Source organism: Microbulbifer echini (assembly GCF_041447225.1).
In the GTDB taxonomy this organism is placed as follows: domain Bacteria; phylum Pseudomonadota; class Gammaproteobacteria; order Pseudomonadales; family Cellvibrionaceae; genus Microbulbifer; species Microbulbifer echini.
Genome location: NZ_JBGMEL010000001.1, coordinates 115,343 through 173,013 on the forward strand (window position 1 = coordinate 115,343; position 57,671 = coordinate 173,013).

47 protein-coding genes and 4 tRNA genes (2 of these 51 running past the window's edge) are annotated in these 57,671 nt (G+C 52.5%); 18 read left to right on the top strand and 33 right to left on the bottom strand.

Going from position 1 to position 57,671, the window contains the following annotated elements; translation table 11 throughout:
- The 11 genes from gluQRS to ACCI51_RS00500 form a co-directional block, all read left to right on the top strand.
- Positions 1-84: the 3' end of a tRNA glutamyl-Q(34) synthetase GluQRS gene (gluQRS, locus tag ACCI51_RS00450; RefSeq protein ID WP_299579217.1), read on the top strand. Its footprint begins 789 nt before the window's first position; the window shows 84 of its 873 coding nt (coding positions 790-873); its start codon lies beyond the left edge, outside the window; it ends in the stop codon at positions 82-84.
- A 134-nt stretch (positions 85-218) separates the two neighbouring features.
- A complete protein-coding gene (locus ACCI51_RS00455; RefSeq protein WP_299579220.1) occupies positions 219-395 on the top strand; it encodes a hypothetical protein in 177 nt (58 codons plus the stop codon).
- Positions 385-3,345, top strand: coding sequence for an ATP-binding protein (locus ACCI51_RS00460; RefSeq protein ID WP_371842210.1), 2,961 nt, complete (start codon positions 385-387; stop codon positions 3,343-3,345). Before ACCI51_RS00455 ends, ACCI51_RS00460 begins: the two co-directional genes overlap by 11 nt.
- A 127-nt stretch (positions 3,346-3,472) precedes the next feature.
- On the top strand, positions 3,473-4,864 hold the full coding sequence (locus tag ACCI51_RS00465) for a sigma-54-dependent transcriptional regulator (RefSeq protein ID WP_299579226.1): 1,392 nt from the start codon (positions 3,473-3,475) through the stop codon (positions 4,862-4,864).
- 774 nt (positions 4,865-5,638) lie between these two features.
- On the top strand, positions 5,639-7,093 hold the full coding sequence (gene pcnB / locus ACCI51_RS00470) for a polynucleotide adenylyltransferase PcnB (protein ID WP_455363768.1): 1,455 nt from the start codon (positions 5,639-5,641) through the stop codon (positions 7,091-7,093).
- Positions 7,093-7,575, top strand: coding sequence for a 2-amino-4-hydroxy-6-hydroxymethyldihydropteridine diphosphokinase (gene folK, locus ACCI51_RS00475; RefSeq protein WP_371842211.1), 483 nt, complete (start codon positions 7,093-7,095; stop codon positions 7,573-7,575). Before pcnB ends, folK begins: the two co-directional genes overlap by 1 nt.
- Positions 7,576-7,683: 108 nt before the next feature.
- Entirely contained in the window at positions 7,684-8,370 is a 687-nt protein-coding gene (locus tag ACCI51_RS00480; RefSeq protein WP_371842212.1) for a deoxynucleoside kinase, read from the top strand.
- A gap of 5 nt (positions 8,371-8,375) precedes the next feature.
- Positions 8,376-9,188, top strand: coding sequence for a 3-methyl-2-oxobutanoate hydroxymethyltransferase (gene panB, locus ACCI51_RS00485; RefSeq protein ID WP_299579235.1), 813 nt, complete (start codon positions 8,376-8,378; stop codon positions 9,186-9,188).
- 91 nt (positions 9,189-9,279) lie between these two features.
- Positions 9,280-10,071: an acyl-CoA thioesterase gene (locus tag ACCI51_RS00490; RefSeq protein ID WP_371842213.1), complete on the top strand. Its 792-nt coding sequence runs from the start codon at positions 9,280-9,282 to the stop codon at positions 10,069-10,071.
- A gap of 389 nt (positions 10,072-10,460) precedes the next feature.
- On the top strand, positions 10,461-11,498 hold the full coding sequence (locus tag ACCI51_RS00495) for an endonuclease/exonuclease/phosphatase family protein (protein WP_371842214.1): 1,038 nt from the start codon (positions 10,461-10,463) through the stop codon (positions 11,496-11,498).
- A 151-nt stretch (positions 11,499-11,649) separates the two neighbouring features.
- Entirely contained in the window at positions 11,650-11,802 is a 153-nt protein-coding gene (locus ACCI51_RS00500; RefSeq protein WP_371842215.1) for a hypothetical protein, read from the top strand.
- A gap of 463 nt (positions 11,803-12,265) precedes the next feature.
- On the opposite strand, the gene ACCI51_RS00505 is transcribed toward ACCI51_RS00500, so the two are convergent.
- From ACCI51_RS00505 to ubiM, 14 genes are all read right to left on the bottom strand, one after another.
- Positions 12,266-13,234 (bottom strand): zinc transporter ZntB, encoded by a 969-nt coding sequence (locus tag ACCI51_RS00505; RefSeq protein WP_371842216.1) that lies wholly within the window; start codon positions 13,232-13,234, stop codon positions 12,266-12,268.
- A 177-nt stretch (positions 13,235-13,411) separates the two neighbouring features.
- Positions 13,412-13,828: a GFA family protein gene (locus ACCI51_RS00510; RefSeq protein WP_299579251.1), complete on the bottom strand. Its 417-nt coding sequence runs from the start codon at positions 13,826-13,828 to the stop codon at positions 13,412-13,414.
- On the bottom strand, positions 13,821-14,471 hold the full coding sequence (locus tag ACCI51_RS00515; protein ID WP_371842217.1) for a hypothetical protein: 651 nt from the start codon (positions 14,469-14,471) through the stop codon (positions 13,821-13,823). Before ACCI51_RS00515 ends, ACCI51_RS00510 begins: the two co-directional genes overlap by 8 nt.
- Positions 14,472-14,614: 143 nt before the next feature.
- Positions 14,615-16,738, bottom strand: a complete 2,124-nt coding sequence (pnp, locus tag ACCI51_RS00520; RefSeq protein ID WP_299579256.1) for a polyribonucleotide nucleotidyltransferase — start codon at positions 16,736-16,738, stop codon at positions 14,615-14,617.
- A 263-nt stretch (positions 16,739-17,001) separates the two neighbouring features.
- Complete coding sequence (gene rpsO / locus ACCI51_RS00525) at positions 17,002-17,271, bottom strand: 30S ribosomal protein S15 (RefSeq protein ID WP_299579259.1); 270 nt, start codon at positions 17,269-17,271, stop codon at positions 17,002-17,004.
- Between the two features lie 145 nt (positions 17,272-17,416).
- Positions 17,417-18,358 carry a tRNA pseudouridine(55) synthase TruB gene (gene truB, locus ACCI51_RS00530; protein ID WP_299579263.1) on the bottom strand — a complete coding sequence of 314 codons (942 nt, stop codon included), beginning with the start codon at positions 18,356-18,358 and terminating at the stop codon, positions 17,417-17,419.
- 3 nt (positions 18,359-18,361) lie between these two features.
- A complete protein-coding gene (gene rbfA / locus ACCI51_RS00535; protein ID WP_299579266.1) occupies positions 18,362-18,760 on the bottom strand; it encodes a 30S ribosome-binding factor RbfA in 399 nt (132 codons plus the stop codon).
- A gap of 88 nt (positions 18,761-18,848) precedes the next feature.
- The gene (infB, locus tag ACCI51_RS00540) at positions 18,849-21,713 is read right to left on the bottom strand and encodes a translation initiation factor IF-2 (protein WP_371842218.1); all 2,865 of its coding nucleotides are present in this window, start codon (positions 21,711-21,713) and stop codon (positions 18,849-18,851) included.
- A gap of 65 nt (positions 21,714-21,778) precedes the next feature.
- Complete coding sequence (gene nusA / locus ACCI51_RS00545; protein WP_299579272.1) at positions 21,779-23,281, bottom strand: transcription termination factor NusA; 1,503 nt, start codon at positions 23,279-23,281, stop codon at positions 21,779-21,781.
- Between the two features lie 42 nt (positions 23,282-23,323).
- Entirely contained in the window at positions 23,324-23,788 is a 465-nt protein-coding gene (rimP, locus tag ACCI51_RS00550; protein WP_299579276.1) for a ribosome maturation factor RimP, read from the bottom strand.
- Positions 23,789-23,924: 136 nt separating this feature from the next.
- Positions 23,925-24,001 (bottom strand) — tRNA-Met (locus ACCI51_RS00555).
- 39 nt (positions 24,002-24,040) lie between these two features.
- Positions 24,041-24,117, bottom strand: a tRNA-Met gene (locus ACCI51_RS00560).
- A gap of 39 nt (positions 24,118-24,156) precedes the next feature.
- Positions 24,157-24,233 (bottom strand) — tRNA-Met (locus tag ACCI51_RS00565).
- 270 nt (positions 24,234-24,503) lie between these two features.
- A complete protein-coding gene (gene ubiM / locus ACCI51_RS00570) occupies positions 24,504-25,670 on the bottom strand; it encodes a 5-demethoxyubiquinol-8 5-hydroxylase UbiM (RefSeq protein WP_299579279.1) in 1,167 nt (388 codons plus the stop codon).
- A gap of 172 nt (positions 25,671-25,842) precedes the next feature.
- On the opposite strand from ubiM, the gene ACCI51_RS00575 reads away from it, so the two are divergent.
- Together ACCI51_RS00575 and ACCI51_RS00580 are read left to right on the top strand one after the other, a co-directional pair.
- Entirely contained in the window at positions 25,843-26,637 is a 795-nt protein-coding gene (locus ACCI51_RS00575; RefSeq protein WP_299579282.1) for a PhzF family phenazine biosynthesis protein, read from the top strand.
- Between the two features lie 92 nt (positions 26,638-26,729).
- Entirely contained in the window at positions 26,730-27,152 is a 423-nt protein-coding gene (locus ACCI51_RS00580) for a GFA family protein (protein WP_299579285.1), read from the top strand.
- A gap of 73 nt (positions 27,153-27,225) precedes the next feature.
- On the opposite strand, the gene ACCI51_RS00585 is transcribed toward ACCI51_RS00580, so the two are convergent.
- Positions 27,226-28,386, bottom strand: a complete 1,161-nt coding sequence (locus ACCI51_RS00585) for an NnrS family protein (RefSeq protein ID WP_299579288.1) — start codon at positions 28,384-28,386, stop codon at positions 27,226-27,228.
- Between the two features lie 549 nt (positions 28,387-28,935).
- Positions 28,936-30,324, bottom strand: coding sequence for an MFS transporter (locus ACCI51_RS00590; protein WP_299579292.1), 1,389 nt, complete (start codon positions 30,322-30,324; stop codon positions 28,936-28,938).
- Between the two features lie 1,382 nt (positions 30,325-31,706).
- Here ACCI51_RS00590 and ACCI51_RS00595 point away from each other — a divergent pair.
- Entirely contained in the window at positions 31,707-32,705 is a 999-nt protein-coding gene (locus ACCI51_RS00595) for a hypothetical protein (protein WP_371842219.1), read from the top strand.
- A gap of 137 nt (positions 32,706-32,842) precedes the next feature.
- Positions 32,843-33,292 carry a nuclear transport factor 2 family protein gene (locus ACCI51_RS00600; RefSeq protein WP_371842220.1) on the top strand — a complete coding sequence of 150 codons (450 nt, stop codon included), beginning with the start codon at positions 32,843-32,845 and terminating at the stop codon, positions 33,290-33,292.
- Between the two features lie 162 nt (positions 33,293-33,454).
- Here the strand turns inward: ACCI51_RS00600 and ACCI51_RS00605 are convergent, their stop codons facing one another.
- The 3 genes from ACCI51_RS00605 to ACCI51_RS00615 form a co-directional block, all read right to left on the bottom strand.
- Positions 33,455-35,878, bottom strand: a complete 2,424-nt coding sequence (locus ACCI51_RS00605) for a chitinase (RefSeq protein ID WP_371842221.1) — start codon at positions 35,876-35,878, stop codon at positions 33,455-33,457.
- Between the two features lie 774 nt (positions 35,879-36,652).
- Positions 36,653-37,174, bottom strand: coding sequence for a hypothetical protein (locus ACCI51_RS00610; RefSeq protein ID WP_371842222.1), 522 nt, complete (start codon positions 37,172-37,174; stop codon positions 36,653-36,655).
- A 137-nt stretch (positions 37,175-37,311) separates the two neighbouring features.
- Positions 37,312-38,688, bottom strand: coding sequence for an MFS transporter (locus ACCI51_RS00615; protein ID WP_371842223.1), 1,377 nt, complete (start codon positions 38,686-38,688; stop codon positions 37,312-37,314).
- A 339-nt stretch (positions 38,689-39,027) separates the two neighbouring features.
- On the opposite strand from ACCI51_RS00615, the gene ACCI51_RS00620 reads away from it, so the two are divergent.
- Positions 39,028-39,489, top strand: coding sequence for a helix-turn-helix domain-containing protein (locus ACCI51_RS00620; protein ID WP_371842224.1), 462 nt, complete (start codon positions 39,028-39,030; stop codon positions 39,487-39,489).
- Between the two features lie 427 nt (positions 39,490-39,916).
- On the top strand, positions 39,917-40,978 hold the full coding sequence (locus tag ACCI51_RS00625; protein ID WP_371842225.1) for an FAD-dependent oxidoreductase: 1,062 nt from the start codon (positions 39,917-39,919) through the stop codon (positions 40,976-40,978).
- A gap of 58 nt (positions 40,979-41,036) precedes the next feature.
- Here the strand turns inward: ACCI51_RS00625 and cueO are convergent, their stop codons facing one another.
- The 10 genes from cueO to rlmE all read right to left on the bottom strand — a co-directional run bounded on the left by cueO (position 41,037) and on the right by rlmE (position 52,417).
- Complete coding sequence (gene cueO, locus ACCI51_RS00630) at positions 41,037-42,608, bottom strand: multicopper oxidase CueO (protein ID WP_371842226.1); 1,572 nt, start codon at positions 42,606-42,608, stop codon at positions 41,037-41,039.
- A 310-nt stretch (positions 42,609-42,918) separates the two neighbouring features.
- On the bottom strand, positions 42,919-43,173 hold the full coding sequence (locus tag ACCI51_RS00635; protein ID WP_371842227.1) for a hypothetical protein: 255 nt from the start codon (positions 43,171-43,173) through the stop codon (positions 42,919-42,921).
- A gap of 34 nt (positions 43,174-43,207) precedes the next feature.
- A complete protein-coding gene (locus ACCI51_RS00640) occupies positions 43,208-45,433 on the bottom strand; it encodes a hypothetical protein (protein WP_371842228.1) in 2,226 nt (741 codons plus the stop codon).
- A gap of 373 nt (positions 45,434-45,806) precedes the next feature.
- A tRNA-Leu gene (locus ACCI51_RS00645) sits at positions 45,807-45,892 on the bottom strand.
- 7 nt (positions 45,893-45,899) lie between these two features.
- Positions 45,900-46,340, bottom strand: coding sequence for a preprotein translocase subunit SecG (gene secG, locus ACCI51_RS00650; protein WP_299579324.1), 441 nt, complete (start codon positions 46,338-46,340; stop codon positions 45,900-45,902).
- A 68-nt stretch (positions 46,341-46,408) separates the two neighbouring features.
- Positions 46,409-47,143: a triose-phosphate isomerase gene (gene tpiA, locus ACCI51_RS00655; RefSeq protein ID WP_371842229.1), complete on the bottom strand. Its 735-nt coding sequence runs from the start codon at positions 47,141-47,143 to the stop codon at positions 46,409-46,411.
- Positions 47,144-47,273: 130 nt separating this feature from the next.
- Complete coding sequence (glmM, locus tag ACCI51_RS00660; protein WP_371842230.1) at positions 47,274-48,626, bottom strand: phosphoglucosamine mutase; 1,353 nt, start codon at positions 48,624-48,626, stop codon at positions 47,274-47,276.
- A gap of 125 nt (positions 48,627-48,751) precedes the next feature.
- Positions 48,752-49,591, bottom strand: a complete 840-nt coding sequence (folP, locus tag ACCI51_RS00665) for a dihydropteroate synthase (RefSeq protein WP_371842231.1) — start codon at positions 49,589-49,591, stop codon at positions 48,752-48,754.
- Positions 49,592-49,688: 97 nt separating this feature from the next.
- A complete protein-coding gene (gene ftsH, locus ACCI51_RS00670; protein WP_299579336.1) occupies positions 49,689-51,617 on the bottom strand; it encodes an ATP-dependent zinc metalloprotease FtsH in 1,929 nt (642 codons plus the stop codon).
- A 176-nt stretch (positions 51,618-51,793) separates the two neighbouring features.
- Positions 51,794-52,417 carry a 23S rRNA (uridine(2552)-2'-O)-methyltransferase RlmE gene (rlmE, locus tag ACCI51_RS00675; protein ID WP_371842232.1) on the bottom strand — a complete coding sequence of 208 codons (624 nt, stop codon included), beginning with the start codon at positions 52,415-52,417 and terminating at the stop codon, positions 51,794-51,796.
- Positions 52,418-52,560: 143 nt separating this feature from the next.
- On the opposite strand from rlmE, the gene yhbY reads away from it, so the two are divergent.
- On the top strand, positions 52,561-52,863 hold the full coding sequence (gene yhbY, locus ACCI51_RS00680) for a ribosome assembly RNA-binding protein YhbY (RefSeq protein WP_299579341.1): 303 nt from the start codon (positions 52,561-52,563) through the stop codon (positions 52,861-52,863).
- Between the two features lie 44 nt (positions 52,864-52,907).
- Here yhbY and ACCI51_RS00685 read toward each other — a convergent pair whose 3' ends face one another.
- From ACCI51_RS00685 to ACCI51_RS00700, 4 genes are all read right to left on the bottom strand, one after another.
- Positions 52,908-53,285, bottom strand: coding sequence for a hypothetical protein (locus tag ACCI51_RS00685; RefSeq protein WP_299579344.1), 378 nt, complete (start codon positions 53,283-53,285; stop codon positions 52,908-52,910).
- Position 53,286: 1 nt separating this feature from the next.
- Entirely contained in the window at positions 53,287-54,909 is a 1,623-nt protein-coding gene (locus ACCI51_RS00690; RefSeq protein WP_371842233.1) for a S41 family peptidase, read from the bottom strand.
- 209 nt (positions 54,910-55,118) lie between these two features.
- Positions 55,119-56,510: a Re/Si-specific NAD(P)(+) transhydrogenase subunit beta gene (gene pntB, locus ACCI51_RS00695; RefSeq protein WP_366525533.1), complete on the bottom strand. Its 1,392-nt coding sequence runs from the start codon at positions 56,508-56,510 to the stop codon at positions 55,119-55,121.
- A 15-nt stretch (positions 56,511-56,525) separates the two neighbouring features.
- Positions 56,526-57,671, bottom strand: the 3' portion of a protein-coding gene (locus ACCI51_RS00700; RefSeq protein WP_455363769.1) for a Re/Si-specific NAD(P)(+) transhydrogenase subunit alpha. It continues 405 nt past the right edge of the window; only the last 1,146 of its 1,551 coding nucleotides appear in the window; its start codon lies off the right edge, out of view; its stop codon occupies positions 56,526-56,528.

The following is a 57,671-nucleotide window of genomic DNA, read 5'->3' on the forward strand; positions in this document are numbered from 1 at the left end:
GTCACACCTGAACATATTCTCAAGTGGGCCGCGGCGCATTGGCAGCGCCATCAGGTCGATAAACGCGACCGACAATTGCACTGATCGCGAAGGGCAATTAACATTTTTGCGCCAGCCGCGCCGCATCTACATTACAGCACCCTGCAGAACACCGCAGAGACATCGGCCGGCAAGGTCACCCACTAAATTTTCCTCCACGCGGATTTACCAAGCAACCTATGAGCAACCGCACCCTGCTAATCCTGCTCGTGCTGGTGGGCTATGTGTTCTCCCCCACCATATTTACCTGGATGATCAACCCCGTTGGCGCCTGGTACCGACCATTTATCCTTTGGTTCGTATTGATCCTGCTGGCGATGTTTATCCAGTGGAGGCGCAAATCGAATGAGCTTTGAAATAGCCCATATCGCCCTGATCGGGGTGGCCTATATTGCCACTTTGTTTTTTGTCGCCTTCGCCACCTCCAAAGGTTGGCTGCCTGCACGCTGGGTACGCCACCCATTGGTGTATGTGCTCTCGCTGGGGGTCTCCCTCTCCGCCTGGACCTTTTACGGCATTGTCGACCTCGCCTGGCAGTATGGCTACGGCGTGCTGGCCTATTATCTGGGGACTGGCGCCATGTTCCTTTTTGCGCCAGTGGCGCTGGAGCCCCTGGCGCGCCTGGCCCAGCGCTACCAGCTCTACTCCCCCGCAGATCTCCTGGTGTTCCGCTACCACAGCCGCCAGGTGGGCACTCTCGCGACCCTGTTTATGCTGCTGGCCCTGCTACCTTTGGTAGCCCTGCAAATACAGGCGGTATCGGAAACCCTGGCGCTGTTGTCGCGGGACAGTGTGGCCGCTTTGGGACTGCCGGATAGCGGCGTTTCCAGCAAAAACCTGATTGCCTTTTTCTACTGCGTGTTGTTGGCCGTCTTTACCAGTATGTACGGCGCCACTCGCGAGCGCGGTGAAGGGCTGGCCAGTGCCATGGCCTTGGAGTCGCTCGTGAAGCTGGTCGCCCTCACCGCCGTTGGTGGCTATGCGGTGTACGGGGTCTTCGGCGGTTTTTCCGGCCTCGACCAGTGGCTGACGGAAAACAATGATATGCAGCAACTGCTCTACACCCCCATCGAGCAGGGTTCTTCGCACACGCTGCTGTTAGTATTTATCGCCACCGCCGTAGCCATGCCGCACATTTTCTACCTGAGCATCGCCGAGCGCCCCACCGGGCAGGCACTGCGCACGGCCAGCTGGGGCTTCCCCTTATTTCTGTTGCTGATGGCACTGCCGATTTTCCCCATTATGTGGGCGGGCTTTGCCCTGGATGTAGCCGAGCCGGTTCAGTATTTCTCCCTGGCAGTGCCGCGCGCCAGCGGTTCAGCGCTACTCACCACACTGGCCTTTATTGGCGGTCTCTCTGCCGCCACCGGCGCCCTGATTATGATCACCCTGGCCCTGTCCACTATGGTGATGAACCACTGGCTGCTGCCGGGCACCCGCTGGCACTCCGAAGACAATATGTACCGCCAGCTTGTATGGCTGCGTCGCGCCTTGATTGCCGCCCTGTTTATCGCGGGCTTTGCCTTTTACTTGCTGCTCGACAACCGTCTGTCCCTATCGGATTTGGCCCTGCTGGCCTTTATCGGCTCACTGCAGTTCCTGCCGGGTATCTTCGCGGTGATTCACTGGCCCCGCGGGAATCGGCGCGGGTTGATTGGCGGGCTCTTGGCCGGGATGTTGATCTGGGGTTGCGGCCTGCTGCTACCATCGGTGTTTGAAATTACCGGTATCACCCTACCCGGCACCGCTATTCAGATTCCCCTGGGCATGTCCATCTGGACACAGATCACCACTCTATCCCTCGGCATCAACATCCTCCTGTTCGTGGGGTTATCCCTGTTCACCTCGACCAGCAGCCTGGAACAGTACGCCGCCGATCTGTGCAGCGACGACACTATCGCCCAGGCCTTGCGCCTGGGGCTCGATGTGCAATCCGCGGTGGACTTTCGCCTGCGCCTGGCGGAAAGCCTGGGAGCAGCCACCGCCAATACCGAGGTAAAGCGCGCCCTCAACCAACTCAACCTGCCCGATGATGAGCGCCGTCCCTACGCCCTGCGCCAACTGCGCAACCGCCTTGAGGCCAATCTGTCTGGGCTCCTCGGGCGGGTGCTGGCGGGTCAGATTATCGATCGCCACTTTCCCTTTCAAAACAGTGATCAACCGGCCAACAAGGATATCCACCTGATTGAAACCCGCCTGGGGCGCTACAAACACCAGCTCACCGGGCTCGCCGCAGAGCTGAATAACCTGCGGCTGTACCACCGGCAGATGCTGGAAGAACTGCCCATGGCCGCCTGCTCCCTGGGCCGCGACGGCGAAATACTGCTGTGGAACTACGCCATGCAGGACCTCACCGGCATTTCCGCCGGCGAGGTGATCGGCTCCAAACTGGAATACCTGGCCGAGCCCTGGCGCGGCCTGCTCGCAGAGTTTGCCGAATCCAGCGATGACAGCCGCTTCAAGCAGCAGGTGAGCCTGAATGGCAACAGTCACTGGCTCAATCTGCACAAGACCCAGCAAAAGCTCAGTCGCAGCGAGCGCGGCCGCAAGGAGCGTGGCGATGGACTGATGCTATTGCTTGAAGACATCACCGAAACCCAGGTACTGGAGCAGGAGCTAATTCACAGTGAGCGCCTGGCCTCGGTGGGACGGCTCGCCGCGGGTGTCGCCCACGAAGTGGGCAACCCGGTCACCGGCATCGCCTGCCTGGCGCAAAATCTGCAATTCGACTGTGACAATCCGGAGGTACTGGAGACCGCCGATCAGATTCTCAGCCAAACCCAACGCATCAGTCGCATCGTGCACTCACTGGTGAATTTCTCCCACAGCGGCAGCCAGGAAAGCGAGCGCGCTCCGGTAGACCTCTTCGCCTGTGTACAGGAAGCCGTGCACCTGCTGTCTCTGCAGAGAGACAAAACCGAGGTGCGCTTTGAGAATGTGGTGCCTGAAAGCCTGATCGCCCCCGGTGATAATCAACGACTGATCCAGGTCTTTATCAACCTACTCAGCAACGCCCGCGACGCCAGCCCCGATGGTGGCCTGATTCGAATTGAAGGCCGCGAGGCCAGGGGCTGTGCGTGTGTTTCGGTCACCGACGATGGCCCCGGAATCTCGGCCCAGCACCGCGAGCGCATTCTCGAACCCTTCTTCACTACCAAGGAGCCCGGTGAGGGTACCGGCCTTGGCCTGGCCATGGTTTACAGCATTGTTGAGGAGCACGGGGGCCAGCTGGAATTAGAGAGCCCCGCCAATCCGAAGACCGGGCGCGGCGCCAAATTTACCGTACAGTTGCCCTTGGCGGGTTGAGTCTCAAGCAACCAAATCGATCACAAGTTGTGCAAAAACACCCCGATTCGCCGTTTTTGAGTTGCATAGAAACGGCGGGCGGGTAAAACTAGGCGTTTACTGAGCATTTTGTAACCAGGCGTAACATATGAGCCACATCCTGATCGTCGAAGATGAAGCCATTATTCGAACGGCGCTGCGAAAACTGCTAGAGCGGCACCGCTACAAGGTCAGTGAAGCGGGTTCAGTCAGGGAGGCCCTCAGCAAGCACAGGGTCAACGAAGTCGACCTCATTATTTCAGACCTGCGCCTGCCCGGCGCGCCCGGTACCGATCTGCTCAAACACGCCGGGGAAGTCCCCGTACTGATTATGACCAGCTATGCGAGCCTGCGCTCCGCTGTGGACTCCATGCGTATGGGGGCCGCCGACTATATCGCCAAGCCTTTCGATCACGATGAGATGATTGCCACTGTGCGCCGGGTAATTGGCAAGGCCGAGCAGAGCCGTGCCCAGGCCCCTGTAGACAAAGGTAACCCCGGTACTATCGCCGGGATGATCGGCGACAGCCAAGTCATGCGCGAACTCTACCGGCGCATCCACAAAGTGGCCCCGACAGACGCCACTGTACTGGTACACGGAGAAACCGGAACCGGTAAAGAGCTGGTGGCGAAGGCGATCCATGAAGAAAGCCGCCGTACCGGCAAGCCACTGATCTCGGTTAACTGTGCCGCCATCCCCGAAACCCTGATCGAATCGGAATTGTTCGGCTACGAAAAAGGCGCCTTTACCGGCGCCCAGAGTGCCCGCGAAGGCCTGGTAGCAGCCGCCGATGGCGGCACGCTGTTCCTCGATGAAATCGGCGAGCTGCCCCTGGAAGCCCAGGCGCGACTATTGCGTGTGATACAGGAGGGCGAAGTACGCCCTATCGGCTCTATCGAGTCCCGCAAAGTGGATGTACGTCTGGTAACGGCCACGCACCGCAATTTGCGCCAGCTCGCCGCGGAACGCAAATTCCGCGAGGACCTCTACTACCGTATCAACGTGGTGCAAATGACTTTAGCGCCGCTGCGCGAGCGCGGCCGCGATGTCCTCGCACTGGCGGAGCACCTGCTGGAAAAATTCTGCACCAAAATTGAGCGCCCGCTGCTGCGCCTCTCACCGGAAGCCATTCAGGCAGTCACCACCTACACCTGGCCCGGCAATATACGGGAGCTGGAGAATGCTATTCAGCGCGCAGTCATCCTCACCGACCGCGACAGCCGGGAGATTGACCACAAAACCCTGGATATTGACCTGGACCTTGTTCCCGTAGAAGAGGCGATTGGCGAGCCCCGACCGCGCAGCCGGCACACCGACCCTCGCGAGGACCTCTCGCTGGAAGACTATTTCGCACGCTTCGTTATCGAGCACCAGGACACCATGAGCGAGACAGAACTGGCCAAAAAATTGGGCGTCAGCCGCAAATGCCTTTGGGAACGCCGCCAAAAACTGGGCATCCCGCGTAAAAAGGCCCGCCGCAGCGCCACCGTCGAAGCCTGACGCCTCCGCTCCGCGAGGGCCCGGCCCTCACCTGCCACACCGTGACTCGATAACTGCTCTGTTCACTAGCGGCCCTGGGTAACCGGGGTCAACTCCGTGTTTCTATGGCTCTCCAGAGGGTAACAAGAAGAAGTGTTACCCCAGGCCTACCTCAAGTAACAGTTTCCGCACCTTCCGTAACGGAATGGTCTTCCGAAAAGTTCCATCAATTTTCGTAAAGATTGTAACTTATTGATTTATAAGTATTTTTAAAAGTTGGCACACTAAGTGCTTTACTCTTAGTACAAAAATTAAAAACGGCCAACAATAAAAATAAATGACCGTTAAAAGCCCTATAACTACTCAAAATAAGTGGGCGAAACATAATAAAAATAATGGTGCGGCCGACAATAAAAGCAAAGAGTGGCCAAAACCGCGAGAACAACAATAAACAATAACAATAAATTCGAAAGAAGAATAAAAATAACAACAAGCGCGTTGCAAACTGACTGATTTGTACCTGGGAGAGGGTGTTTGCTTGATAGCAAATTGAGAGCGCAAGGAAGCCGCTGCCTTCATACTGGTAATAATAATTCCAAAATTTTCCCCAAACCCCTCGGCACCCGCAGATTGCGGGCGCATTCCTTTGCCTGTGTTAGAATCGCGCCAGCGAGTCCTACTCACTGACAGCAGATGCCATTGCCGCCCCCTGTTATGGACTTCGCCCCTGGGCCCGCCCAGGTTCAGAGGCCCCAGTAGTGCAAAGACAATCCCCCGATTCAAAGGGATGGAAAAGTGCAGGAATGGAACCTGCCGCCACCAGAGACGTGGCCTCAGCACCACCAGGGTATTTTCGGTCACCAACGAATGGCAGCAGTCAAGACAGACAGCCGTATGCTCAATAATTTGATTAGTAGTATCAAGCGCTGGCGCAAGCCGGCCAAGAAAGGCCTCAGGGTTATTGCCCGCAACGACCATAACATCTCCCGCCGAGATATCAGCCGCGCGGCCCTGACAGTCATGAAGCGCCTACAGGACGCCGGCTATCAAGCGTACATTGTTGGTGGCGGTGTGCGCGACCTGATGCTGGGCAGACACCCCAAAGATTTCGATGTGGCCACCGATGCCACCCCAGAGCAGGCCAAAACCCTGTTCCGCGGGGCGCGTATCGTCGGTCGACGCTTTCGTATTCTGCACGCGCGTATCGGCCGCGAAGTGATCGAAGTCACCACATTCCGCGGCCACCACAGCGATGGCGAGGAACACGAAGCCAGGCAGTCCGAGCACGGTATGCTGCTGCGCGACAATGTCTACGGCGACCTGGAAACGGATGCCATTCGACGGGACTTCACGGTCAATGCCCTTTACTACACCACCGATGGCTTCGCCGTTCACGACTACACCGGTGGCGTAGAAGACATCGAGAATCGTCTCATCCGTATGATCGGGGTGCCGGCGACCCGCTATAAAGAAGACCCCGTGCGCATGCTGCGCGCTGTGCGCTTTGCCGCCAAACTGGATTTTGCCATTGAAGCGGGAACCGAGGCCCCATTGCAGGAGCTTTCCCCCCTTTTGCGCAATATCGCCCCCGCAAGGCTGTTTGACGAGATTCTCAAACTGCTGATGGGCGGCCACGGCGAGCGCACCTTTGAGTTGCTGCACCGCTATCATCTGTGGCAGCACCTGTTCCCGGACAATGCCGCGCAGATAGAGAAAAACCCCGCCGCGCTGGAGTTATCTCAGCGCGCATTGCGCAATACCGACCAGCGCATCCAGGCGGATATGCGTGTCACCCCCGCCTTCCTGTATGCGGCTCTGTTGTGGCCGGCGGTGGACGAAGAGCAGAAGAAACTGGTGGACAAAGGGGTACCGCCCGCACCGGCATTGGCCCAGGCAGCCCAAAAAATCACCAGCAATCAACTGGCCCATACCGCTATCCCAAAGCGCTTTTCCATCCCCATGCGCGAGATCTGGGACCTGCAACACCGCCTGCCCCAGCGCGGCGGCAGTCGCGCCCAGCGCCAGATGGAGCACCCACGATTCCGTGCCGCTTACGATTTTCTTCTGCTGCGCGAAGAGTGTGGCGAGATCGAAGCCGGCCTGGGCAAATGGTGGACCGACTTCCAACAGGCCGACGAGGAGCAACGTCAGCAAATGGTGGGCAAACTGCAGCGTAGCGGGGGCGGTGCAAACCGCCGCGGCCGCAATTCCCGAGGCGGGCGTCGGCGCAAGCCCAAGGCCGCCGAATAATGGAGAGTATTTTTATCGGGCTCGGCAGCAACCTGGCCGATCCGCAAAAGCAACTGCGCAGCGCCTTGGCGGCGATGGAGGAAATCCCCAATAGCCGCCTGTTGCGCTGCTCCAGCTTTTACCTCAGCGCCCCCATAGGTCCGGGGGACCAACCAGACTATGTCAATGCCGTAGCGGAGTTGGAGTTAGAGAGCGAGCTACCTCCGCTGGAGTTACTCGACCGACTGCAGACCATAGAGCTGGCCCACGGGCGTGAGCGCTCGGTGCGCTGGGGAGCGCGCACCTTAGACTTGGACATACTGTTGTTCGGTGGGCGGCAAATAGACGAAATACGTCTTCAGGTGCCGCACCCACGTATGGCCGAACGCAACTTTGTCCTGTTACCGCTGGCCGAACTAGAGCCACAACTGATACTGCCCGCGGGGGGGTCACTGCAGCACCTACTGCAAAACTGCCCGCAAAATCCCTTGCAGAAAATCTAAACAGCTCCCGCTACAACGCTAAAAGTACTCGACTGGCCGCCCCGCTTGATAGTATTTTTGCGCCTGTAGCCCATCAGGGAAGACGCCCCAACAAGAGGAGTCGAACACGTGGTTATCGATAACAGCGAAACCAATTCGTGTGAATTCGGCCAGCCGGACAGCGCGCCCCCCAAATTTATTGCCGTTGAAGGCAATATCGGCGTGGGGAAAACCACACTGGCCAAAAAGCTCGCCACCACCTTTAATTACGACACTCTGCTGGAGTTGCCAGAGGAGAACCCCTTTCTCGAGCGCTTCTACCGCGACCCCAAAAATGCCGCACTGCCAACCCAGCTACATTTTTTGCTGCAGCGCTCCCAGCAAATCCAGGCTCTGCGCCAGGACCATCTGTTCGAACCGGTGCGGGTGGCGGACTTCCTCATCGAGAAAGACCACCTGTTCGCCCAGGTTACCCTGGACGCGGACGAGCTCGCACTCTACCAACAGGTTTTCCAGCATCTCACCCTGGAAGCCCCCAGGCCAGATCTGGTGATCTACCTGCAGGCGCCTCTGGAAGTTCTGCAGGCCCGCATCCGCAATCGCGGCATTCCCGCAGAGCGCGCTATCAGCACCGAGTACCTGACCACGCTGAATGACGCCTACACCCAGTTTTTTCACTTCTATGACAGCTCGCCGTTACTGATTGTGAACAGCGAGGAAATCGATATTGTCGATCGCCCAGAGGACTACCACCAGCTGGTGGAGTACATGCTCACAGTCACCAAGGGCCGACACTACTACAACCCAGGAAGTTAACCGCTATGTACGCACCCTCAGAATTAGAGAAACTCGTTACCGTGCAAACCCTGCGCAAAATGAAGGCGAGCGGGGAAAAGTTTATTACCGTCGCCCTCTACGACGCACCCATGGCGGCCATGGCGCAGAAGACCGGCGTGGAAACCCTGCTGGTCGGCGACTCCCTGGGAATGACTGTTCTGGGCTACGACAGCACAGTACCGGTCACCATGGAGCAGATGATCTACCACGTGGAGGCGGTGGCTCGCGGCAACAAAAAGTCCCTGATCATGGGGGACATGCCTTTTATGACCTATGCCACTCCCGAGCAGGCACTCACCAACGCCACCCGTATCATGCAGGCTGGCGCCCATATGGTGAAGATTGAGGGCGGCGCCTGGCTCGCTGAAACAATCAAGATGCTTACCGACCGGGGTATCCCAGTTTGCGGTCACCTGGGGCTCACCCCACAATCCGTACACAAACTTGGCGGTTATCGGGTGCAGGGTCGCGATGAAGAGCACGCCGAACAAATGCTGCGAGACGCCTCGGTGCTGGACCAGGCCGGCGTCGATCTACTGGTCCTCGAATGTATTCCCAGCACTCTGGCCAAGCGCATCACGGAAGCGGTCTCTATGCCGACGATTGGCATCGGCGCCGGGCGCGATACCGACGCCCAGGTCCTAGTGATTAACGATATTCTAGGCCTCACCGAGCAGCCGCCAAAATTCTCCAAGAACTTCCTGGTGGAAGCCGAGGATATTCCCGGTGCACTGCGCAAATATGCAGAAGACGTCAAACTCGGCGTATTCCCTGAGGACGCCCACACTTTCAATTAATCTTTTTGTTAGGGCTTGTTAACTCTCACTTCATGGCCCCGACACTCTACTCGGCGAACGCTTAAGCGTTCGCCCTCCCAGCGGTAACACTATGACCTTTGACCAACTTCTCCTTGAATGGCAGACCGACCGAGGTGCCACAACTGTGCCCTCGGGCTGGAGCCAGGGGCGCGCCACTTTTGGCGGCCTGATTGCGGCAATGCTGTATGAAAAGATGGCAGCCCAAGTCGTCGGGGAAAGCAGTCTGCGCTCACTCACCCTCTCCTTTGTCAGCCCGGTAGGCGCCAGCGCAGTACAACTCGATGCACAAGTTCTGCGCGCTGGACGCTCGGTGACACAGGCACAGGGCCATTTACTCCAAGAGGGCGCCGTTATGCTGGCGGGGCTCGCCAGCTTTGGCTGCGGCAGAGAGTCTTCCGTGAAGGTCGATACTCCAGCCGCACCCGAATTTGCCGCACCAGAGCAATGCTTGGCCCTACCCTATATCGAGGGTGTTGTACCGGAGTTCACACAGAAGTATGACTACCGTATTGCCCGCGGGCAGCTGCCCTTTAGCGGTACCGAGGAACGGCATCTGGGCGGCTGGGTTCGCTTTAACGATGGTAGCGACGGGACTGTGGGTATCAGCCACTTACTCGCCCTGATAGACGCCTGGCCACCGGCCACCCTGGCGATGCTAAAAGCGCCGGCACCGGCCAGTTCTCTAACCTGGACGGTGGAACTGATGGAACCCCTGCCTCAGCGCCGTGCATCCGACTGGTGGCAATACTTAGCGGAAGTGGAGCAGGCGGAGGATGGTTACGCTGTGATCCAGGCACGCCTATGGGATCGTCATGGCAAGCTCGCCGCCCTATCCCGACAGATGGTCACAATCTTCGGCTGATCAAAATAATTGCGAACCTCCCCCAGGTCAGCCATCTCGGTAAGTAACAAAATTCATCGATTCCGCAAGGGCAGCGTCAAAATGAAATTAACCTCACTGAAACGAGATAGACCTGCATCGGTTTCAGTGAGGGTTAATCACAATTCCCAGAAATATCGTGTCGACCTCGAATATATATATTTATTCTTTCACATAATTCCTTCATTTCTGTCAAAAATCTGACCTCTGAATCCCTCAAAAAAGAAAATAAAATAAAAAAAATCTTTCTTACTCCAATTTGTAACCTACGCTATCCATCATCCCCGTCTTCGAAACACAAAGGCCAAACCATAAAATGCCTGGCATTTCGAATTCCGTGCCCACCAGCGATAATTACTATGGAGAAAAAAATGATAAAAAAAATATGCCTTTCCCTCACCCTGCTGATCAGCTACCCCGCCAGCGCTGCGGATTTTGAAGATGTATGGGATGCGATTACTTCGTGCAATTGGTTCGAATTTATTGGCGATGTGGATGACACCGGGTCAAAAGATCTGGATGGTTATGAATACGGGGATACCCACTTCGAGGATGCCAGTTCTGGCAGTTTTGATATGCTGGTGTACAACATGGATGGTTTTTTGCCATGTATCGGCGGTAACAGTAAGTCAGATTTCAAACAAATTATCCGTACATTCAATGAAAACCCCACAGACCTCTGGCTTATGCAGGAAGTGTGGAATAAAACCAAAGCTAACTACCTTGATGATGATGACAAACTCAGCAATGACACGGTGCCTTATCGCTCCAAGCACTGGAAAGGTAGCGGTACTTCTTTTGGCAATGGCTTATTGACCTTTTCAAAATTTCCCTTTGACCGTGACAACCGCGATGATAATGATTACTCCTTTGCTACTTATGAGGAGGAAACTTTCAACAAATGCTCAGGCACTGATTGCGATACCGAGAAAGGCTTCAGCGTGGCCAAGGTCGAGGTGACTGAAAATTATCACGTTCATATTTATAACACTCATATGGATGCTGGCCATCAGGAGGCCGATCTGGTCGCCAAAGCGAAGCAGCTAGACCAGATCGCCAACATGATTATTACCCACTCAAACAATGCCGCTGTTATTTTAGCGGGTGACTTTAATATGGCATTTGATGAAAATGATGACGACTGGCGCGGCATCAATTATCAGAACTGGAAAGCGTTCTTTGAAAAAACCGGTGGCAAACACGCCTGTCAATACATGCTTACTGGCAGTGATACCAGTTTGGAAGCCTGCGCCGATACGCTGCAAAATGATACAGATCACGTGGTGGTCATTAACAATAATCCCGACTACACATTAGAGGTCACCAATTATTTTATCGGCTCACCCGCATATACCGGGTTAAGCGATCACGACCCGGTCTTTGTGGATTTCTCCTGGGTTAAGCACTAACCCCCGTAGAGGCTTCTCCCAGCGATGTCCGGAAGAAGCCTCCCCCCCTACTGCATCTAAAATTCAACATCTAGTAGAGCGTAGAGAATGACAAAATAAAGGGGGAGTCGCTTACCTATCCCGTATAAGTGATCCATGCGGAAGCATCCACATGGTTATGAGATTCAATTATTCCCTGGACTACATACTTGCCATCAATATCGATTACATCTGTTTTATCATCGATGTATTTTCTATTTCCCGCATCATCCCCAACAAAAATCATTTTGTCACTCCGGTTGCTACTGAAGATACAGTGGACTGATCCTGATTCATTGTTTCTACAGCCACTCCGCCTAACACATGATCAGTTTTTCGATCGCGCCAACCAAAGAAACCACTAACAAGAAAAAAAGCGCTAGAATAAGCAACAAACCCGCCTTCACAGTCATTATTTATTTGTTCTAAAAAAAGAGGCTATCAACGACAGCTTTGCCTCTAGATTACCAATTTGCAGCAACCTTACAACAGAATAAAAATATCTCTCGGCCTGTTTAGATACACTTAAAAAGCAATAAGTCCGGCGTATGAAATAGTATTATGAACACCGGGAATCAAAGGAGGCCACAAAAATATACTCACGGCAATAATGCCAATTACCCGAAGAAGGGGCATTTATAAGGCTGTAAACCTATCTGGACCATGTGGCCATGACTACGGTTTGTAGTTTTTCTGGGTGCAACCACTAACCTCGAAAAAGGCGTACTCAACAGTGCGCGAGGAAAGCCTTACAACCACTTTTTCCAATAAAAAAGGGCAATTTGTAGCCCAAGTGCAGCCCCCAAAAGAACGCAGAAAATAAGAAAACCCTCCTGGGCTTGCGCCCAGGGCATTCCACCGACATTGATTCCAAACAATCCGGTCAAAAAACTCAAAGGCAGAAAGACTGCCGCCACGATCGACAACATATACATGCGGCTGTTCAACTGCTCAGAGTTGTAACTCAACAGTTCTTCCTGAGTGACGGAAGCCCGCTCCCGCACCACATCAATATCTTCGATATGCCGCTGCAAACGATCACTCACTTCACGCAGGTGCAACAGGTTACTCTCGTGAAACCAGGGCATTTCCGCTGCCATAATGCCCGAGAGTGCCTCCCTTTGTGGGGAGAGGTAGCGCCGCAGGGTAATGGCCTGCTTGCGTAGATAGGCAAGCTCGGAGCGCAGTTCACCGCCAGGAGCATCCAGGGCGAGACTCTCTAGCTCATCAATTTTTTCCTCGAGCTGGTCCACGATATCCCCCATACGCCGCACCAGTAAATCCACCAGGGAAACGATAAAGCTTGAAGGCCCGCTGGGTCCGCGACCGATACGCAGTCGTCCGAGCAAATCCTCCACCGATAGCAGGCGTCGTTTGCGGGTGCTGATAATTCGGTTTTCCTCGACCCACAGGCGAATTGAGACCATATCTTCAGGCTGAGAAGCCGGATCTAAATTCACGCCGCGCAATGCGATTAATAAATTGTCCTCAAGCGGGGTGGCGCGGGGGCGTGTTTCCTCGGACAGCAAGGCCTCCACCACCAATCGATCCAAGCCACTCTCAGTACGCAACCACTGGGCTGCGCCATCATCGGTGTAGTCCAGATGTAACCACAATACCCCCTGTGTGGGCTGCCAGCTTGCCACTTCAGCCCAGGGTAGCTCCTTACCACCACCACTGTGATCGAGTAGATAGGCGTGAATCAATCCGGGTTGCATTATTACCTCTCCCCTCGCCGACAAGTAATCAATACTTGAAAGCGCAAACGATTATTATTTTGACGATAAAAGGCTGGTTTCAAAACACCCCTCGGCTGGATCCTTACGGAGTTACAATAGCCTTTGCTCCGCGGCAGCAGAGTTCCAAACCTTGTTAACTGCTTTAGCAGTGCCGGTTTAATGGTTTTTCACTTCACTCAGGTGCGCCAGTTCGGCGGCATTCTGCTCCCAATTTTGTCCATCGAAAGGCTCTATGTTTAGATCTTGCGGCACACTGTCGAAGCAGCGCGCATTGAGGCTGTAGCCATCGGGGTTGGATCGCGGAATATAAAAGGGTTTTACTCCACAGTGGCGACAAAAATAGTGTTTTGCCACTCCGCTATTAAAGGTGTAACAGCTGAGAGCCTCCTCACCCTGCTCCAGATGAAAATTTGCCGCCGGTACGATGAGGTGCAGATAGCCAACCTTTTCACAGATAGAGCAATTACAGGCGTGCGCCACTAGCGCCTCTGAACTTTTACGCCGGTGAGTCGCGTGAAAGCGCACAGCACCGCAATGACAACCACCGTGCAGGTTTATGTTTATTTCATTCACGAATGGATAGCTCCAGATCAAATAGTGGGCGCGCCCACAGCAAGGTAAACACTGAGAGCGCGAGAAGGAGGTGGAACCAATTGGTGCGGGCCAAGCCCAAAAGACGCGAGGCACCGGTGCCAATCAAAAGCCCATTGAGCAGTATCAACAGAGCACCAGCGGCAAGTATCAGGGCTTGGCCCCGCTTAAGTCGCACCGGAGCTAACAGCTCCAACATTCCCACCAGCAACCAAAGCGCCAGTCCTACAGCGGAATAGAGATCGACGACCCCCAACGGTGACAGCCACCTACTCTGCGCTAGACCAATAGCGCTTGCCAACACCAGTACCACCACCGCGTAGGCCGGCGCACGATTATCAGTGCCCCAAGACACCCCCAGGCGCGCCCAGGTAAGACCAATGCCAATCAAAAGAAGCGAGGCAAAGCCGGAAATACGCGCAAACGCCCGGTGCAATTCTGTCACTGAGGGGTCTATGCCATAGCGGTAAGCCCCCACCAGTGCCGCCAGTGCCATACACAGTAGGGCCGCGACAATAATCAGCGCCGCCGATTGATAGCGCGAGCGGGTGAGACACCAATACTGGTTGGCGACCAACAGACAGGCGAGCCCGAGGAGCGTGTCGAGAAGCCAGAAGTTGTGCAAGATTTTCCCTCTTTTTCGGCAAATTCTAACCGAAAAATCGCCGGCGGAAACACCTTTGTCAACGGCATAACAGCAATAAGAGAGCATAAAAAAACCCGGCACTTGGCCGGGTTTTTTCAAGCTTTGCCAGCTCCGGAGGAGGCTCAGGCCTCTTCGGAGCCCTGCTTCGCCTCTTCGGCAGCGGCCTGCTCAGCCTTCACTTCCTTGATGGACAGCTTGATGCGTCCACGCTGATCGACGTCGAGCACCTTCACTTTGACTTTCTCACCTTCGCTCAGGTAATCGGTCACCGCGTTCACACGTTCCTCGGCGATCTGGGAAATATGTACCAGACCGTCTTTACCCGGCAGGAAGTTGACGAAAGCGCCAAAGTCCACGATGCGCACTACGGTGCCCTCGTAGATGGTGCCAATTTCAGCTTCTGCGGTAATTTCCTCAATGCGGGTAACCGCGGCTTCGAGGCTCTCACCATCTTCACCAAAGACCTTGATGCTGCCGTCATCTTCAATATCGATGGAAGCGCCGGTCTCTTCGGTGATGGAACGGATAGTTGCACCGCCCTTGCCGATCACATCGCGGATCTTATCCGGGTGGATCTTCAGGGTTGCGAAGCGGGGCGCATTCTCGTTCACGCTGGAACGGGACTCGCCGATCAACTTGTTCATTTCCACGAGGATATGCAAACGCGCTTGCAGGGCCTGCTCCAGCGCCGTTTCCATGATCTCTTCGGTAATACCTTCGATCTTGATATCCATCTGCAGGGCAGTCACACCGGAAGCAGTGCCGGCAACCTTAAAGTCCATATCGCCCAGGTGATCCTCATCACCGAGGATATCGGTCAGGACTGCATAGCCTTCGTCTTCCTTCACCAGGCCCATAGCGATACCGGCAACCGGCGCCTTCAGTGGTACACCCGCGTCCATCAACGCCAGGCTGGAGCCACACACGGAAGCCATGGAGCTGGAACCGTTGGATTCGGTGATTTCAGAAACTACACGCAGTGTGTAAGGGAAGCTCTCCGGGTCCGGCAGTACCGCTGCTATACCGCGACGTGCCAGTCGGCCGTGGCCGATTTCACGGCGACCGGTAGCGCCCACACGACCCGCTTCACCTACAGAATAAGGAGGGAAGTTGTAGTGCAGCATAAAGTAGTCTTTACGCTCGCCTTCCAGCGCATCGATAATCTGCGCATCGCGGGTAGCACCGAGAGTAGCAACAACCAATGCCTGGGTTTCACCGCGGGTGAACAGTGCAGAACCATGGCCTTTCGGCAGCACGCCAACTTCTACATTGATTGGGCGTACAGTCTTGGTATCGCGACCGTCGATACGCGGCTCGCCACGCACTACTGCGCCACGCACAGTTTTCTTTTCCAGCTTGCCGAAGTAGCTCTTTACATCGCCGGCATCGACTTCCTCAGATGCCAGGGCCTCGGCCGCTTCATTGCGCAGCTCGTTCAAGCGAGCGGTGCGCTGCTGCTTGTCGGTGATGCGATACGCTTCAACAACCTTGCCGCCAAACTGGCTTTCCAGGGCGGCTTTCAGCTCGGTGTTTTCCGCTTCTGGCTGCCAGTCCCACTGGGGCTTGCCAGCTTCCGCTTTCAGCTCTTCACAAACTTTTACAACGGCCTGCAATTCCTGGTGCGCATACAGTACGGCGCCCAGCATGATATCTTCCGGCAGCTCTTTCGCTTCGGATTCAACCATCAGTACAGCGTCTTTCGTGCCCGCAACCACCATGTCCAGCTCGGAAGTGCCCAGCGCTTGGTAACCCGGGTTCAGCAGGTAGCCATCTTTCTGGGTATAGCCAACACGTGCAGCGCCAATTGGGCCAGCGAAGGGGATACCAGAAACGGACAGCGCCGCGGAGGTTCCGATCATACCGGCGATATCCGGGTCCACGTCCTTCTCTGCAGACAGGACAGTGATCATCACCTGCACTTCATTCATAAAGCCCTTGGGGAACAGCGGGCGGATCGGGCGATCGATCAGGCGAGAAGTCAGGGTTTCTTTTTCAGACGGACGGCCTTCACGCTTGAAGAAGCCACCGGGAATCTTGCCAGCCGCGTAGGCTTTTTCCTGGTAGTGCACAGACAGCGGGAAGAAGCCCTGATCAGGTTTCGCTTCTTTGGCACCGACAACGGTACACAGAACAACAGTTTCACCCATGGTAACCAGGGCAGCACCGGTAGCCTGGCGCGCAATGCGGCCAGTTTCGATGGTGACCTGGGATTGTCCGTACTGGAAGGTTTTGCTTACTGGATTCACTAGTTTTTTTCCTATTTCCTTACGGTTACTGGCCCATTCCAGTAACCCCAACAATGGTTGCCCGGACGAGAAATCCAAACGCCTCACCCGGAGCGACACGGGGATGTGCCGCCACCGACCAGGGGTGGCCGGTGCAGACACTGCACTTCCAGTTCGGCTCTTGCCGGTGGCTTGTGCAGTGCAACTTCCGAAAAATGACAGCAGCGCCACTTTTCCGCAAGTATTAAAGAAGAATGCCCGCCAGAGGCGGGCATTCCAGGGTCTTAGCGACGCAGGCCGAGCTTGGCGATCAGCTGTGCGTAGCGGCTCAGATCCTTGCGCTTGAGGTAGTCCAGCAGCTTACGGCGCTGGTTTACCATGCGGATCAGGCCACGACGGGAGTGGTGATCCTGCTTGTGCGAGGAGAAGTGACCCTGCAGTTTGTTGATGTTAGCGGTGAGCAGAGCTACCTGGACTTCCGGAGAACCGGTATCGCCTTCGGATTGGCCGTGCTCTTTCAGGATGGCTGCTTTTTCAACTGCAGTCAGTGCCATAACGAATTACCTCGTCGTAATATGCTTTAAATGATTCGGCTGGCCCGTGCATATTTACAGACCAGCTAATCGTGATTGCGGCGGTGCCGCGTGAACACCTTCACTTCCACCTTATAGAGGTTCTCACCAATATAGCGGTTTCCACTCAAGTGCCACTTACCAGACGTCGCGGTGCCACGCACCCCTCGTCGGTAATTTCTCCAACCCCCAGAAAATCACCATTTTCCAGGAAGAGGCGCACCATATCACCTTCCGCACCGATACGGTAGACCTGCAAATCCATTACCGATTGGCCCTGGCGCACGTAGTAACCCGAGTCATCCGGCAGGACGAGTTTGGGCAATGCGGAGGCTGGCGAATCCATCGGCAACAAGTGGTGATCCAGCTCTTCTGCCCTGCCCTCGCCGCGCTCATCGGTAAGCTCGTCCAGGGTCACTGCATCGGCCTCATCGAAAGGACCGGCGGCACTGCGATGCAGCACTTCCACATAACCGCCTACGCCCAGAGCCTGGCCCAGGTCCTCGGCGATACTGCGGATATAAGTCCCCTTGGAGCAGTGCACTTTCACTTCGGCGCGGGGCTGGGTTCCAGGGATAAAGCGCAGCAGTTCGAACTCAAAAATCTCGACTTCGCGCGCCTCGCGCTCCACTTCAAGCCCCTGCCGCGCCAGCTTATACAGCGGCTGGCCCTTGTGCTTGAGCGCGGAGTACATAGAGGGGACCTGCTTGATACGACCGCGAAATGCCTCCATGGCTTGGAGCACATTCTGCTCGGTCAGGCTGGAAGCATCTTTGGTTTCCAGCACATCGCCATCGGCGTCGCCACTGGCAGTGGTCATGCCAAAAACGAAGGTGCTGCGATAGCGCTTGTCGGCATCGAGTAGATACTGGGAAAACTTGGTCGCCTCACCGAAGCAGATCGGCAGTACACCGGTCGCCAGCGGGTCCAGTGCGCCAGTATGGCCAGCGCGATTGGCAAAAAAGAGTCGTTTGGCTTTTTGTAGGGCGTCGTTGGCGGTAATCCCGGCGGGCTTGTTCAATAACAGCACGCCGTGAACCGGCCGACCCCATTTTGGTCTGCGGCCCATGGATTAATCTTCCTTGGAGTCGCTGTCGTCGTCTTGGTGTTGGCGATCTTCATTAACCGCCTTGTCGATCAGTGCGGAAAGCGCCTGACCACGCACCGAAGTCTCGTCGTAGCGGAAGTGCAGACGCGGAATACTGCGCATCTGAATAAGACGTGCAAGTTGGCTGCGCAGGAAACCTGCGGCCTTGTTCAACACTTCCATGGAGATGTCGATCTTGCTGCGGTCGTCCTCACCCACAAAGGTAACAAACACTTTGGCGGTGGCTAGGTCACGGCTGACTTCAACGTCGTTGATGTTGACCATGCCCAGACGTGGATCGCGTACTTCCTGTTGGATCAGCTGGGCCAGTTCGCGGCGCATGGCATCGGCGACGCGATCGGCGCGGTGGAATTCTCTTGCCATTGTTTACCTACTGAGAATGGCGGTTTAAAGACAGGAAAACCCGCACGGCCAAGCCGCGCGGGTTTTCCTTCACCCGGTCCGGAACTCTTTACAGTTCGCGGGCAACCTTGACGATATCGAAAACTTCGATCTGATCGCCAGGCTTAACATCGTTGTAGTCCTTCACCCCGATACCGCATTCCATGCCGTTGCGCACGTCCTGCACATCGTCTTTGAAGCGGCGCAGGGATTCCAGTTCGCCCTGGTAGATTACAACGTTGTCGCGCAGTACGCGGATCGGCTTGTTGCGGTGTACGGTACCCTCGGTAACCATACAGCCAGCAATGGCGCCAAACTTCGGAGAACGGAACACATCGCGCACTTGGGCAATGCCGACGATCTCTTCGCGAACTTCCGGATCGAGCATGCCGGACAGGGCCTGCTTCACTTCGTCGAGCAGGTTGTAGATCACGCTGTAGTAGCGCACCTCAACCCCTTCGATTTCGGCAGTTTTACGTGCGGCAGTGTCGGCACGGGTGTTGAAGCCCAGTACGATAGCGCCGGAAGTCAGGGCCAGGTTGATATCGTTTTCGGCGATACCACCCACGCCACTGGAAACCACATTGACGGACACTTCTTCGTTGCCGATATCCGCCAGCGCACCCAGGATAGCTTCCAGGGAGCCGCGCACGTCGGCCTTGATGACAACCGGCAGCACTTTGCGCTCACCCGCTTCCATATCCGCAAACATATTTTCCAGTTTGGCGGCCTGCTGACGCTGCATGCGCTCGCGGCGCTCACTGTCAGCGCGCTGCTCAGCCACTTCCCGGGCCTTGCGCTCATCGGCAACTACCATGAACTCATCACCGGCATTCGGCGTCGAATCCAGACCCAACAGCTCCACCGGGGTAGACGGACCAGCGTCTTTAACCTGTTTGCCATGTTCGTTGGTCATGGCGCGTACACGGCCGTAGCTCTGGCCGGCCAAAATAATGTCGCCGCGCTTCAGTTCGCCGTTTTGTACCAGCAGAGTTGCAACCACACCGCGGCCTTTTTCCAGGCGGGATTCGATGACAACACCAGTAGCCGGTACATTGACCTTGGCCTTCAACTCCAGCATTTCTGCTTGCAGGGAAATTGCCTCGAGGAGGTCATCAATACCCTCACCCGTGTGCGCAGATACATTGATGAACTGAGTATCGCCACCCCAATCTTCCGGGATCACATCTTTCGCGGCCAGCTCATTTTTCACGCGATCGGGATCGGCAGCTTCTTTGTCACACTTGTTCACCGCAACAACCAGCGGTACACCGGCGGCGCGAGCGTGATTTACCGCTTCTTCCGTCTGCGGCATAACACCGTCATCGCCGGCAACCACAAGAATAACTACGTCGGTGGCCTGAGCGCCACGGGCGCGCATGGCAGTAAAAGCGGCGTGCCCAGGAGTATCCAGGAAAGCGATCTCGCCCTGGCTGGTTTGCACGCGGTAGGCACCGATATGCTGGGTAATACCGCCCGCTTCGCCAGAGGCTACTTTCGCTTTGCGAATGTAATCCAGCAGAGAGGTCTTACCGTGGTCTACGTGACCCATTACGGTAACCACCGGAGCGCGGGAAACTTCAGTACCTTCTTTGGCCTGGGTTTCCGCCACCAGGCTGTCTTCCAGCTCGGTCTCGGAGCGCAGTACGACCTTGTGGCCCATCTCCTCAACGATCAACTGGGCGTTTTCACGGTCCAGGCTCTGGTTGATGGTGACCATCTCGCCCATTTTCATCAGGCGCTTAATCAGTTCACCACCCTTCACATTCATCTGCCTGGCCAGATCGGCGACGGTGATGGTCTCGCCCAACTGGACTTCGTACACCTGCCTCTCTGTAGGACGCTTAAAGGTGTGCGTGGGTTTTACCTTCACATTTGGACGGGACAGGGAGCGCGTGCTGCGCTTGCTGGCTTCATCCTCTTCAAAGACTTCCAGAGCCTGCTCGTACAAAGCGGTTTTGCTGGACTTCTTCGGGCCGGACTTGGAGCGGCGACCACGACGCTTGCGTGGCTCGTCCTCGGTGCGAGCAGCTTCTGTCGGCGCGGCCTCCAGTTTGCGGCGCAGGGAGGGTTTGACCTCTTCTGTTTTCTCCGCTTTCTCTGCCGGTTTGGCGGGCTTCGCCTTGGCAGCCTGAGCGGCCTGGACAGCTTTCTCTTTCTTCTCCTGGGCGGCGCGTCGGTCGGCTTCTACTTTGGCCTTCTTCTCTTCGAGCTCGCGCTTCTCTTGCTCTGCCTGCTGCTTGCGACGTTCCATCGCGGCGATACGCATCGCCTCAATATCGTCTACATACGTTGAGCGGATGGGTGCGGCGGATTCCGCCTTTTTCGCTACTTTTTCTACGGGTTTACCCTCTGCCTTTTTATCGGCTTTCTGTGCTTCTTTATCGGCTTCTGCTGCGGCGGCTTCCGCGCGAGCCTTGGCTTCGGCTTCCGCGGCGGCTATAGCCTCCGCTTCAGCTTTCAAACGCGCTTCCTCTTCTTCAGCGGCGCGGCGGGCAGCCTCTGCTTCAGCCAGGGCCATCGCCTCAGCTGCCGCTTTGGCTTCAGCTTCTGCGGCTGCATCCGTTTCTGCACCCAGGCGCACGTCTTCTACGTCGACAACGTTTTCACTGTCCGCGCCCGCTTCAAGCTCAGCCTGTGGACGCTTCACATAAGTGCGCTTCTTGCGTACTTCCACGTTTACAGTTTTACGGCCGGTGCCAGAGCCGGTTTTCAGCGTGGTTGTGGTCTTGCGTTTCAAGGTGATCTTGCGCGGACTCGCGCCCTGCTCCCCGTGACTGCTTTTCAGGAAACTGAGCAGGACCTGCTTTTCCTCGTCTGACACCACTGCGTCCGCAGAGGTGTGAGGCAAACCCGCTTCTTTCATCTGCTTGAGCAGACGGTCTTCGGTGGCACCAACCGATTTGGCGAGTTCGCTAACTGTTACTTCGGCCATTCTCTCTCCTAAAAGTCACTTGGTCGGAGGGGGGTTATTTATACGTATATCTTGTTGCTGAGTAATTAAGCCTGTTCGCCGTTGTCATCGGCAAACCAGGGCTCACGCGCCTTCATAATCAGCGCAGCAGCTTGCTCTTGATCGAGACCATCGATATCGAGCAAATCATCCACCGCCTGTTCCGCCAGGTCCTCCATGGTGGCAATGCCGCGGCTGGCCAGCTGGAAGGCCAACTGGCGCTCCATGCCATCCATGGTGAGCAGGTCTTCCTGGGGCTCACAGGCATCCAGTTTCTCTTCAGAAGCCAGCGCCTGAGTGAGCAGGGAGTCCTTGGCGCGAGCGCGCAACTCCTCAGCGATATCCTCGTCGAAACCCTCGATCCCGAGCATTTCTTCGATGGGGACGTAAGCCACTTCCTCCAGAGAGGTAAAGCCTTCGTCCACCAGTATGCCGGCCACGTCCTCGTCAATATCCAGGCGATCAATAAATACCTGCATAATGGAGCTGGACTCAGCCTCCTGTTTGTTCTGCCACTCGTCGGAGCTCATGACATTGATCTGCCACTGAGTCAGCTCTGAAGCGAGGCGAACATTCTGGCCACTGCGGCCAATGGCCATAGCGAGGTTTTCCTCGGCTACCGCCACATCCATGGAACCGGTATCTTCATCCACAACAATGGATTCTATTTCCGCCGGAGCCATAGCGTTAATCACAAACTGGGCCGGGTTGTCATCCCAAAGCACGATATCTACGCGCTCGCCAGACAGTTCGTTAGAGACAGCCTGTACACGTGCACCGCGCATGCCCACACAGGCACCCACCGGGTCGATACGACCATCGTTGGTATTGACAGCGATCTTGGCGCGCAGACCTGGATCGCGCGCAGCACCCTTAATTTCGATGACCTGCTCGGAAATTTCCGGGACTTCAATGCGAAACAACTCAATGATCATCTCGGGGCAGGAGCGGCTCAGCATCAGCTGCGGGCCGCGGGCTTCCGGCTGAATTTCCAGCAGGATGGCGCGCACACGGTCGCCGAGACGGAAAATCTCACGGCCAACCAGTTGATCGCGGGGCAAACGCGCTTCGGCATTGTTGCCCAGGTCTACAGCGATGAAGTCGCGGGTCACCTTTTTAACCGTGCCACTCACCATTTCGCCAACGCGATCGCGGTACTCATCCACAACTTTAGCGCGCTCGGCTTCGCGTACCTTTTGCACGATCACTTGCTTGGCAGTCTGAGCAGCGATACGGCCGAACTCTACATTTTCCACCTGCTCGCGGTAAACATCGCCGGCTTGCAACTCAGGATCTTTCTCGTGGGCCTCTTCCAGAGTGAACTGGGTGCCCAACTCCGCCAGAGTATCATCATCGACCACTTCCCAACTGCGGAAAGTCTCGTAATCGCCACTGCGGCGATCGATGATAACCTCGACGTTTGAATCTTCGTCGTAGCGTTTCTTCGTGGCCGTTGCCAATGCCGCTTCGATGGCCTGGAAAATAATCTCCTGGTCAACGCCCTTCTCGTTGGATACCGCCTCGGCTACCAGCAAGATCTCTTTGTTCATGCAACTGTGCCTCAAAATCGCCTGAGTTCAGGCTCCTACAGGTTACTTGGTAAATTGGGGAATAATATTTGCTTTTTCGATACTGTCGATCGGCAATAGGTATTCGTTTTCGCTGTCTACGCGCAAAACGATTTCATCCCCTTCCACACCGGCCAGTAAGCCGCGCCACTTGCGCTGACCGTCGAGCGGCATACGCAGGCGCACCTCAATCTGGGCGCCAATAAAACGCGTGTAATGATCCAGCTTATACAGAGGGCGATCGAGCCCTGGTGAGGAGACCTCGAGGGTATATTTACCGCTGATGGGGTCTTCCACATCCAATACAGCACTGGACTGACGGCTGACTTTTTCACAGTCATCCACGCCTATGCCGTTTTCAGAGTCGATATAGATGCGCAGCAGCGCGTTGCGGCCATGGGTTTGGTAGTCGATACCCCACAGCTCACACCCCAGCGATGCCACCACCGGCGCCAGAAGCTCTTCCAGCAGTTCGCGTTTGCTCGCCATTTACGTCACCACATACAAAAAATGGGCCTACGGCCCACTTCGAAAAATACCTGCAACTTTTCTTGCAGATACGAAAAAGCCCCTGACGGGGCTTTGACCGCACATTCATGCAGCCAGTATGCATGAATGCAAAATTTGGTAGCGGGGGCAGGATTTGAACCTACGACCTTCGGGTTATGAGCCCGACGAGCTACCAGGCTGCTCCACCCCGCAACAAAGAAAGCGCATCAAAGTTTTGCACAAAAGCAAAATTGGTAGCGGGGGCAGGATTTGAACCTACGACCTTCGGGTTATGAGCCCGACGAGCTACCAGGCTGCTCCACCCCGCAACAAAGAAAGCGCATCAAAGTTTTGCACAAAAGCAAAATTGGTAGCGGGGGCAGGATTTGAACCTACGACCTTCGGGTTATGAGCCCGACGAGCTACCAGGCTGCTCCACCCCGCAACAACTCTAAGAAACAAAGCCTGGTTGATCTTTGTTTCCCTGCGGTGGGACTTACCCAACCACTCAAGAGGCTGCGCATTCTATGGTTAGCATCCCGGTGAGTCAAGCCACAATTGGCATTTGTTTTCACTTCAGGCGGAAAGCGACTCTAAATGTGCCACGCTGATCAGTATAGAAAAGGAAGAAAATCCCGCAACTATGACCAGTGGCGCGCACTCGTTTTTACTTTTACACCCGCTCATTACAACCCACTCTCGCTATCCCGCGCACTCAACGAGTGAGCTGGTGCACAATGGCGCGCCGCACCGGCGGGAAGTGTTCGCTGATACGCAACACCGCCTTGCGCAGCAACTTCGCCGGCAGGCGATCATCGGTAAAAAGATCCACCACCCGGTTAGTCCCTACATACATGGGGTGTGACTCAAGACGATGCAGCGCCTGGTAGCGCGACAGCGCTCGTGAAAGTCCGGCCGCTTGGTACAATCGCGTGACGTTATGCAGCTGACGAGCCAGGGTCTCCGCACCGGCCAAGCCCAGATTAAATCCATGGGCAGTGACCGGGTGCATACCCACGGCCGCATCCCCCACCAGGGCGAAACGTTCAGCATAAAAGCGATGCGCATAGACCGCGACCAAAGGATACCGGTGGCGCCTGCCGCAAGCCTCGACCACCCCCAGCGTCGAAGCGCTCTCCCGCTGTACATGAGCCGCGAATGCCTCATCGCTGTATTGCATAATCTCATCGGCGGAACTGGCGCATACCGTTACCACCGCCGAGGAGCAGTGGCCGTCCGCGGTAGGTAGCAATGCCAGGGTGGAACCGTAGCGAAAGCACTCGCGCGCAATACCACCATGCGCCCGTTCGGTGCGTACCGGCCCCAATACCGCGACCCGACCAAAGTCGCGCATGTCCACACCGATCCCTGCCATACGACGCACTTCAGAGAAACGACTGTCGGCCGCCACCACAAGAACCGCTGCGAGGCTCTGTCCATCCTCCAACTGCACTAAGCGCCGATTCCCACCGCACTGGGTACCGGTAACCGTACGGCGAGCCTGCAGCTGGATATTGCCATTTTCACGTATTGCCTCGTAGAGCACGCGCCGAATCGCGGCATTGGGTACAATAAAACCTAAGGGCCCCCGCCCCCGGGTATCAAAATCCAAACGAGAGGGAGCGCTCCCATCCACTACCTGCGCAGAATGCAGAAGACCCACCTCATCGGGTTTGAGCCGCTGCCAGGCACCTAGAGATTCCATGAACCGCACAGACTGATGAGTGAGCGCGATTTCGCGACCATCGTCGGGCGGGCTCGCTAGTATTTCTTCGCTCTGACGCTCTAACAAAGTCACCCGGCAATCCCGCCGGGCCAACATTAATGCCAGCGCCAAACCGGCGGGGCCGGCCCCCACAATCGCAACATCTGTGTGCAGCATCCCAATCCCCCTAAATCCACACCACTGTACTGGCAGCGAGCGACAGATAAATCGCTAACTTTCATCACTTGCCGGGCACTGTAAGATGAAGCAGCGCTTGCGCAACTGATACAGATCAGGAAACTGCAGACCAGAAATTAAGAAGAGAAAAAACATACGCAAAGGATCATATATGCAGCTCGAAATGGATATCGTCGACGCCTTTACCGACTCCCAATTTGGCGGCAACTCCGCAGCGGTAATCATTACCGGAGAGTGGCTCAGTGAGCCTTTGATGCAATCCATCGCCGCGCAAAATAATCTCTCGGAAACCGCATTTTTGCGCGAACGCAGCGATAGCGAATACGAGATTCGCTGGTTTTCCCCATTAACGGAGATCGATTTTTGTGGCCACGCCACTCTGGCCTCCGCTTTTGTAGTGTTTCGCAAGCACCCACACTTAAAAGGACTGGATCTTTTCGCCGAGGCCGTTGGTGATATGCACATCAGTCGAAACGGGGACGGCCTGATCGCCATGGACTTCCCCTCTCGCGCCCCACAGCCACTAACCAGCCTTCCCAGCGACCTACTCGAAGGGCTGTCCATCACACCCACAGAGGTTCTGCGCAATAATCAAGCCTACTTTGCTATTTACACCGCAGAAGAAGACATTCTGCAGTTGCAGCAAAATGCTACCAAGCTGGCCAGGCTCGCACCCTTTGATGTAGTGGTTACCGCGCAATCAAAGAAATACGATTTTATTTCCAGATATTTCTGGCCAGCCAATGGTGGCGCCGAGGACCCTGTGACCGGATCTATTCACACCGGGCTGGCGCCCTACTGGGGGGATAAATTGGGCAAGTCCGATCTGGTTGCCTACCAAGCCTCCAAGCGCGGCGGCCTGCTACACTGCCAGCTCAAGGAGGAGCGAGTCATTATTTCCGGCAGCGCCGTGCAATACCTAAGCGGTGTAATTGAAGTCTCCTGAGGCAAGAGCCCGCTTTACAGCGCTCTATGTAAATAAAACCATCCCGCACAACCTTCCCCAGCGAAGGACGCCCAAAAATAAAAGGATCAATCATGAATCACAAGGGATCATGCCTGTGCAGCGAAGTACATTTTGAAGCGGAGGGAGATTTTGATAGCTTCTTCTTATGTCATTGCAACCACTGCCGCAAAGATACCGGTTCCGCCCATGCCGCCAGCTTGTTTTCCACTACCGCCAAGCTGCACTGGCTTCGCGGGGAGCAGCACATTAAAGTCTTTAAACTTCCAGGGACCCGGCACGTGAAAAGTTTCTGCGCCCAATGCGGTTCCGCCCTACCTTACAAAGACCGAGAGGGTGGCTTTCTCGCGGTTCCCGCCGGCAGCCTCAACAGCCCGATTACCATCAAACCCAACGCACATATCTTTATGGCCAGTAAGGCGGATTGGGACCAAGACCTGGAGAACACACCGAAGCTCGACCGCTTTCCCCAAACCGATAACGCCGACACTCCCTAGCTGGGCAGTGCGGCTTGAGCGTTCAACAAAGCCACAATGAACGCTCAAGCGCCCTCACTAATCCGGCAGTAACTTAACCGGGGTGCCCATCTACCCTGGGCTGAAACAACACTGGGGTGTAGTAGATCAGAAACAGCGAGTAGCCTACCACCCAGGCAATAATCGCAGCGAGAAAGCCGCTCGGGGCCGGCGCCCAAAACACACGAGCCAGGGCAGACAGCGCCAGTGCGGCAAACGCCAACGGCATCAGACGCGGCGCCTGTAGAATACGACCGGTGTGGCCCAAACTCACGCGACTGGTCATTGCCAATATCAAACCGCCGATGCCACCAACAGCAAAAGCGTGCAACGCGGGGCTCTGCCAGGCGGGCGCTATACCACTCCAGGCCAGTGCGGCGAGAAAGCAGCCCAAGATCACCAGCCAATAACTCAGGTGCAGGGACCAAACCATGGGTTCCGCCCAAATTTTGCTGGGGTGCCAGCGCAACACACGGACCAACTGTAAAACCCCCAGGGTAAAAGCCAACACCGCCCAAAACATTTTGGGTAAGTCCAGAGCCACACTGAACAGCAGTAATACCACCGCAATATGGGTGCCCCACTCGATCATGGGCAATTTATCCCGCGGACTCAGATGAAAACGCCGCGCGGTAAAAAACGGAATAACCCTACCGCCGATTACCAAAATAATTGAAGTCACCAGCAACAGCGCCATCAGTGCCACCCGGCTCTGCACTTCCGGCAGCAACCAGTGACAGGCCGCCAGCCCGGCAAACGCCAGCATGGCTGGCAGTACAAACAGGTTGCGCCACTGTTTCGTGCGCAGTACCCGCGCACCCAGCAAGAACGCAGCCAGCAGAAAGAAAGCCACCTCGGCCACCACTGGCATCCACAGGGGCACCGCTGCAACGAGATACCCCACACGAGCCAGAAGCCACAGTCCCACTAGGCTCATTAACTGCACCCCCTTGGGTGATGGAATGCCGGTCCAGGTTTGCATCGCGGTACCCAGAAAACCAACGACTACCGCCGCGGCAAAGCCAAATAGCATTTCATGGGAGTGCCAGGCGATTCCAACCCTCAGCGTGGGTAACGGCCAACCGGACAAAGATGCCTGCCAGATCAGCAGTGCGATCATGCTCCATAGAGCGCCCCCCCAAAAGAAAGGCCGAAAAGGCATACGCCAGAAAGGGGCAATGGATTCCGCGCGTGCGCGGTCGACAATAGGTATCACAATCTGTTCTCCTTACACAAAGGGAGGTTATTTCTCCCGGAACGACTACCCGACCTAACCTGGCCAAGCGCCTGCCCTGCTACCTGGCTCCGAAGGGATTTCCGCACCAAGAGGGTCTTATCCACGCGCCACACCGCGAAGCCACCGCCTCGATCACAGACGGCTTCACAAGAGAGCAACCAGCGAAAAGTCCGCACCAGAAATCCCACTTACGCTCAATGCCCAGCGAAAGCCGGCCCGGTGTTTCATCACAATGCGAGGTTGCGCCTGAGATTCCATTCCAAGGATTGAGTGAGCCGCTTATTCTCACTCAATCAATACAATTAGTTAATAGGCGAATGCCATAGTTTTTTAATTTTATAACCCTATTTAAAAACCGGATATATTTATTCCCTAGAAAATAAAATAGCGATTGACAAACCCCTGCCAACACCAAATAGAGACACTAAACTTAAAGCTGGACTTTAAGTTAAAATTTAAATCAAACCTTAAGTTAAACTTGAAGTTTATCTAATATGAAAAACCAACAATGGATCTCGATGAATGCAATTAAGAAGGCGTGCCTGGGGTGGATTGACCACGCACAAATAAAATACATACAAGCAGAGCCGCGAGTGCCAAGCAGGCATTGACAACAAAAGCCCGGTCGATCCCCACAGTCAAACTTGGGGCCAGGGCCACAATGGTGGTATTCATTGCAAGCCCAATTGCCCCACCGATAATCTGAAACATAAAAATCAGGGCCGCCGCCAAACTGGCTCTACTCGGCCCAACCGCAGTAACCGCAGCAGTAGTGATTGTGGGAAAAAAAAAGCCCAGGCCAACGCCCAAGAAAATCAAGCCGGGCACTAAATGGATATAGCGTGTATGCTCCACTAGGCTCGAGAGCAGGAACATTCCGCCACCTAAAAAAATGGCCGCTGCCGATAAAATGACTTTAGCCCCAAGCATTGTGTAAAGGCGACCTGCTACATAAGAAACGACACCGTAAGTTACCATAACTGGAAGCAAACCCGCGCCAGACCAAACTGCGGAAAATTTCAATTCTTTTATCAAAAACTGGGGTACATACAACAACATCGAAACAAAAGTAACAGAGAGCAACAAAGTGGTAATACCCACCGTCAGGAAACGCCAGTTAGTCGCCACATCTGCAGGGATTAAAGGATTATTTTCGGTATGCGCCTCGACCCAGGCAAAGATAAAAAAACAAAAGGCGGAGACTATTAACAACCCAACAATTATTGCACTGCCCAGCCCCACATCCACCACAAGATCTAAAGCCAGCAAGAGGGTCAGCAAACAAATAGAAAGAGACACAATGCCACCGTAGTCTACTCGCTCACCAGCGCTCTCGGGACTATCATCATCAATGACCCACCAACTAATCAACATGGCAACAAGTGCTATAGGGGAGTTGATAAAAAATATCCAGCGCCAACTGAGAAACTCGGTAAAAAAGCCACCCAGTAGTGGCCCCACCGAATTAGCAAAGCCGCATACGGTCATGATCAGCCCACCAGCCTGCCCCGCTCGATTCTCGGGCATAATCTGGTAGGTCATCCCCAAAATGGCGGGCCACATCAGTGCACCGCCGACCCCCATCAATGCGCGACTTCCCAATAACATCCAAGTATTTACCGCGAAACCACCCAACAGGGAAAACAGGATAAAAATACTCGTACCAATAAAAAAAAGCCGGCGCCGCCCAAACATATCCGCCAGGCGCCCCCCAGTTACAATCAATACGCCAAACACCAAGGCATAGCCGTTGATTACCCACTGCACCGTAGAGATATCCGCATAAAACTGCTGCTCCATAGCGGGTATAGCCACTGAAAATGCGGTAAAATCATTAGCGATTAAAAATATGGCGAAAGTCAATGCTGCTAAGGCAATCACCTTTTTTGGGGAAAGGGCCTCTTTTGCCTCTACCATAGATACTCCCGCCGACCGACACCCATCGGCACCAGTACTATTTATCCACAAGTCTAGGTGTAAAAGCCCAGTGCATGACGATTATAAAATAATGCACAGTGGCTTTGGATCACCCGGAAAACCATTAGCAGCCTAGTGCCGCACAGGGGAACATGGGCTTTCCGCTTTTATGTTGTGCCTGTTCTGTATACAACCGGTATGCACTATATGTAGTATTTTTTACCTACTCGACTAAGAAGAAACTCCCCAGCTATAGAAATCTAAAATTCAGTCAAATAAAAGAGAACTTACTCCTATAATTTCCGAACTTCCTTCCCATACCGCCCCTATTAATTTTCATCAACACTTACTCAGGCAACTCAAGAGGAACCCAACAGTCACCCTAGAGAGAAGGAGAGAGAACAACAACCCAATCTATCTGCGCCAATACCTTTTAGTGCTACCGCCCTTAAATACGGAACATAGGTAAGATTGGCGTGTAGAGGGAGCAAAAAATCTTTAAATGGCCTTTTAGTTTGGCCATCCACTACCGACGGACCAGAAAGTTAATCACTAGACGCAGATACAGATACACGGGGTTTTAAAGTTATAAACAGCACACTAAGAAATCGCTATTTTTAGAGGACTCAGCAAAGAATTCCGCCAAAGACTGGTTCTAAGGCAGAGATAAGCAGTAATACCGATAGCAATGGCCTGTGAGATTTTCTTATCAGCAGTTCTGAAACTTCTCCCGCCATTCAGAGCCACTCCATCGCAGTAGCCCCGACTTCAGCACCTGGCAGAGGCGGAAGATAGTCGCCGGTGTTTTGAGGTCGGGCTTTTCGTTATTTCACACTTTTTATGGATAGAGGTTCACTGCAGAGGAGGATAAAAACAGAGGCACGGTTCTGATGATAAGATCAAGAAGATGCACTGAAAAAAAATCTAATAGCCAGGCTAACCTTTTAGATTTTTTGGTTATACATACCGCTAAGCCTTTAACTCTTATATATCTTTAACCAAACCGATAATTGCAAACCCCATTACCAACAATCTGATTCTATAACCCCAGGATGAGATCGCATCCCGCAAACAGGGAATAATCATTACCTGCTTTTTCGTTGGCAAATCCCAACACTGAAAACCAATACGCAACCGCATTTACGAATGCAGGCAGCCTATCTGTTAATTTTTAGTGGGCAGTAATTATCTTTCGACCACGGGCAATAAAAAAATAGATCCGCGCGCAGCATCTTCACGAAAGATACGACTAAAATCTACTGAACCATCCAGAAAAAAGAAAGCCATTACAGACAGCCTTCGATAGGGGTTTCGAATTACTCAGGGATTTTTGCTGTACGGGAGTATCCCATGAAAATATCGACCTTTCTTTCCACTACACAATGATTACCCTCAGCGGCGGTGCCTTCGCCGGCAATAATTTTGTAATCCTCAATCAATTTGGTGCCGACAATAGTTCCAGCGCCAACAACGCCGATTCTGATGTGAATAATAGCTTGATTGTGCAAACCCAGGTGGGCACAACTAACAACAGTGAGACCTTCCAGGAGAACAGCACGGCTAGCAGTATCAATACAGTACAGTTTGGGGATGGCAACCAAGTCAACGCGGGCCAAGGTACGACCAATGACAGCAGCAATTCTGTATTCCAGGTTGGAACGTCTAACAATGCCAATGCACAACAGGTGGTTGTGAATTCCAGTAATCAGTCAACCCTGCAAGTTGGCGAGCAGAATGCCGCGGGATTCCTACAGGAAAACACCAGTAGCAGCAGCAATATCGTGACCGTGCAGTTTTTGACCTCGAAAAGCAGCGCCAATACACTGCAGGTGGGTGCGGATAACAGTGGCCGTGTGGACCAGCTGGATAGCACCTCCGCCGCGGGCTCGCTTATCCACCTTGGCAACAATAATTTTGCAAAAATTTCCCAGCTCGATAGTAATGCCGATACCTTCAGCATACTACAGAGCGGGGCACAAAACTCCGCCGAGACTACCCAGACCTTCAGCGCTTCCAACTCGGTTTTTATCACCCAGATTGGCATGCTGAACTCCGCCACCAACAATCAGAATCTCTCCCAGGCCGGCAGCCAAAATACCATTACAACTCAGCAATTTGGATTGGACGTGGAGCTTTCAGCCCGGCAGGCGGGTTCAGGGAATACAGCCAGCCTTCAGCAAGATGGATCCTTACTCTTGACCACCTCCGTACAACTGGGCAGCCTCAATGAAGCAAACCTCAGCCAAAATGGATTTCGTAACACTCTGACAGCCCTACAAATCGGTTCAGGCCACTACAAGCAGGCCACTCAGACCGGCTCGGATCACACCTCTTTTACCGTCCAGATTGGCGAGCGTAATTGGGCGACGGTTCTTCAATAGCCTCTCTTAACTGCCTCCCCTGCCCCACAAGCAGTGGGGGCGGTGAATGGAGGATAGGCCAGGAACCCGCTATTCTTGTGTCGATCCAGTTTTGGAAACTCAGGAGCAGCGAACCTAAAAGTGACCCAAATTAATCCTTGGCTTTTTATTTCAACAACCCACATTTTTTAACACAACAGAGAGCAGGACATATGCTCGAGAAAAAATTTGTAGAAGAGGTGTTTAACTCGCTACAAACCGACCCCCAGCCCTTTCTTGAGCGGGTCGCCGATAATGTGCGCTGGACTGTTAAAGGCACCCATAAGATGGCTGGAATATACAATTCAAAGAAAGAATTGGTCGAGCGCGCCTTCCAGGGAATGGGCAAGATGCTTAAGGAGGGCAAGGTGATGATGGAAGTCAAGCGGATATTCGTTGATGGGGATTATGCAATCGCGGAAATGGAGGGAATCTGTACCGCACTCAATGGCAAACGTTACAACAATACCTACTGCTGGATTGTTAAATTTGAAAAAGGTCTTATCACTGAAGCTACGGCCTATGTTGATTCCGCTTTAATTCAGCAAATTTTAGATGAGAATTCATAACTTGACAGATTCCCTCACCCTCAAATAATTCCTTAAGCTTATCAGGCACACAGGGGATGAATAATTACCTGTAAAAAAGCCCCACAATAATTGTTATTGCCGGGCTCAATACGCAAGGTGGAGCCGCACTTTTGCAGCCCCTACGCTTTAATGAATCACCTCTTAGTTCTGGTAGTCGATAGTCATATCGAAGTTACCTTCCACACACTTGGCGTAGTCGCCTTCATTCAGTGCAGAGTAGGCGGTTTGATAGTTCACCAACTGACAGGCGAAGCTCTCGTTATTGGGGTTTTCAGTAGACCAGCCCCAATCTTTATCCCAATAAATATTCAGGGAGGCGGAACCGCCGGTCTCAAATTGCCCCATGTTGGCACAGCCCAATTCTTCACCTGCTGGAATATCCACACCCAGGTACTCGGTAAAACTCTTGTAGTAATCCATGCGGTACTGCGAACGATAATCTTCGGAACCCTTACTACATTCGATCGCGCCATTGATGATATTGGTGGTAACGCCAAATCCTGGGGTCAGATTGTTAGCCAGATCGACACTGTTAGGCTCCCAGGTACCATCCACTACATGCAACATACTGGGCTTGGGCGGCTGCGGATAGACAAAGAAGAAGATGGCACTGGCCAGGTTCAGCCAGGTATCCGCAACCAACTCGGGGTTTTCCAGCAAGGTGTAAATATCACCGTACATAGCCTGGGAGAAAGGGCCGTAGTTATAGTTCCAGCTGAGCTGCTTGGAGCCCCGACCAAAGTAGCTCTTGTAACCGCCATCGGCATTGATGGCACAGGGCCATACATCCGCCGCCCAGCTACTGCCGGAATCACAGGCACCGTAACCACCTGAGGTTTCCTCGGTCCAACCGATCTCGCGTATCCAGTACAGGCCCTGACGCCATTCCGGTTCATCCCAGGCTGCCGCGTGGGCGCCGGTTTCCTGGCCGAAGTGGGCAAACATCACAGCCAATGCTTTGCGGCAGATCCCATCGGAATCACGGCCATCGGTGTATTCACCACAGAAAGCGGGAAACTTGGCCACCGCGCGCAGGAAGTTGGTGTAGGTGTAGTCTTCGGCGCGCAGTGGGAACAGATACTCCCAGGTCTCCTCGGTAATAATGCTCTCGACACGCTGCACGTTTTCCGGGTTGGCATTGCGACCGGACTGAACCGCTTCTACGATAGCGTTATTGCGAGTCTCCACAGTGTCCTTGACTTCTTGAAGAAGTGAATCAGTAGTGCGAGCACCCTCCTCCGCTTTTAACTCACTTAGCCCCATCACATGGTCACTGATGGACGCACAGCCGGTTTGGTTGATAGTGACTTCGGCCACGTCACTGGCTGCCGTGGCATCGGTGGCGGTGAGCTGGAAAGTGTAGATTACATCGCTGTATACCTCAGACAACACGGCCTGGGTGGAACTGCCCACGTAGCTGGAAAGCTTGATGGAGGGGCCGCTAGTCTGGCTCCAGATATAGCTCATACCACTGCCACCGGTGGACTGGGAGCCGTCCAGGGTGATATTGCCGGAACACCCTACATTGTTGGCGGAAGTAGAAATCACCGCATTCACAGCGCCACCAGAATTGTCGTTATCACCAGAGTCCTCGGCGCCACCATCCAGCGCGAGGTTCTGTACCGTTACCTGGGCCTCTTCTGTACTCTCACCATCGCTGACAATCAGGCTGAAGACATAGCTCACATCATAGGTGCTGGCTGGCAGGGTAACAGACGTGGAGGCGCTCGTGGCCGCGGCAATATCCGCTTGCGGAGAGCTCGGGGAGAGTTGTGCCCAGCTATAGCTGAGGGCGCTGTCGCCACCGGAAACGCTAGCACTCAACTGGACGGGGCCACCACCGGTCAGTTGGACTTGCGAAGTGGAAACACGGAGGGATATCAGTGTGTCGCCGTTGTCTCCGTTGTCTCCGTTGTCTCCGTTGTCTCCGTTGTCTCCGTTGTCTCCGTTGTCTCCGTTGTCTCCGTTGTCTCCGTTGTCTCCGTTGTCTCCGCCATTATCACCACTGTTACTGCCATCGTCGGCACAACCACTGGCTTCTTGAAGAATCCAGGGAGAATCCCAAGTGTTTTGCGCACTCAGGGCATCAGAGGGTAGCTGGTCGGCATTTGCCCACCACTGCGCCACAAAAATATCGCCGGCATAACAGACCTCGCTACCTTTACGGTAGCTCTGACCAGACTGATAAACGGCTGCATCGCTGGAACCACTATTACCGGAGTCTCTGTTCTCACCGGAATTGTCCGAGTCTGAGCCATCACTATCGCTGTTATTATCTGAATCACCATTACTGGCACTGTCTTCGCTGGAACCATTACAGGCTCCAGCCTCCTCCACAATCCAGGGAGAATCCCAGGTATTTTCCGCCGTCAGAGCCTCGGCCGGGCGCTGTTGAGCAGTAGCCCACCACTGAGTTCTAAAAAGGTCACCGCCGTAGCAAACTTGACTACCGGCACGGTACTGCTGGCCGTCCACATAATCTTCAGCAGGCTGATTAGCTGACGCACCCTGGGCACCGATTATCAATGCCGAAGCAATGGCTGTTCGAATAAAAAGATGGTTCATAGAATCTCCGATAGTCGTTTTTAGGGTTCTATTAAAAACGTAATTTATGTAATGAGATGCCACAGCCAGGCTGCCGCAATGACAGAAACAATCGACCAGGAGTTAGCGTAAATAATCTGCAACAATTTTTTTTAAAAACAGGAAGCGTGACTCAATCGTCTGATTTTCGATATCGAGCCTATATTACTGACAGGAAAATATCCCGCCCCCACTTTTACTCTTATAGAGCACAGAAAACTGTACCGATTAATATATTTCACAAACCCTTAAAATTGCTCTGCGCCTTGTAGCCAACACCCCATACAAGCACTGCAGATTCGATAGAACCAAGATATATTGGTTCCCAACGGGAAAAACAATTCTTTACAAAACCATAGGGCAGCACAGCACAAAATACCCTAAAATTCACCCGCAGAGAATTAAACAACCGGATAATTCAACCTCCCAGGATAAACACACACCCAAAGAACAAAAAAATAGAATTGTATTTTTTGCACAAACACACAAGCATAAAAATCTGCCATAATTCCGCCTACACAAAAACTCAAACTTGAGAAAGCCGAAGTTAAAATTGCATATTTCTTTCACATTCCTGCTTTAACCTTTAATGTGAAACACCGAACGGCATCACCGAAAACCCGATACAAGAAGGCGAACCTCCATAACGCCCTCTTGGCCACTTCCCTCAAATAAATACCCCCGGCCTTTTGGTTTACCAGTAACTCCCTGCAGGAATTGAAGCTTTCAACCTATCAACCAGCAACCAAACCGGCTCTACTCTGCATACGACTCAAATTGTCGCAATCTGCCCAACCGTTTTTCTCTGGAAAAGTCACAGCTGGTCAAACGAAACATCAGGCTGTAATCAGACATACAGCGGGTATCGTGTATATCTCCAGGCAAGAAGGCTCGACAGTCACCGGGGTGCATTATGTCCGCACCACGACTCAGCAATTGCGCTTCAGTATTCGTCTCGGAAAGCAGGCCGTAAGTGGCCATTTGCACCTGGCCAAACTGAAGTGCATAAAATACCCAACCATCACCATGATTGTGTGGAACGCGATATAACCCCTGTGTTTCCACATGGGCGAGCAACGTAAATCCCCACTTAGGATCCCGGTACAACTCCTTGGATATTGACCGCTCTTTATGAAGATCAGCCAACCAGGTTTCTGAACGATTGGTTGCCGCCAGGCGTTCCAGCGTCGCCCGGCAACGGATAATGGTTTGCGAATTTAATCCATCCCAATGTTCTTTTAACTCTGCGATACATTGATCGAGGGAAGTATCTTCCATTCTCTTTTCCTCTTTTTCCTGTCGAAAACTACACTAATGAAACAGTGTCTTGACTCACTGACAGGTCCAAGGTACTACTTAAAGTCAACTTTAAGTCAACAGAAATGAGGCAAGGTCACGGAGAAGAATACTAAAAATTACGATGTGTGATTTTTAAAGCGGCTCAAGAGAATGGACAAACCCTGGGCTACAAATGCCGTTAGGAGAAACAAAAGGGCCAGAGCGTATACACGATTTAGGCCTTGCACCACCAAACCATAATCAGAGGTAGAGACTTGGGGGAAATCTGCAACACTCGCAAACACCATACTCATCAATGCCGCCCCGGTTAATAATCCCAAGTTTCTAAAGAGGTTGAGTAAACCAGAAATACTACCGCGTACCTGCTCTCCCGCATTACTCATGGTGAAGGCGTTATTTGCAGACAGGTAAGTACCATAACCCACAGCCATAGTGGCTGTGCATAACAGGTAACCACCAACGCCGTGGCTAACCCGTAAATAGACCATACCCAGGGCACCAAGTATTAGACATAACAGGCCAAATAGCACCGTAGCACGAGACTTAAAACGATCTACAATGCGACCAGTAACCGTCGAGCAAATTGCAACCGTAAAAGATCCTGCGGACATCACGAAACCAGCCAGTGAGAAATCAAGACCAAGGGCCAGGGTCAGATAAAACGGGCCGACAACCAGAGAACTCATTACCGATGCCGCGACCAGGAAATTAGTGCCTAAGTTAATAGTGAGGGGGTAGTGTGTGAAAGCTAGCGCAATTGGCGATACTCTGTGCCCTTTAAACCGAAGCCTCCAAAGTAACCACAGGGACACACCTGCGAATACAATGCTAACGATATTTAAAAGCCCATAATAGTCATTCACTGGCTTGATCGACAGAGTATAAAAAAGCGTTGCAGAGAAAATGCAGAATGCCGAGAGTATATTCAATGCTCTAGCACCCTTGGGCGAATTGGCCCCGGTGCGGTCATCCGGCAAATACTTTAAACCCAAAAAATATATTAATATACCCAGTGGCACCTGTATCAGGAAGATCGCCTGCCAGCTAGCGATCTCTAACAGGAGCCCTCCAAGAACCGGTCCGCTGCCAGTACCAAGGGCAGAGACACTGCCCAGTAGCCCCACAGCTCTACCCAGGCGGGATTTTGGTAGGACATCACTGGCAATCGCCATGGCCACCCCCGTAGACATTGCCGCGCCAATCCCCTGAAGCGCCCTGAACAAAACCAGCATCCAAATATTTTGAGAAAAGACGCAAAGCAGGTTCGCCAGGGTAAAAATCAGTACACCATGAATAAAGATCTTCTTGCGCCCCACCTGGTCACTAGCCCGACCGGCAACCGCCAGAGCAGCGGTTAAAAAAATCATGAAGGCAACAATAACCCACTGTGCCCGGCTATAAGTGGTTTGCAAGCCTGCCACTAACTCCGGTAGTGCCATATTGACACTGCTCACGGCCAAAGCATTGAGCAAAGTGGCCAGACAGAGTGCCACTAGCACTCCCCGTATCGAGGCCCCATCAGTAGTGGAGCGGCTGGAAGACTTGAAAAACCGTTTTATGGCAAACATAAGATCCACATATTTTCTCACCACTATTCCCCGGTGGTAAGTACAGGCGCAGAGTCAAGGAGGTTCTCAAACCTGGGCCAAACATGGCCCAGTAGCCGCCTCACTTATGCGGGGCAAGTATATCCTCAACGATGGTGTCGAGGTCTACGCTAACCGGGGAATACTATGGGCGCGCCCAGGCTTTCACTGCCCTGCAGAGAAAGCTTGCCAGGAAGAGCCGTGAAAACTAGGATACAACTTCAAGTCTGCTTGAGGTCAATACAGATGGGTAATCGACAGGAAATGGATATTCGCGAGGTATCGAAGCGCACAGGGCTTCCGTCTTCGACTCTACGATATTATGAAGAAAAAGGCCTTATCCAATCGATTAGTAGGCGTGGGATCACCAGAGTTTTTCCTGCCAGCGTATTAGAGCAGCTTTCCCTGATCTCCCTAGCACGTTATGCCGGTTTCTCCCTCGATGAGATTGCCAATTTATTCACTTACAGCGGCAAACCCAATATCGACCGAGAGCAACTCCTCGACAAGGCCGATGCACTGGACAAGAACATCCGCCGCCTGGAAGCCATGCGCGATGGCCTGAGGCATGTGGCCAACTGCCCGGAAGAAAATCAATTGGAGTGCGCAAACTTTCAGAACCTAATCAAAAAGGCCATGAAACTGCAACACAAGGAAGAGCGTAAGGGGACATCGGTCAAGCTGAGAAAAAACCCGAAAAATAAATAACATCTGACAACCAACCTGATACTTTCTCTTGGCAGAGCAACCCTCCCCTTCGATAGCCCGATTTTACACGATTTAAAAATAGACCTGGGCCATGAGTGGCGTACCCTAAAGTCATCAAGCATATCCCCAAATAAACCCAAGCGCGCGGGCTCTACAGCGGTCCGTCATCGATAAAAAATGAACACCATGCATCTAAGTGTTTATGCACTGATCTTGCATCTTTTAAGTACTCATAAATCAGTGTTTCTCCATCGCCAAAAACGTAGTCCTGACTACACTTTTTTGGCTATCCTGTAGATAATAGATCTGCTATTAAGAATGGTATTTTGTGAAGAAATAACTAGGGAGTACTCAAACCTAGGATCTTCGCCGATAACTCCCTATACTGTACTACTGTTTTGATAGGCTGGGAGAACGTCCGGTCTTTATGAAAATACTAATTGTCGGTGCGGGACCAACTGGTCTCACCCTTGCCATAGAGTTAGCCCGTCGAAATCTAATCGCCAAGGTTATAGACAGGCGAGATAGTGCCTCAACATTAAGCAGAGCTGTTGGTATTACTTCCCGCAGCCTTGAGATTTTATCCCACTCGGGAGTTTCGGAGAGACTAATCAAAGAGGGCATACCAATTCAAAGTGCCTGTCTTTACCAGGGCAATCATCTCGCTCTATCCCTGCCGCTACACTCTGATTCATCTTATTTTCCGACCATTTTGGGGCTCCCTCAGGATCGCACAGAGAAAATTTTAGCGGACTCACTGTCTTCCATGGGAGTAACGGTAGAGTATCAGGTCGCACTCAATAAGTTCCAAGAGGAAGGGCAATCCGTTGTGACTCTATCCTCTAACGGTAAGGAAGAAGAGTTCGATCTTATTATCGGTGCCGATGGTATTCACAGTACGGTACGTAAAAATGCCAATATTCCCTACTATGGATTTGATTTACCTGAACAGTGGTCGATAGCCGACGTAGAACTTGATGGTTGGCCTTATCCACAAACATTTACGCTGGTACAGGTAAAACCCGGAATAGTGGTGGTTTCAGTGCCTATAGGCAAAAATCGCTATCGTTTTGTGGGAAACTGCGAAAAGGTTTTAGAAGCCTTTCCCATGCCGCTGAAGATACAAACGGTTCACCGCGAGGGTGTTTTTAAAATTTCTGTGCGCCAAGCAAAGTATTTCTCTAAAGGTAGAGTATTCCTGGCAGGAGATGCTGCACACTGCCATTCACCGGTTGGAGGCAGAGGAATGAATTTGGGTATTGCAGATGCCGCTCAGTTAGCCAAATGCATCATCGAGAATAATTTAGATCAGTATTCTCCAATCCGCCAAAGAGAAGACAAAAGGGTGATTGATATTACCGAGCACGCCCGAAAATTAGTTACGGCAAAGTCAGTCGTTGCTCGAATAGCATTTAGCACAATTTTGGCCGCAGCAAACCATCTGCCCCTTATAAAAAGAAAGATCAGTCAGTTTGTTGTTGAGTTCTAACCCGTTTGTTATTACGTATTTAATACAATTTCAATATACAAAATAAATTAATAGCGATTTATGGCACACTAAATTCTGTCATCATTCCTGAATCCTCGTGCTCGAGTACATGACAGTGCACCATATAGGGCATATCCGGCATTGCCTCCAGAGGGAAGCGCACATAAATTTCTGCATCACCGGCGTTGGAGATGGGTACTGTATCTTTCCAGCCACGCATATACGCCGGTGGCATGGCCCCATTAAGTTTCAATAGCCGAAATTGGCAACCATGAATATGCACCGGATGCAACATAGCATCATTACCTTCCGATATGTGCCAGCGCAAATATTTACTGATAGGCGCCTTGAAACCTGGCTCAGTAAATGAAAAAGAGACTCCATTAATTCCGTTGGCGGTGAGCCGTGCTTTCAGAGGCATTGCCGGTCCCTCGGTAATCAACTTCAGTACTCTATCGACAACTACCGGATCAGTCTTCCCTGTATCCACCATTTTTTCCAGGCCTGTTGCATCGATCAGTTTATCGGCGATCTTTCGGCGATTCATCTGCATAATCAGGCGCTGACTAATAGGTGGCAGGGTCTCCGGTATTTCCGGCAAAGGCACCAACTCTTCAGGGAGGGTACCCTGCCCCTCAGTGTTATTGGGCACCACGCTCAAAAAATTCACCGGACCATCAAAAGGCGGCAAACGCATCACCGGTTGCGGTACCGGCAGGGTTATAAAATCGAACGGCTTACCATCGCGAGCATCCACCATCACTTCGTAGCGTTCGCCTGCGGCAATCGGTAATGCTTTCACAGGTACCGGCTCCGGTAAAAACCCCCCATCGGTGGCAATCACATAGAGAACCCTTTGATCTCTGGTAGAAATACGGTAATTGCGCCCATTGGAGCCATCCAGGATTCTAAAACGCAACCAACCCTTAGGCGGTTTTACCACCGGGTTTATTACTCCATTGGTAAGTAGACAGTCCCCACAGTAACCGGCAGCAACGGTAATCTCATTAAAGCGATGAAAAAAACTGCCATCTTGATTAAAGCGTCGATCCTGAATGATCACCGGAATATCATCCACACCCCAACGCTTGGGTAACGGTAGAGCGTCGCTGTTTTCATCATCAATAATAATCAGCCCCGCCAGTCCTTTGAGCACCAGTTCAGCCGTAGTGGGGTACAAGTGCGGATGAAACCAAAGCGTGGCCGCCGGCTGAATAATTGGTAATTTAACCGTCCAGGTCTGGCCGGGTTTGATAGGCATATAGGGCCCACCATCAGCATGTCCAGGAACAATCAAACCATGCCAGTGTGCCGTTACATTCTGAGTTAATTGATTGTGCACATTAGCAATTACTGTCTCACCTTTACGCAAGCGTAGGGCCGGACCAAGAAAAGGCCCGTTGAAGCCATAAGTGGGGGTTGTCTTACCCGGCAAGAAGGTCTGCTGGCCGGATTTCACCATTAGACTGATTTTTCCGGCGTTATCCGCCTTCAATTCCGGCGGGATTGGCAGCTGAGGCCTCGCAATGGAACCCCCAGCACCGATAGATTGTGCTCGCGATGATTCGCTCACCAACATAGATGCCGCCAGTGCGCCCAGGCAGAATTCGCGCCGCGATAAACGAGACATCAATATCACCTCTTTTTGAGCCCAGGGATGGCATATCCGGCCTAGTAACAACGATTTCGGCTCGAGTGTCCTATAAACTTGCCCAAGCCATTAGGCAGCATAGCCCCTGTACCAGAAAAAATGGCGCAAAGGCTGATATTCCAAGCCAAATAGCCAAAGTACAGCTGGGTTATCGGAATTCTTATACCGTTATTTAACTTTGAGGCGAAGGCAACACTATTACCACTATTTAGTGGTGGGAATAATACAGAAAAATAAAATCAGATAAAAAAGGCCCTCATGGGGCCTTTAAAACTAAAACTTCTTATTATCAATAAGAGTATTCCATTGTTTGACTAACAACTTTTTCAGTATTTACTTCAATGTTTCTTCCTGTACTCATTTGCTGAACAACAACTGTCGATAAAGCCACAGCAAATGTCTTTGCCTCAGGAGCAGCTTCGGCATCTTCTGAGGCCTCACCTGTTTTAGCTTTACTCCCCGATGACCCGCCGCCACAAGCAGCCAAAGTCACTATAAAAAATAATAAAACGAAAAACTTAAAAAAATTCCACTCATACTTCATAGCGCTAGCCCATTTATTTATTAGTTGACAGGATTTAGAATTGATAAGTGACAACAAATCTAGTTTCACCGATTGGTAGTTGATATGGAGTATCAAAATTAATAACTAAAGATCCATCATCTTCTGAATAATAACCATCCGCCACATAGTAAGATGTATTAATACCATTACTTACATTGCTATCACGATAAACTCTTACCTTTCCAATATCTCCAACTTCATTAAGATCTCCTCCAGCCTGTATCGCTAATGCACTGACCAGCGCATCTACAGAGTCGCTCTCTATAACAAAGGACAAAACAACTTGTTCTCCGTCTTCCCTCTTGAATTTGGTTACCGGAAGAGAGTCTGCCTCTACACTGATGACTGGCATAGCAGACCCAGCAACTGCAACGGCACCCGGATCAACAACAATACCATTTTCTTTTCTATCCGCATCATTTGGCCCGCCATCCTTAATTGTTAACTGTAAACAAAAGTGCCCCTCTGTTAACCCAGGCTTATAACTGCTATCGCCAGGAGTCGGGCATTCACCTAACTGACCAGGCGCAGAGGCAATTGAATTTTCTGTATCTTCGACAAAATCAACCCAACCCACTCCTTGTTGATATTTCAGGTAACGTGCACTAGGAAGGATTGCAGCAGTCAAAGGAATAACGACGTCAGTGACCCCAGCCACTTCTATATCACGCACTATGAAATCAAAAATACCATGTAAAAATTTATAACTATTTTGGGTCGACAAATTTTCCCCAAAATTACTATCGATATCTTCATGAGTAACCTCACTCATGGCCTTCCCCGCAGTATATGCACTATCGCCCAATGCAAGAGAGGTCCCCTGGGTACTTTGCATCTGTGCTCCAGTAGCACTGGATAGTAGGAGATTTTTAGCCCCCCGCTTATCTTTATAATCCGCTATTCGATCTTTATCTAAATCTTTTACGCCTTCCACAAAGTCACTAAGACCATCGCCATCTGTATCTTGACTGTCACTTAACTGAGGGAGAGATTCTTCTACCCGGATAAATATATTGGAACTTGCCCAACCCCCACTCGAGTGAGTAACGGTCAGATTAACCTCATAGGAGCCGCTTAGCCCCACCGGATCAAAGGAAAAGTGGTTTTCGTTTAAGCCATTGCTAGGGACCAAATTGTTACTAGACCAGCTATAACTATGACCATCATCTCTTTCGTGATCAAAGTGTTCTATCCCTATGGATACCTCTCCACCATCAGAATAAACCACAGCGGTAGGAGCGCCATTCTGGAAGAGAGTAGTGCTATAGGTTGGAGTTATCTCAAGGCTAGCTGGAATCCCTGTAGCTGAACCGCTCTCGGGGATTGTAATGGTGATGCCATCAGCAGAGGAATCAATACCACCACCTTCGAAAGTTACAGTACCAGAGCCATCAATAGCTCCATCATGTGGAATAACAATTACACCACCATTCACACTACCGGAAAAATCCCCCCCCAAATTTGGCCGGCCGATAGCAACGTCGTTAACATCATTTATTACAAATACATCGGGGGAAGAAATCAGCTCTCCAAGTTCAAATACACCTGTGTTCAGATTAGATGCCCCTATTAGATACCCATCAGAGCAATTACTGGCTGTTAGCGTTACATTGGCTGTTAAAGTTGCACTTCCCTCACTTGTATCATTCATACTACAAGCCTCTACGAGGTCATCCTGACCATCGGTAAGCATTAGATTACTACCTATAAGTACCGCACTATCTCCAGTAAAAATAGTTATATTTAGGTAAACATTTTGAACAGTTGCGCCTCTTAATGCACCAGCAAGAAATATGTAATTAGCCTCTGGAAACTCAAATACCCCATCAACTTTCCAAATAAGATTGGAAATCGAGTAATTATTTCCTTCCAACATCGCAGTAAACGGATTTTCTGAACTTCCTAGAGGTTCCCAACCTGCCCCACCATTCCAATAAGTATCATCCTCGTCAAAAGCCCCATCACCATTCGTGTCAAAGTCCAGATTACGACTCAACTCAAAGCCTCGACAACCACTGGAAGGGCAGCCGGTGCTGACTCCATAAAGCGAAGCCCCATTAAGGTTATTGCGAATTTCATTGAGGTCTGCAAGATCATTAATTTCTATCAGACCATCATTATCAATGTCGAAGTCGGTACGATCACTATCAGACAGAGCGACTGTAGATTGGAGTAAAAGGGAGAAACCCAGTAGGTTTTTATAAAAAACTCTCTTTGAAAACAAGTTACGCGATACCATATTCAATTTCCTATCCTAAGGCCATTCCGCCAAAGTACTCCTTTATTAAAGATGCCTCTACGGTCAACCCTTACTTAAGTATCTTTCAAAAATTTGGACGCCAGGGGCTAGTATCCAATTAGCCCCATAGACTATCAACTTACATTCCTAGTCTTAGCATTACACCGAATTACAAAGATGTACTCTCTAGTAAGATCTATTGGGCAGGATAAAATACTATTCAAAGAGTGGAAGAAAAACTGAGGATTTATTTCCAGCAGGGGGAGCTTTAATAAGCAGTTTTTTATGTGAAAAAAGGAATTACAAAAACAAACAAAAAAGCCCCGCACAGCGGGGCTTTTTATATTACTTCAGATTCCTGAAGACTTTGATGTGGTGCCCAGGGCGGGACTTGAACCCGCACGAGCATAGCTCACTACCCCCTCAAGATAGCGTGTCTACCAATTCCACCACCTGGGCAAAAATCTTACTGTTGTTCCTGCGTATCATTTTCCTGATCAGCTGCGGGCTCTGGGGCATCGCTGCTGTCAGCTGGAGCCTGGGGAACATCTCCGGCTTCCAAGTCTGCTTCTAGTTGCGGGATATCGCTTTGGATTTCAGGCAACTCACTTGCCGGTCCAATTTGCTCTACTGCAGCAGGTACTTGCGGCAGATTAGGATCAATGTTGGTATCGGCGTTTTGACGAGCCAAGAAGGCCAGTCCCAAACTGGTGACGAAGAATACCGTCGCCAAAATTGCTGTCAAGCGGGAAAAGAAATTTCCTCCACCTTGACTACCAAAAACAGTCTGAGAGGCACCTGAACCAAAGGAGGCACCGGCCTCTGCACCCTTGCCCTGCTGCATCAAAATCAGGCCAATAATACCCAGTGCAATCAGAACATGTATACCTAAAACAATTTTTTCCATTTTCTGGAAACTCTCTACCAGGGTTGAATCAACCCGTTTTCAGTATTCCCTAATCCGCTCGCTGTATATTAACCAGCAGCGCGGCAAATTGCGGCGAACTCTTTCGCATCTAGCGAAGCACCACCAACAAGGGCACCGTCAATATCAGCCTGCGCAAAGAGTGCGCTGGCATTAGCGGATTTTACACTACCGCCATACAAAATCTGTACTTCGGCACCGGCTTCGCCGAGCTCTGCACGGATAAACCGATGCACGCTCTGTGCCTCTTCCGGTGTCGCAGTTTTACCCGTACCAATAGCCCAGACGGGCTCATAGGCCACTACTGAGTGCTTCCAGGCATCACCTTCAATGATGTCACTCACAGCCTTAAGCTGTGCAGCAATCACGTCAAGGGTACGCTCCTGTTCGCGCTCTTCCAGACTCTCTCCCACACACAGGATAGGAATGAGACCAGCCTCTTGGGCGGCAACATATTTTTTTGCAACCAGCTCACTCGTCTCAGCATAAAGACTGCGACGTTCGGAATGCCCCACTATCACGTAGCGGACATTCCAATCGAGCAACATATCTGCGGAGACCTCACCAGTAAAAGCCCCGCTGGACTCCTGGCTGAGGTTTTGCGCCCCCAGACTAAGAGCACTTTTATCCTCTACTCCCTGAGCGACCAGGGATAGATAAGGAAACGGCGGACATACCACAACTTCTGAGGCTAAGGCTTCCAAGTTGAGATCACTAAAAAAACGTTCGGCAAACGTTTTGCTGCCGTTCATCTTCCAGTTAGCTGCTACCAGCGGTGTTCGCATGTGTGCTCCTTCAAGGGGCGCAAATCTTAGCGATATTGCCGCCAACATACAACCAAAAATATACGAGTTTGTTTTCGCCCCTATCAATAGACATTGAAGGCTATCTTTCCAATCTGGCCTGGAAAAGGATTTAGCTATCCCCAACCCTTTGCACTACGGAGGAGATTTTCTGTGCCAGCTGTTCTACTTGGGTGCTGTCCACACCTTCCACCATAACTCGAATCAGTGGTTCAGTCCCAGAGGGGCGCAATAGTACTCGGCCACGGTCTGCGAGCTGAAGTTCGGCGTCGGCCACTGCCGCAATGACCTCGGGGTGATCGAGTATACCATCACGGCGCCCCAGTCGCACATTAATCATGTGCTGGGGAAGCATTTTCATACGCGCCTTTAGTTGATGTAAGGGCTGCTCAAATTCCGATAGGGCACGCAACACTTGGAGCGCAGCAACAATACCGTCACCAGTCGTGGAAGCATCTGCACAGATAATATGGCCAGAAGACTCCCCACCCAACATCCATTCATTTGCACTCATTTTTTCAAGGACATAGCGATCGCCAACCTTGGCGCGCTCAAATGGGATATTGCGCTCACGCAGGGCCAGCTCAAAACCGTAATTGCTCATCAGTGTGCCGACGATACCCTTGCAGCCACCGAGGTATTCATGCTGGTGCAGACCGATAATAAAGAGCAACTGGTCGCCATCGACAAGCTCGCCATTGCTGTCCACGAATACAACCCTGTCGCCATCGCCATCGAAAGCGATCCCCAAGTCCGCATCCTGTTCCAGCACCGCGCGCTGTAGCTGCTTAGGGTTGGTGGACCCGCATTCCAGGTTAATATTCAGTCCGTCGGGGTTCACGCTCAGGGCGGTGACCTCCGCACCGAGTTCGCGGAAAACTTTAGGAGCGACATGATAGGTGGCCCCATTTGCGCAATCCAGAACGATTTTGAGGCCTGATAGGGAGAAGTTCCAGGGGGTGGAGGCCTTACTGAATTCGATATAGCGCGAGGCGGCATCATCAATTCGATAAGCCTTGCCAAGGTTTTTGGCCGCTTCCATCGGCAGATCCAGTGCCGCCTCTATCTCGCGCTCCACCTCGTCTGGGAGCTTGTAACCCTCTGAGCAAAAAAACTTGATGCCATTATCATGAAAAGGATTATGAGAAGCACTGATAACTATTCCCGCGCGAGCGTGGAAAGTGCGCGTCAGGTAGGCAATGGCAGGGGTAGGCATAGGGCCCAGCAAGCCCACATCCACTCCTGCATAGATCAAGCCTGCCTCCAGTGCCGCCTCGAACATATAGCCAGAAACACGGGTGTCCTTGCCAATCAAAATATAGGGGCGACTAGATCGCTTACCCGTTGCCATCTTCCCCAGTACCTTGCCGGTGGCATAACCCAGCCGCAACATAAAATCCGGGGTTATGGCACCCTCCCCAACATGTCCACGAATACCATCAGTGCCAAAGTACTTTCTTTCCATAATTCTTCCTTTCCGTCAGCCAGCCCATCGAACAGCTCGCTAATTTACCCACGTATAATTTGTCAAATGTCGCCAAGGTGGCCTCAGCCCCCTCAAAAACATACGTGATCTAGAGGGTTACACCTTTATTCACCCACCATTTGCTGCAAGCGCAAAACATCCGCAGTCTCCGCAACATCGTGGACCCGCAGAATCTTTGCCCCCCGCTGGGCCGCCAACATGGCGAGTGCCAGACTGCCAGGCAGTCGCTCACTCACCTCTCTGCCCAACAGGCGACCAATCATGGACTTCCGCGAGAGACCCACCAATATAGGTATATCCAGTGATCCCAGCTGCGATAAATCGCGCAATAGCGCCAGGTTGTGTGCATCCGTCTTTCCGAAACCAAAGCCAGGGTCCACTATCAAGCGCCCACGCCCAATCCCCTGAGCCTCACAGGCCTCAATGCGCCCAGCCAGATAGCTGGCGATCTCTGCCACAACCTGCTCATACACAGGGGCACTCTGCATTGTGCCCGGCTGGCCCTGCATATGCATAAGACAAACCGGTAAGCCTGTGAGCGCGGCGGCTTCAAGAGCGCCGTCACGCTCCAACGCACGCACATCATTGATAAGACCGACACCAGATACAGCCGCCTCTCGCATCACAATGGGTGTGCTGGTATCAACCGAAACAACGACATCAAGGTTTGCACAAATCGCCTCCACAACAGGCAACACTCGATCGAGCTCCTCCTGCTCAGAAACTGGAGAGGCGCCTGGTCGAGTGGACTCGCCCCCCACGTCAATGATTGCAGCACCTTCGCCGAGCATTTGCTCAGCCCGACGCAGAACCAGCGATAAGCCCAGGCGGCCGCCTTGATAGTAGCTACCACCATCGGAAAAGGAATCCGGCGTGGTATTCAGGACCCCCATTACAATAGGGGAAGAGAGATCCAGGGTGTGTTTTCCACAAATCATTTTCATGGGCAGAGATAAAAAAACGGAATGCCGGATCGGACTGGACTGGAGCCATCCCGACCGGCATTCCGTTTGTTATGACCTTTAAATTTATCGCTATGGATTAGTGTTCGTTTAACGGACCACCAACCGGGCTACTCTTGTCGGCCTCGGTAGAGGCTTCAGAGGTATCAGTCTTGTCCGTTTCACCGGTGGAACTGTTACCGCCAGAGTCAAAATTGTTGTCCTCCCAGTCTTTGGGTTGACGCACCTTGCGGCGGGCCATCAGATCGTCGACCTGTTCGGCATCCAGGGTTTCGTATTCCATGAGGGCATCTTTCATAGCCTCAAGGATATCCCGGTTTTCCTCCAACAATTTACTCGCGCGCTCGTAACAGATGTCAATAATGCGTCGAACTTCCTCATCTATTTCATTGGAAGTTTTGCCAGATACCGGATTACCTTGCCCCGGCTGGCCGCTGTCATCTTCGCCATAGTGCAGCGGCCCCAATTTTTCCGAGAGGCCCCACTTGGTCACCATGCTTCGCGCCAAATCGGTGGCTCGCTCAATATCATTGGAAGCCCCGGTTGTGACGCCGTCAATACCCAGAGTCATTTCTTCAGCGATACGACCGCCAAACAGAGAACACAGCTGGGACTCAATGGCTCGCTTGGAGAGGCTGTACTTATCCTCTTCGGGCAGGAACTGGGTGACGCCCAGGGCTCGGCCACGAGGAATGATGGTAACTTTGTGTACTGGATCATGCTCTGGCACCAGGCGGCCAATAATCGCATGGCCGGCCTCGTGATAGGCGGTATTCACCTTTTCCTTCTCGTTCATAACCATGGACTTGCGCTCGGCGCCCATCATGATCTTATCGCGGGCGCGCTCAAACTCTTCCATAGTCACTGTGCGCCTGTTGGCGCGGGCAGCAAATAGGGCCGCCTCATTTACCAGGTTGGCCAGATCGGCACCGGAGAAGCCAGGGGTACCTCTAGCGATAGTCTGGGCATTCACCTTATCGTCCAGAGGCACTTTGCGCATATGCACTTTGAGAATTTGCTCGCGGCCGCGAATATCTGGCAGACCGACAAATACCTGGCGGTCAAAACGTCCTGGGCGCAATAATGCATGGTCGAGCACATCCGGGCGGTTAGTGGCGGCGATCACGATCACACCTTCATTACCCTCGAAACCGTCCATCTCAACCAGCAACTGGTTCAGGGTCTGCTCACGCTCATCGTGGCCACCGCCGACACCGGCACCACGATGGCGACCCACCGCATCGATTTCATCGATAAAGATAATGCAGGGAGCCTGCTTCTTGGCCTGGTCGAACATATCCCGCACACGGGAAGCGCCCACACCGACAAACATCTCAACAAAGTCGGAGCCGGAGATAGAGAAGAAAGGCACTTTCGCCTCGCCGGCAATGGCTTTGGCCAGCAGGGTCTTACCGGTACCGGGAGGCCCACACATCAGCACACCACGTGGGATATTGCCCCCCAGGCGCTGGAATTTGGTCGGGTCGCGCAAGAACTCCACCAGCTCCTGCACCTCTTCCTTAGCTTCATCCACACCCGCCACATCGGCAAAAGTGGTTTTAATCTGGTCTTCACCGAGCAGGCGAGCCTTACTCTTACCGAAGGCCATGGGCCCTGAACGGCCACCGGCTCCACCCTGCATCTGACGCATAAAGAACATGAAAACGGCAATAATAATCAGAATCGGGAAGCTCGCCACCAGTAGTTGCTGCCAGATACTGGGAGATTCCGGTTCACGTCCAACAAACTCGGTACCGCTACGCACCAGCTCATTGGTCAGCTCATCGTCGATAATCTGCGGCTGGATAGTTTTGAAACGGTTGCCATCGGCCTTTTCTCCGGTGATCACCAGACCGTCCACAACCACATTTTTCACCTGCCCCGACTGCACATCCTGAACAAAGTCGGAATAGCTGAGAGCCTCATCCCGCGACTGTGGTTTGAAATTCTGAAACACCATCAGCAGCACCGCCGCGATGATCAACCACAGTACAAGGTTTTTTGCCATATCATTCAAAGGGATAGCCCTCTCGCTTTCGCACTCAAAATCCGTTCATTCAGCTGTGCCGACCCCATCCATACCCGATCAATCCAGTATAGAAGTAGGAAGCAACAGCCCTGCCGCCCAACGCTGGTATCGCTTATACCATATCGAGCGCGCCGACTAGAAATACGCCGTAATACCTAACCGCCTTTGTAGCCTCTTGCCACCAGATAGACCTCGCGAGAGCGGGGCCTGGAGGCGCCAGGTTTCCGGGTTACAACACTGCTATAGCTACCGCGGAGATCGCGGATCAGCTCGTCGAACCCCTCCCCCTGGAAGACTTTGGCGACAAAGGCACCGCCGGGTTTCAAAACCTGCCGAGCCATATCTACAGCCAGTTCCACCAAGTACATGGAGGCGGGTTGATCAACGTCGCGTATTCCACTCATATTGGGGGCCATATCGGAAATCACAAGGTCTGCCATTCCATCACCGAGGCACTGCAGTAACTCACTGAGCACTGACTCCTCGGTAAAGTCACCTTGCACGAAGTCCACACCGGCCAGGGGGTCCATTGGCAATATGTCAGACGCCAAAACCCGGCCTTTGTGCCCCACCAGTTCCATGGCGACCTGAGACCAGCCCCCTGGAGCCGCGCCCAGGTCGACAACGGTCATGCCCGGCTTGAATAAGCGGTCCTTATTTTGCAGCTCCTGCAGCTTATAGCTCGCACGGGAGCGGTATCCCTCTTTTTGGGACTGTTTGACGTAATGGTCATTAAAATGTTCACGCAGCCAGCGGTGGCTGCTCTTAGATCGGCCCATCGGGTACAATGCCTACAATCACTACAGCTTAATTGTAAGAGCGGCCACGGGCCGCGATCGGGTTTGCCGGACAAATACTGGCGACGATCGCGGCCCGTGGCCGCTCCCACATCGAAATCCACAAAGTGGTAATGGAGTATTGTATGCCTTTAACCGCCGACCGCAAAAAAGCGCTTCGCTCGCTCGGTCACAACCTCAAACCTGTCGTGACCATAGCCGGCAATGGGCTGAGCGAGGGGGTGATGGAAGAACTGAACCGCGCGCTCGAAGACCACGAGCTGATTAAGGTCAAATTAATGATCGCCGACCGCGAAGTCCGCCACCAGATAGTGGGGGAGCTCTGCGAGAAGTCTTCCTCAGAGTTGATCCAGGAAATCGGCAAGATCGCCTTGATATACCGCGCGGCGCAGAAGCCGGATGTTAAGAAGTCTAACTTATTGCGTTGAGACAATAGGGGAGCGGTTTTATACCTCTCCCCTCAGACCAATTCTCAGTCTTGGCCCGCTGGAACACACTTGGCCTCCAGCGCCCAGCGCGGACCATCCGGCAAGCGTACTAACCAGCAGCGCTCGCCTTGCAAAAAGAGCTCAAATTTAATTGGCCGGCCCATATCACGGCCAATTAAACCCATCTGCCGCGGTGTTTTGTCAAAGACAAGCTGGCTACTTTCTAAAAACACATTGGGGCTAAGAGTGATTTCCATCCCTCCCATTGCCTCAGAAACAATACGCTGTATCTCGTTTCGACTCTGAGGCCCCGCCTCGGCAAGCAGCGCTGGCTGCAGCAACCCAACAGAGGGCTGCTGAGCCCCACAGCCACTGGCAATAAAAGCTACGAAAAGTAAGCTGGCCCGACTAAGCACTTTCATACTATTTCCCCATGAGTCGGCTGCTGCGATAAATGGGCTTTGGCACACGCACACCGGATTCCAACGGCTGTTTACTTACGCCGGAGTCGGAAAAGGCTTTTACCTCTAAGTTTCCACACTCTCCCGTTTCGATATAGTTGAGGGCCGTAGCAAAACGGGCTTCATCGGTATCCCCCAAGAAATGCTCAAAGTCGTCCCCTACCTCACAGCCGGGTAAATTCGCACCGCCCATCGGAGTACCACCAGGGAAGAATCCATCGGTGTATTCGCCAAAGCCTTTAGCGTTTGAACCGGCAAACTGAATGGAAAAATAGGTGGTGCCACAATTATCCAGAGGATAGTAACCATAGGGTTTACCACAGGTAGCCCCGCCAATCTGGATTACCTCGATATCAATTCCACGCAATCCATTGATAATAGATTCACTGGCTGAGCAGGTATTTTCACCCGTCAATACAAAAAGGCGCGGCAGGTTCAGTGTTGGCAGCGACTGCCCCTCAAGGGATTTATCCGTAATACCCTGTGCTTTACTATAAAAAGGCACCGGATCAAGCGGCTTTCCCTCAAACGGGTTAATCTCTGGGTGCTTGTCATTGAAACGGGTATATTCAAACGGGCGACCGATACTCGCATCGCCGGCGATCATATAAGCCACTTCAGCGGCCAAATCTAAATAACCACCCCGGTTGTAACGAAGATCCAAAACAAGCTCATCAATATTTTGCGGTGCAAGCCCTTCGATCGCAGTTTTCAGCTGACCTTCCGCCCTGCCGAGGTGGTCATTAAACAGGATATAGCCCACTTTATGGCCAGAGTTTGTGGTATCAATTTTTACGTATTGTACCGGATCTGAGTTCACCAACTTAGAAACCAGAGTGACCTCCACAGTTTCTGTGGCCCCTAACGGCAACATTTTGAATACATGCGCCTCATTTTCTTCTACGGGCCACATACCATTATTTAAGGTATCGACGTCTTCGCCATAAGCGAGGTCGACACCATCCACACTGATAAGCTCTGCACCACGGGTGAGCCATTCCGGTAATTTATTATCCTCATCGTCCCTCTCATAATCGAGATAGGCAACCACCGCCTTGCGCGGCAATTCATCTCGCTTAGAAAGCAAGCCCCATTGGATTCCGTATCCAATCTGCTTCTCTGTCTGTAATATTTCAGTTGACTCTGCAAAATGGTAACTGTCTTTGGCCTTGCCTGAAGGGGTAATAGCGGTTGTTTTTAGCAGGTCAAAATAAGCCAGGGAGTCAGAATAATCGGCAGGATTCCTATCTTCAATTTCATCGTACCAAAGATAGTACTCATGACTCATTGAGCGCAGCCAGTTGTTCTCATCCTCGCGCGTTCCCAGCTGATCGATATATTCATAGCCGGTACCTGGATTGATGCCTGTTCTTGGCGATACACATCGGCCCATAAAGGTAGTAGACGGCAGAAAATTGCCTTTGACCCAGGTACCCTGAGTTTCTTCTTCTGCAGAAGTATCATCGCCACCCCCTCCACCGCCACCGCCACCGCCACCGCCACCGCCACCGCCACAAGCCGCAAGGCTAAGCACACCTATTGCAATCAAGCCCTGTTTGGCAATTTCGCGAAAACGGGTCCCCATTCCCAAGCTCCTAAATATTTTTTATTGATAACGATTAAGGCTGGAAGATTATCACTATCGATAGAGGCGGGCGATAGTCAAAGTGAGTTGAAAAGAATATACCCATCAAAAAAGCAAACGGGCCAAAAGTGCTTAACGCCAATCTGGCACAAGCGCCCCAAGCCCGCATCGAAAAACCACCTGACAATTGATCGTCAGGTACTATTCTGTTAGTCGCAAACCTTGCCGAGCACTCCCTGTAAACTGTCTTTAGCATCGCCAAACAACATGCGCGCATTTTCCTTATAGAAAAGAGGGTTTGCCACACCAGCATAACCCGAGGCCATGGAACGTTTGAGTACTACTACTCTGCGCGCTTTCCAAACTTCCAACACTGGCATTCCGGCAATTGGCGAGCCCGGTTTCTCTACGGCATCTGGGTTAACCGTGTCATTGGCTCCAATCACCAGTGCCAGATCTGTATCGGGAAAGTCCGGATTGATTTCATCCATTTCCAAAACGATGTCATAGGGTACATTGGCCTCGGCTAGGAGGACATTCATATGACCAGGGAGACGCCCTGCAACAGGGTGAATACCGAAGCGCACCGTTTTACCCATGCTGCGCAAGCGATCGGTCAGATCGCTAACCGCTTGTTGTGCATGGGCAACCGCCATTCCAAAGCCCGGCACAATAATAATGCTATCGGCAGCCTTAAGGTCATCCGCCAGTTCTTGTTGGTCAATCGAAATAACCTCACCGTCTACTTCCTCGTCGGAGACCTCTCCACCATCGGAGCCAAAACCACCGAGAATAACGCTGATAAAGGAGCGATTCATACCGCGACACATAATGTAGCTAAGGATCGCACCGGAAGAGCCAACCAGGGCGCCCACAACAATAAGCAGGTCGTTACCCAGCATAAATCCGGTTGCCGCCGCAGCCCATCCTGAGTAGCTGTTCAGCATGGAGATCACCACAGGCATATCGGCTCCACCGATAGCAGCCACCAGGTGAATACCGAGCAGTAACGCAATGGCCGTCATCAGCAGTAAATTGAGAACCGTTGCCGCGTTCACTTCCGCAGGTACAAAGAGCACGCCGAGCACGATACAAGCCACGATGGCCGTTAGGTTTAGCCAGTGCCGCGCCGGCAGCATCAACGGCTTCCCGGAGATTACGCCCTGTAATTTACAGAAAGCCACCAGAGAGCCAGTCAGGGTGATTGCCCCGATAAACACCCCAAGATAGATTTCTGTGCTGTGCACAACATGCGCAGCCCCATGCAGATTAATTCGCGGGTCGAGAAAACCTCCCCAGCCAATTAAAACCGCAGCAAGACCAACGAAGCTATGCAGTAGCGCCACCATCTGCGGCATCTGTGTCATGGCCACGCGCTTTGCCAGAGACAGGCCTATCGCGGCCCCGGCCACCATGGCAATGATCACCATCCAATAGGCACCGGTGGTAATACCGGCAATAGTGGCAATTATGGCAACCGCCATACCAACCATGCCGTAGATATTTCCCCTGCGTGCGGTTTCGTGACTGGACAAACCACCCAGACTCAAAATAAACATCACCGCAGAAAAAAGATAAGCCATTGCAATCATACCGTTCATCACTTATCCCCTTCCTTATCGACGAAACATTTTGAGCATTCGGTAGGTAACAAAAAAACCACCGAAAATATTGATACTGGCTACCAACACACCAACAAAAGCGAGCAATGTAACCAACCCCGATCCGGTCGCTCCCAGTTGCAATAATGCCCCCACCACTACAATCCCGGAAATGGCATTAGTAACGCTCATTAATGGCGTATGCAGCGCATGCGTGACATTCCAAACCACCTGCCAGCCGACAAAAATTGCCAACACAAAAACCGTGAAGTGGGAGACAAAATCCGGGGGAGCTACTTTGCCAAACCATAGAAGTAAGATCGCTGCAACCGCCCAAAATGTAAAAATGGCCAGGGGGGATTTTTTATTTTTCTTCTCTTTCTCAACCTTGAGCTTAGGTTCCTCAATTGCTTTACTCGGTTTTTTAGCCTGGGCAGAAACCTTAGGCGCGGGAGGTGGCCAGGTGATTTCCCCAGATTTTACCACTGTTGCGCCGCGGATCACCTCATCATCAAAGTTCAGGTCGATCTCACCGTCTTTTTCAGGGGTGAGCTCACTGAGCAGGTGAGCCAGATTTGTAGAGTATAATCTCGAGGATTGCGTAGCAGCACGGCTGGGTAAATTGGTATATCCAATAATAGTCACATCACTGCGTTCAGCTTTCTTGTGGGGTTCGGTATAGTCACAGTTCCCCCCCATTTCTGCCGCCAAATCCACCACAACAGAACCCGGCGCCATGCTGTCCACCATATCGGCCAGCCAGAGCTTTGGCGCAGGTTTTCCGGGTATCAGGGCCGTGGTAATCACAATATCCACATCTTTGGCCTGTTCCCGGAACAGGGCCATTTCCGCGTCGATAAATTCCTTGGACATTTCTTTGGCGTAACCGCCAGAACCCGAGCCCTCCTCCTCCACCTGTACCGTGAGGAATTCCGCTCCCATGGACTCTACCTGTTCACGCACTTCGGCACGGGTATCAAAGGCCCGTACTATGGCCCCCATACTTTTTGCCGTGCCAATTGCAGAGAGGCCCGCAACACCCGCGCCAATAACCAAGACTTTGGCGGGAGGAATTTTCCCGGCGGCCGTAATCTGCCCTGTAAAAAAACGACCAAAGTTGTGCGCGGCTTCGATCACCGCACGGTAGCCGGCAATGTTGGC

Bases quoted from the DNA above. Each gene is read 5' to 3' on its own strand.
- ACCI51_RS00455 (WP_299579220.1), top strand. From the start codon at position 219: ATGAGCAACCGCACCCTGCTAATCCTGCTCGTGCTGGTGGGCTATGTG.
- ACCI51_RS00460 (WP_371842210.1), top strand. From the start codon at position 385: ATGAGCTTTGAAATAGCCCATATCGCCCTGATCGGGGTGGCCTATATT.
- ACCI51_RS00465 (WP_299579226.1), top strand. From the start codon at position 3,473: ATGAGCCACATCCTGATCGTCGAAGATGAAGCCATTATTCGAACGGCG.
- folK (WP_371842211.1), top strand. From the start codon at position 7,093: ATGGAGAGTATTTTTATCGGGCTCGGCAGCAACCTGGCCGATCCGCAA.
- panB (WP_299579235.1), top strand. From the start codon at position 8,376: ATGTACGCACCCTCAGAATTAGAGAAACTCGTTACCGTGCAAACCCTG.
- ACCI51_RS00490 (WP_371842213.1), top strand. From the start codon at position 9,280: ATGACCTTTGACCAACTTCTCCTTGAATGGCAGACCGACCGAGGTGCC.
- ACCI51_RS00495 (WP_371842214.1), top strand. From the start codon at position 10,461: ATGATAAAAAAAATATGCCTTTCCCTCACCCTGCTGATCAGCTACCCC.
- ACCI51_RS00500 (WP_371842215.1), top strand. From the start codon at position 11,650: ATGGTTATGAGATTCAATTATTCCCTGGACTACATACTTGCCATCAAT.
- ACCI51_RS00505 (WP_371842216.1), bottom strand. From the start codon at position 13,234: ATGCAACCCGGATTGATTCACGCCTATCTACTCGATCACAGTGGTGGT.
- rpsO (WP_299579259.1), bottom strand. From the start codon at position 17,271: ATGGCACTGACTGCAGTTGAAAAAGCAGCCATCCTGAAAGAGCACGGC.
- truB (WP_299579263.1), bottom strand. From the start codon at position 18,358: ATGGGCCGCAGACCAAAATGGGGTCGGCCGGTTCACGGCGTGCTGTTA.
- rbfA (WP_299579266.1), bottom strand. From the start codon at position 18,760: ATGGCAAGAGAATTCCACCGCGCCGATCGCGTCGCCGATGCCATGCGC.
- infB (WP_371842218.1), bottom strand. From the start codon at position 21,713: ATGGCCGAAGTAACAGTTAGCGAACTCGCCAAATCGGTTGGTGCCACC.
- nusA (WP_299579272.1), bottom strand. From the start codon at position 23,281: ATGAACAAAGAGATCTTGCTGGTAGCCGAGGCGGTATCCAACGAGAAG.
- rimP (WP_299579276.1), bottom strand. From the start codon at position 23,788: ATGGCGAGCAAACGCGAACTGCTGGAAGAGCTTCTGGCGCCGGTGGTG.
- ubiM (WP_299579279.1), bottom strand. From the start codon at position 25,670: ATGCTGCACACAGATGTTGCGATTGTGGGGGCCGGCCCCGCCGGTTTG.
- ACCI51_RS00575 (WP_299579282.1), top strand. From the start codon at position 25,843: ATGCAGCTCGAAATGGATATCGTCGACGCCTTTACCGACTCCCAATTT.
- ACCI51_RS00580 (WP_299579285.1), top strand. From the start codon at position 26,730: ATGAATCACAAGGGATCATGCCTGTGCAGCGAAGTACATTTTGAAGCG.
- ACCI51_RS00590 (WP_299579292.1), bottom strand. From the start codon at position 30,324: ATGGTAGAGGCAAAAGAGGCCCTTTCCCCAAAAAAGGTGATTGCCTTA.
- ACCI51_RS00595 (WP_371842219.1), top strand. From the start codon at position 31,707: ATGATTACCCTCAGCGGCGGTGCCTTCGCCGGCAATAATTTTGTAATC.
- ACCI51_RS00605 (WP_371842221.1), bottom strand. From the start codon at position 35,878: ATGAACCATCTTTTTATTCGAACAGCCATTGCTTCGGCATTGATAATC.
- ACCI51_RS00610 (WP_371842222.1), bottom strand. From the start codon at position 37,174: ATGGAAGATACTTCCCTCGATCAATGTATCGCAGAGTTAAAAGAACAT.
- ACCI51_RS00620 (WP_371842224.1), top strand. From the start codon at position 39,028: ATGGGTAATCGACAGGAAATGGATATTCGCGAGGTATCGAAGCGCACA.
- ACCI51_RS00625 (WP_371842225.1), top strand. From the start codon at position 39,917: ATGAAAATACTAATTGTCGGTGCGGGACCAACTGGTCTCACCCTTGCC.
- cueO (WP_371842226.1), bottom strand. From the start codon at position 42,608: ATGTCTCGTTTATCGCGGCGCGAATTCTGCCTGGGCGCACTGGCGGCA.
- ACCI51_RS00635 (WP_371842227.1), bottom strand. From the start codon at position 43,173: ATGAAGTATGAGTGGAATTTTTTTAAGTTTTTCGTTTTATTATTTTTT.
- ACCI51_RS00640 (WP_371842228.1), bottom strand. From the start codon at position 45,433: ATGGTATCGCGTAACTTGTTTTCAAAGAGAGTTTTTTATAAAAACCTA.
- secG (WP_299579324.1), bottom strand. From the start codon at position 46,340: ATGGAAAAAATTGTTTTAGGTATACATGTTCTGATTGCACTGGGTATT.
- tpiA (WP_371842229.1), bottom strand. From the start codon at position 47,143: ATGCGAACACCGCTGGTAGCAGCTAACTGGAAGATGAACGGCAGCAAA.
- glmM (WP_371842230.1), bottom strand. From the start codon at position 48,626: ATGGAAAGAAAGTACTTTGGCACTGATGGTATTCGTGGACATGTTGGG.
- folP (WP_371842231.1), bottom strand. From the start codon at position 49,591: ATGAAAATGATTTGTGGAAAACACACCCTGGATCTCTCTTCCCCTATT.
- ftsH (WP_299579336.1), bottom strand. From the start codon at position 51,617: ATGGCAAAAAACCTTGTACTGTGGTTGATCATCGCGGCGGTGCTGCTG.
- rlmE (WP_371842232.1), bottom strand. From the start codon at position 52,417: ATGGGCCGATCTAAGAGCAGCCACCGCTGGCTGCGTGAACATTTTAAT.
- yhbY (WP_299579341.1), top strand. From the start codon at position 52,561: ATGCCTTTAACCGCCGACCGCAAAAAAGCGCTTCGCTCGCTCGGTCAC.
- ACCI51_RS00685 (WP_299579344.1), bottom strand. From the start codon at position 53,285: ATGAAAGTGCTTAGTCGGGCCAGCTTACTTTTCGTAGCTTTTATTGCC.
- ACCI51_RS00690 (WP_371842233.1), bottom strand. From the start codon at position 54,909: ATGGGGACCCGTTTTCGCGAAATTGCCAAACAGGGCTTGATTGCAATA.
- pntB (WP_366525533.1), bottom strand. From the start codon at position 56,510: ATGAACGGTATGATTGCAATGGCTTATCTTTTTTCTGCGGTGATGTTT.